35 protein-coding genes and 15 pseudogenes (2 of these 50 cut by a window edge) are annotated in these 57,671 nt (G+C 48.3%); 27 read left to right on the top strand and 23 right to left on the bottom strand.

What is annotated here, in order from left to right; genetic code table 11:
- Positions 1–452, top strand: partial view of an Rpn family recombination-promoting nuclease/putative transposase gene (locus tag O3W44_RS24510; RefSeq protein ID WP_269295225.1) — the 3' portion only. It extends 451 nt beyond the left edge of the window; 452 of the gene's 903 nt are visible here — the last part of the coding sequence; its start codon lies off the left edge, out of view; the stop codon is at positions 450–452.
- Between the two features lie 392 nt (positions 453–844).
- Here the strand turns inward: O3W44_RS24510 and O3W44_RS24505 are convergent, their stop codons facing one another.
- Complete coding sequence (locus O3W44_RS24505) at positions 845–1,834, bottom strand: tyrosine-type recombinase/integrase (RefSeq protein ID WP_269295224.1); 990 nt, start codon at positions 1,832–1,834, stop codon at positions 845–847.
- A gap of 890 nt (positions 1,835–2,724) precedes the next feature.
- Here O3W44_RS24505 and licT point away from each other — a divergent pair.
- Positions 2,725–3,587: pseudogene (licT, locus tag O3W44_RS24500) on the top strand (BglG family transcription antiterminator LicT).
- A 57-nt stretch (positions 3,588–3,644) separates the two neighbouring features.
- Here the strand turns inward: licT and O3W44_RS24495 are convergent.
- The 4 genes and pseudogenes from O3W44_RS24495 to O3W44_RS24480 all read right to left on the bottom strand — a co-directional run bounded on the left by O3W44_RS24495 (position 3,645) and on the right by O3W44_RS24480 (position 9,762).
- Positions 3,645–4,954, bottom strand: a pseudogene (locus O3W44_RS24495) (carbohydrate porin).
- Positions 4,955–5,106: 152 nt separating this feature from the next.
- Positions 5,107–6,501 carry a glycoside hydrolase family 1 protein gene (locus O3W44_RS24490; RefSeq protein ID WP_269295223.1) on the bottom strand — a complete coding sequence of 465 codons (1,395 nt, stop codon included), beginning with the start codon at positions 6,499–6,501 and terminating at the stop codon, positions 5,107–5,109.
- A gap of 22 nt (positions 6,502–6,523) precedes the next feature.
- Positions 6,524–8,415: pseudogene (bglF, locus tag O3W44_RS24485) on the bottom strand (PTS beta-glucoside transporter subunit IIABC).
- Between the two features lie 639 nt (positions 8,416–9,054).
- Positions 9,055–9,762: an IclR family transcriptional regulator gene (locus O3W44_RS24480; protein ID WP_269295222.1), complete on the bottom strand. Its 708-nt coding sequence runs from the start codon at positions 9,760–9,762 to the stop codon at positions 9,055–9,057.
- Positions 9,763–10,013: 251 nt separating this feature from the next.
- Here O3W44_RS24480 and O3W44_RS24810 point away from each other — a divergent pair, with 251 nt between their 5' ends.
- Positions 10,014–10,445 (top strand): MFS transporter, encoded by a 432-nt coding sequence (locus O3W44_RS24810; protein WP_269295116.1) that lies wholly within the window; start codon positions 10,014–10,016, stop codon positions 10,443–10,445.
- 5 nt (positions 10,446–10,450) lie between these two features.
- Positions 10,451–10,813, top strand: a complete 363-nt coding sequence (locus O3W44_RS24805; protein ID WP_331283479.1) for a hypothetical protein — start codon at positions 10,451–10,453, stop codon at positions 10,811–10,813.
- A gap of 747 nt (positions 10,814–11,560) precedes the next feature.
- On the opposite strand, the gene O3W44_RS24470 is transcribed toward O3W44_RS24805, so the two are convergent.
- Positions 11,561–12,259 carry a DAPG hydrolase family protein gene (locus O3W44_RS24470; RefSeq protein ID WP_269295221.1) on the bottom strand — a complete coding sequence of 233 codons (699 nt, stop codon included), beginning with the start codon at positions 12,257–12,259 and terminating at the stop codon, positions 11,561–11,563.
- Positions 12,260–12,301: 42 nt separating this feature from the next.
- Positions 12,302–12,910, bottom strand: a complete 609-nt coding sequence (locus O3W44_RS24465) for a TetR/AcrR family transcriptional regulator (protein WP_269295220.1) — start codon at positions 12,908–12,910, stop codon at positions 12,302–12,304.
- A gap of 262 nt (positions 12,911–13,172) precedes the next feature.
- On the opposite strand from O3W44_RS24465, the gene O3W44_RS24460 reads away from it, so the two are divergent.
- The 4 genes from O3W44_RS24460 (at position 13,173) to O3W44_RS24445 (ending at position 16,690) form a co-directional block, all read left to right on the top strand.
- Positions 13,173–13,694: a hypothetical protein gene (locus O3W44_RS24460; protein WP_269295219.1), complete on the top strand. Its 522-nt coding sequence runs from the start codon at positions 13,173–13,175 to the stop codon at positions 13,692–13,694.
- 50 nt (positions 13,695–13,744) lie between these two features.
- On the top strand, positions 13,745–14,110 hold the full coding sequence (locus O3W44_RS24455) for a 3-oxoacyl-[acyl-carrier-protein] synthase III C-terminal domain-containing protein (RefSeq protein WP_269295218.1): 366 nt from the start codon (positions 13,745–13,747) through the stop codon (positions 14,108–14,110).
- Between the two features lie 1,232 nt (positions 14,111–15,342).
- A complete protein-coding gene (locus O3W44_RS24450; protein WP_269295217.1) occupies positions 15,343–16,092 on the top strand; it encodes a TraX family protein in 750 nt (249 codons plus the stop codon).
- 196 nt (positions 16,093–16,288) lie between these two features.
- Entirely contained in the window at positions 16,289–16,690 is a 402-nt protein-coding gene (locus tag O3W44_RS24445) for an H-NS family histone-like protein (protein WP_269295216.1), read from the top strand.
- A 544-nt stretch (positions 16,691–17,234) separates the two neighbouring features.
- Here the strand turns inward: O3W44_RS24445 and O3W44_RS24440 are convergent.
- The 3 genes from O3W44_RS24440 to dtnK are packed head-to-tail and all read right to left on the bottom strand — an operon-like array spanning position 17,235 to position 20,229.
- On the bottom strand, positions 17,235–17,996 hold the full coding sequence (locus tag O3W44_RS24440; RefSeq protein ID WP_269295215.1) for a DeoR/GlpR family DNA-binding transcription regulator: 762 nt from the start codon (positions 17,994–17,996) through the stop codon (positions 17,235–17,237).
- A gap of 6 nt (positions 17,997–18,002) precedes the next feature.
- Positions 18,003–18,983, bottom strand: coding sequence for a D-threonate 4-phosphate dehydrogenase (locus tag O3W44_RS24435; protein WP_269295214.1), 981 nt, complete (start codon positions 18,981–18,983; stop codon positions 18,003–18,005).
- Positions 18,976–20,229, bottom strand: coding sequence for a D-threonate kinase (gene dtnK, locus O3W44_RS24430; protein WP_269295213.1), 1,254 nt, complete (start codon positions 20,227–20,229; stop codon positions 18,976–18,978). The genes O3W44_RS24435 and dtnK overlap by 8 nt, the downstream gene beginning before the upstream one ends.
- Positions 20,230–20,418: 189 nt before the next feature.
- Here dtnK and O3W44_RS24425 point away from each other — a divergent pair.
- The 4 genes and pseudogenes from O3W44_RS24425 (at position 20,419) to O3W44_RS24410 (ending at position 24,954) form a co-directional block, all read left to right on the top strand.
- Positions 20,419–21,566 (top strand): annotated as a pseudogene (locus tag O3W44_RS24425) (iron-containing alcohol dehydrogenase).
- An 11-nt stretch (positions 21,567–21,577) separates the two neighbouring features.
- Positions 21,578–22,462, top strand: coding sequence for a dihydrodipicolinate synthase family protein (locus O3W44_RS24420; protein WP_269295212.1), 885 nt, complete (start codon positions 21,578–21,580; stop codon positions 22,460–22,462).
- Positions 22,463–22,519: 57 nt separating this feature from the next.
- Complete coding sequence (locus tag O3W44_RS24415) at positions 22,520–23,473, top strand: phosphoglycerate dehydrogenase (RefSeq protein WP_269295211.1); 954 nt, start codon at positions 22,520–22,522, stop codon at positions 23,471–23,473.
- A gap of 162 nt (positions 23,474–23,635) precedes the next feature.
- Positions 23,636–24,954, top strand: a pseudogene (locus O3W44_RS24410) (MFS transporter).
- A gap of 399 nt (positions 24,955–25,353) precedes the next feature.
- On the opposite strand, the gene uxuA reads toward O3W44_RS24410, so the two are convergent.
- Positions 25,354–26,418 carry a mannonate dehydratase gene (gene uxuA, locus O3W44_RS24405; RefSeq protein ID WP_269295210.1) on the bottom strand — a complete coding sequence of 355 codons (1,065 nt, stop codon included), beginning with the start codon at positions 26,416–26,418 and terminating at the stop codon, positions 25,354–25,356.
- Between the two features lie 557 nt (positions 26,419–26,975).
- On the opposite strand from uxuA, the gene O3W44_RS24400 reads away from it, so the two are divergent.
- Positions 26,976–27,518, top strand: coding sequence for a hypothetical protein (locus O3W44_RS24400; RefSeq protein WP_269295209.1), 543 nt, complete (start codon positions 26,976–26,978; stop codon positions 27,516–27,518).
- Between the two features lie 199 nt (positions 27,519–27,717).
- Here O3W44_RS24400 and O3W44_RS24395 read toward each other — a convergent pair whose 3' ends face one another.
- From O3W44_RS24395 to O3W44_RS24375, 5 genes and pseudogenes are all read right to left on the bottom strand, one after another.
- Positions 27,718–29,793 (bottom strand): pyrroloquinoline quinone-dependent dehydrogenase, encoded by a 2,076-nt coding sequence (locus O3W44_RS24395; RefSeq protein ID WP_442954703.1) that lies wholly within the window; start codon positions 29,791–29,793, stop codon positions 27,718–27,720.
- Positions 29,794–29,829: 36 nt separating this feature from the next.
- Positions 29,830–30,195, bottom strand: a complete 366-nt coding sequence (locus O3W44_RS24390; RefSeq protein ID WP_269295207.1) for a hypothetical protein — start codon at positions 30,193–30,195, stop codon at positions 29,830–29,832.
- Between the two features lie 448 nt (positions 30,196–30,643).
- Entirely contained in the window at positions 30,644–31,126 is a 483-nt protein-coding gene (locus O3W44_RS24385; protein WP_269295206.1) for a cold-shock protein, read from the bottom strand.
- A 187-nt stretch (positions 31,127–31,313) separates the two neighbouring features.
- Positions 31,314–31,558: pseudogene (locus tag O3W44_RS24380) on the bottom strand (YmjA family protein).
- A gap of 294 nt (positions 31,559–31,852) precedes the next feature.
- Positions 31,853–32,368, bottom strand: coding sequence for a hypothetical protein (locus tag O3W44_RS24375; RefSeq protein WP_269295205.1), 516 nt, complete (start codon positions 32,366–32,368; stop codon positions 31,853–31,855).
- A gap of 449 nt (positions 32,369–32,817) precedes the next feature.
- On the opposite strand from O3W44_RS24375, the pseudogene O3W44_RS24370 reads away from it, so the two are divergent.
- A pseudogene (locus O3W44_RS24370) lies at positions 32,818–33,041 on the top strand (IS110 family transposase); the annotation flags it as partial.
- A gap of 522 nt (positions 33,042–33,563) precedes the next feature.
- On the opposite strand, the gene O3W44_RS24365 reads toward O3W44_RS24370, so the two are convergent.
- Positions 33,564–33,941 (bottom strand): hypothetical protein, encoded by a 378-nt coding sequence (locus O3W44_RS24365; RefSeq protein WP_269295204.1) that lies wholly within the window; start codon positions 33,939–33,941, stop codon positions 33,564–33,566.
- Between the two features lie 1,058 nt (positions 33,942–34,999).
- Between O3W44_RS24365 and O3W44_RS24360 the strand changes: the two are divergent.
- From O3W44_RS24360 to O3W44_RS24320, 8 genes and pseudogenes are all read left to right on the top strand, one after another.
- Positions 35,000–36,161: pseudogene (locus O3W44_RS24360) on the top strand (alkyl/aryl-sulfatase); the annotation flags it as partial.
- 102 nt (positions 36,162–36,263) lie between these two features.
- Positions 36,264–36,668 (top strand): hypothetical protein, encoded by a 405-nt coding sequence (locus O3W44_RS24355; protein ID WP_269295203.1) that lies wholly within the window; start codon positions 36,264–36,266, stop codon positions 36,666–36,668.
- A 1,900-nt stretch (positions 36,669–38,568) separates the two neighbouring features.
- A pseudogene (locus O3W44_RS24350) lies at positions 38,569–39,281 on the top strand (glycogen/starch/alpha-glucan phosphorylase).
- Positions 39,282–39,545: 264 nt separating this feature from the next.
- The gene (locus O3W44_RS24345; protein ID WP_269295202.1) at positions 39,546–39,866 is read left to right on the top strand and encodes a DUF3313 family protein; all 321 of its coding nucleotides are present in this window, start codon (positions 39,546–39,548) and stop codon (positions 39,864–39,866) included.
- Positions 39,851–40,228, top strand: a pseudogene (locus O3W44_RS24340) (MarC family protein); the annotation flags it as partial. The gene O3W44_RS24345 and the pseudogene O3W44_RS24340, both read left to right, overlap by 16 nt.
- A gap of 823 nt (positions 40,229–41,051) precedes the next feature.
- Positions 41,052–42,692, top strand: a pseudogene (pqiB, locus tag O3W44_RS24335) (intermembrane transport protein PqiB).
- A 1,123-nt stretch (positions 42,693–43,815) separates the two neighbouring features.
- Positions 43,816–44,598, top strand: a complete 783-nt coding sequence (locus tag O3W44_RS24330; protein ID WP_269295201.1) for a hypothetical protein — start codon at positions 43,816–43,818, stop codon at positions 44,596–44,598.
- A gap of 435 nt (positions 44,599–45,033) precedes the next feature.
- Positions 45,034–45,903: an ATP-grasp fold amidoligase family protein gene (locus O3W44_RS24320; RefSeq protein ID WP_269295200.1), complete on the top strand. Its 870-nt coding sequence runs from the start codon at positions 45,034–45,036 to the stop codon at positions 45,901–45,903.
- 708 nt (positions 45,904–46,611) lie between these two features.
- Here O3W44_RS24320 and O3W44_RS24315 read toward each other — a convergent pair.
- The 3 genes and pseudogenes from O3W44_RS24315 to O3W44_RS24305 form a co-directional block, all read right to left on the bottom strand.
- Positions 46,612–47,642 (bottom strand): annotated as a pseudogene (locus O3W44_RS24315) (methionine synthase).
- 26 nt (positions 47,643–47,668) lie between these two features.
- Positions 47,669–48,652 carry a DUF1852 domain-containing protein gene (locus tag O3W44_RS24310; protein WP_269295199.1) on the bottom strand — a complete coding sequence of 328 codons (984 nt, stop codon included), beginning with the start codon at positions 48,650–48,652 and terminating at the stop codon, positions 47,669–47,671.
- Between the two features lie 650 nt (positions 48,653–49,302).
- Positions 49,303–51,280 (bottom strand): annotated as a pseudogene (locus O3W44_RS24305) (alkyl/aryl-sulfatase).
- 427 nt (positions 51,281–51,707) lie between these two features.
- Between O3W44_RS24305 and O3W44_RS24300 the strand changes: the two are divergent.
- From O3W44_RS24300 to O3W44_RS24290, 3 genes and pseudogenes are all read left to right on the top strand, one after another.
- The gene (locus O3W44_RS24300; protein ID WP_331283478.1) at positions 51,708–52,571 is read left to right on the top strand and encodes a LysR family transcriptional regulator; all 864 of its coding nucleotides are present in this window, start codon (positions 51,708–51,710) and stop codon (positions 52,569–52,571) included.
- Between the two features lie 124 nt (positions 52,572–52,695).
- On the top strand, positions 52,696–53,463 hold the full coding sequence (locus tag O3W44_RS24295) for an enoyl-CoA hydratase/isomerase family protein (protein ID WP_269295197.1): 768 nt from the start codon (positions 52,696–52,698) through the stop codon (positions 53,461–53,463).
- A gap of 84 nt (positions 53,464–53,547) precedes the next feature.
- Positions 53,548–53,694 (top strand): annotated as a pseudogene (locus O3W44_RS24290) (IS30 family transposase); the annotation flags it as partial.
- Positions 53,695–53,788: 94 nt separating this feature from the next.
- Here the strand turns inward: O3W44_RS24290 and O3W44_RS24285 are convergent.
- Together O3W44_RS24285 and O3W44_RS24280 are read right to left on the bottom strand one after the other, a co-directional pair.
- Positions 53,789–54,586 (bottom strand): hypothetical protein, encoded by a 798-nt coding sequence (locus O3W44_RS24285; RefSeq protein ID WP_269295196.1) that lies wholly within the window; start codon positions 54,584–54,586, stop codon positions 53,789–53,791.
- 478 nt (positions 54,587–55,064) lie between these two features.
- On the bottom strand, positions 55,065–55,646 hold the full coding sequence (locus O3W44_RS24280) for a DUF4142 domain-containing protein (protein WP_269295195.1): 582 nt from the start codon (positions 55,644–55,646) through the stop codon (positions 55,065–55,067).
- A 170-nt stretch (positions 55,647–55,816) separates the two neighbouring features.
- On the opposite strand from O3W44_RS24280, the pseudogene O3W44_RS25265 reads away from it, so the two are divergent.
- Positions 55,817–56,259: pseudogene (locus O3W44_RS25265) on the top strand (LysR family transcriptional regulator); the annotation flags it as partial.
- A gap of 70 nt (positions 56,260–56,329) precedes the next feature.
- Here O3W44_RS25265 and O3W44_RS24270 read toward each other — a convergent pair.
- Positions 56,330–57,193, bottom strand: a complete 864-nt coding sequence (locus tag O3W44_RS24270) for an alpha/beta fold hydrolase (protein ID WP_269295194.1) — start codon at positions 57,191–57,193, stop codon at positions 56,330–56,332.
- Between the two features lie 454 nt (positions 57,194–57,647).
- Between O3W44_RS24270 and O3W44_RS24265 the strand changes: the two genes are divergently transcribed.
- Positions 57,648–57,671: the 5' portion of a mechanosensitive ion channel family protein gene (locus O3W44_RS24265; RefSeq protein WP_269295193.1), read on the top strand. The gene runs 1,044 nt beyond the window's last position; the window shows 24 of its 1,068 coding nt (coding positions 1–24); it begins with the start codon at positions 57,648–57,650; its stop codon lies beyond the right edge, outside the window.

Raw genomic sequence — 57,671 nt, 5'->3', positions numbered from 1 at the left:
CGGATGAAGAGATCATGAATCACCGCAGCATGGCAGCCCTGACGCTGCTGCAAAAACATATCCGCCAGCGCGACCTGAACGAATTTCTCGACCAGCTGGTCACGCTGATGCTGACCGAATTTATGACCGGACAGCAGGTGCTGGCGCTGGTAAACTACATGATTCAGGCGGGTGAAACGCCGGATGCGGAAGCCATTATTCGTGAACTGGCACAGCGTGTGCCGCAGCATGAGGACAAACTGATGACTATTGCACAACAGCTTGAGCAGAAAGGTCTGGAAAAAGGTCTCGAAAAAGGCCGGCAGGAAGGCCGACAGGAAGGCATGCTGCTGGGCGTTCGTGAAGCCAGTCTGCAAATAGCCCGCAATTTGCTGGATAACGGTATGGACAGAATGTCAGTCATGCAGATGACCGGTCTGTCTGAAGACGATTTAAAGCAAATACACCACTGAGATCCGACAACATATCTGCTCAGTTCGGCGCAGGTAATACATACCGGCCGAGTGACCAGACTTATCCACAGAAAAAGTGGAAAGCCTGTGTGCAAACAGGTACAGATGCCTGTAAATAATGACTGATTATTCCTGCTTCCCGAATACGGCTTTATCTCTGGCTGGCAAGCGGCCACAGCTTTGATACCGTTTCCGGCAACAGCTGAGGTAACAGACAATTCAGTTATGTATCGGCGGCAACGAGTTCTGTCTCTGATTCGTAGCGGTTTTTTTAATAAAGATATTTATTCGAAACTGCCGCAAAGGGGTGTGTTTTGTGCAAACCCTGTCTGGCATCGCAAAGATTTACTTTCTCCGGGTACCGGCGGGCTGAGCCAGGCGCAAGCGAAGCATCAAAAATTCAACTTGTCAGCTGCCCTGCGCAAACGCTCATCACCCCGGCGGTCGTACTTCTGCGTGGTGGTAACGCTTGCGTGGCCCATCGCATCGCGGACGGTTATCAGGTCTTCCCCGTTATCCAGCATCATGGAAGCGAACGTGCGGCGTAAATCGTGCGGGGCGCATTCATCGATCCCACTTTGCGTACGCCGCTCACTGAGAATGTGATAAACCGCCTGCGGCGTCATGCGTTCGTAAGTGACACTGTCACCTGCGCGTATACGGGTAAACAGCGGCCCGTCCTGCTCGCCGCGAATCGTCGCCGTCCAGATATGGATGCGCCGCCAGACCGACTCCGGCATAAAGGCCAGTCGTTCTTTGTTCCCTTTTCCGCGTACCAGCAGCGCCTGCTCCTGAAGCAGAATGCTGGCGTAGTCGAGGTCAGTCACTTCTGAACGGCGCAGGCCGCAGCCGAGCATGACCGCCAGCATGGCCGCATCACGCGGGCCTCTGCAGGCGGAGTCTTCTTCACAGCAGCGGAACAGCGCATGAATTTCGCCGACGGCCAGCGCACGGCCGCGGGCCAGCCGGCTTCCCCTTACTGCGCGTACCGCCTGAATTCGCTGATAACTTTCCGTATCCATCAGCTTCATCATCCATGCCTCGCGGGCGGTGCCTTTCAGCGCAGAGAGATAGGTATTGATGGTCGCAGGCGCCCGGCCGCTGGCCGAGAGCATTTCCAGCAGCCCGCGGATGTGGTGGCGACGCAGGCTGCCCCAGGCGCAACTCTGCAGGGCGCTGAAGCCGAGCATTTTTGCCACGATATTGAGAAAAGAGCTCATCGTCTTTCTGCTGGCGGCGGATGACAGTCCGATAAGGTAAGACTGCGCCGGGTTCAGCGGCTGGCTGTTATTAATCGCGGCCAGCGCCGACGTATCCTGCCCTTCAAAAGAAGAAAGCTGTAGCCTGTGCGGCAAAAAATGGTCATCAGCCGGGTCAGTCATGTGGTTCCTTGTCGCCGTAAGTGAAGCCGCCGTGCCGGCGCGCTGTGCTGAAATCTGGCGGGATTATCCCCTGACGATGCACTTTGCGTAAAGCTACTTTTTCAAATAGATATTTTAATAAGTAAAAAGCAACGTAGAGTGTTTAACTATCTTGTGCTTTATAAGCCAGACTGCAATCTCTATGAAGGCGTTACTACATGAAGTCCGCATGATTTCACTGGGATAAGGCGTTAAGGTTTACTTATGGTTGTCTGTTCTTCGTTTAAATTACATCTAACACATGTAAAAACAAGTTAGTCAGACTTTCATCGTCAACTATTCTTCAGTATATAATGAGCAACCATAAGAAATATGGAATGAAAGGAAGCGATTAACGTAAATTGAAATTTTTAATATAAATAACGGTTGTTTGCAGGAATATTTTATAAAATGGTTTGTCGTAGTAGGCTATTAAGCAGTTTATAATATTCTCTTGATGAAAATATAACCTTCTAAGAAGGCTTGGGCATTTTTTCGTTGTGTAAAGATCGATATAAAAGGGAGTTAACCTGACTAGAAATATGTTCATTAAACTAACTGGGTAATTTCAAAGACATGTAAAGATGGCTCGTCATCCAGTCTTCAGTCACTATACGCAATGTTAAACGCTGCTGCCTCAAATTTCTGATTGTTGCAGAGCGACTAGTTATGAGATAACGGTTGTTACGAATGGTTTAGAAATGACTGAGACTTAATTTCCTCGCTAAACCCGTCACAGTTCAGTTGTATAAAGCTTGTAATCTACAGAAGATGTTATAAGGTTTCATGTTAGGATTGTTACTGCTTCTTGGCAGGCAAAACCTGGCTTCCGCCTCGCGGAGGGCCGGGTTTTTTTCATTTCAGGGGCTTCTATGAAAATCATCAAAATCTTAAACAATAACGTTGCCGTTGTACTGAATGATTCAGGCAAAGAAGAAGTCATCATGGGCAAGGGATTTGCTTTCAGAAACGTACAGGTGATGAGATTGATCCTTCCTGCACTGAAAAATCATACTCTATACGCACTCAAGGGATTGTAGCGCAACTAAGCGATATGGTTTCCATTATCCCTGAAGAAGTTGTGACCACTTGCGTACTGATTATAGAACGAGCACGTAAAACGCTGGGCTGTAGCCTCCAGGATACTTTAATAATAGCTCTTAGCGATCATTGTCACTTTGCGATTGAACGCAGCCGGCAGGGCATCCCGCTGAAAAACAATCTTAAGTGGGAAATCAAAATGCTTTATCCAAGAGAATACGCCCCGGGATTAGTGGCATTGGATCTTATTAACAGCCGATTAGGGGTCAAACTTACTGACGATGAGGCTGGCTTTATAGCTTTTCATTTTGTAAATGCTCAATTAAACAGTGGTATGCCTGAAGTCGGGCACGTTTCACAGTTTATGCAAGAAGTACTAAACATCGTAAAATATACCCTCCGCATAGATTACGACACCGAGTCATTAAGCTATAACCGGTTTGTAAGTCACCTTAAATTTTTTGCACAGCGTATGCTAGGTAAAAAAGGGATACAGAATGATGATAACTCCTTGCATGATGCAGTTATGCAAAAGTATCCTAATGCCTACCAGTGTGCACAAAAAATTAGTTTACATGTTCAGAGCCGTTACGGCTATGATTTGGCTAATGAAGAGAGAATGTTTCTCACTATCCATATAGAACGAGTAAGGCGCGATTTTGCTGGAACTCCTGTTCATGTCGACGATGTATGAAATCAATCGGCGTTAGGGTGACAAAGACGCGGACCTGAAAAGATCCGCGCGTATATATCAGAATCTGACTACGGTTTTGAGCCCAATAACCCATGCATCCTGTGTTTCACTTAATCCGCCCGGACGATGCCAGTATTGCAGACCAGGCTGCAAATCAAGCCATTCAATGGGCTTGAAACGATAATATAATTCTGCGTTCACCGAATGACCCGGTACTGGGCTATAAAGAGCATTACCATAATCGCTGACTCCTGCAATTTCGTTACGCATCTCTTGATTACGGGCATAGTGATTACTCATGTCAATGTAAGAAACACCAAATCCAATCCAGTCTTCCGGACGCACATCGAACATGCCACGATATCTTGCTGAAGCCGTAGTTACAATGTTATAAGGATTAGTGCGTTGGTCTGAATAACTCATACTCCATGAAATACTTAATCCTCTGTTTGAATTATCCAGATGGCGCGTTATTTGCTGGTTCATCCCTGCCCATAAAAACCAGGTCCGATTGTAGCTTTTATATCCTTGAGGATCATTTAAGCCACTTTCTTGGGATTTGCCGCTGGAGAGATCAAACTGGTGAGCATTGGTGAACAAAACACCAACGTTATAAACCCCAGGAAGATTATTGACAAAGGTTTTGGCCTCTAATTCAACAGGAAGCAGGAAACCTTTACTGCCTTTTGTTGACCAGCTCCAGGCATGACTGCGTGAACTAGCATCAGGATTTTGTTCCATTATTCCTGTTTTCAGAGTAAGTTCATCCGTCAGTTTATAAGCAAAAGAAGTTCCCCAAGTATGAACGTTCCAGTTACTCCATAATAGTGAATTAGCCGACTGCCCACCACATTGAGAGAGCAGTTGGAAATCACAGGGAATTGACTGATCGAAAGTTTGTACTTTGTTCATTAGGCCGACCCGCCACAGTAGTCGCTGGTCATTGAAAGTCCGGCTAAACGTCAGCCATCCTAGGCGCGTTATCGACTGACCACCCCAACTTTCCTGAGAAAGATCATTAAACTGCACGCGCGGATCCTGAAGCCTTTTAGTTGTCAGCAAATCATTATGGTTGCGATTGACGATATTTCCTTCAATTGTGGCATCCGGAATGCCCGTAAATCGTTGCAAATCCTGAGTAAACGTTAGCGAGACTTGATCAATATATGCAGTATGTGAGTCGTGGTCATAACCGCCTCCAGCGTTGTTTGCCATTTGGCTTAAATAATTCAGATCGAAGTTAAATCCGTTACTATTTAATACAGGGCGAATACCCATCATATCGCCCAATAGTCCTTTTGAGGTGACTCAAAGCCCAGCACTGTACCATTCCACTGTAGCTCCTGAGCCTGAGTGTTACAGGACATTGTTAATATGCTAATACAAACTATTAGATATAAAAGAAACTTTTTATTCATTATTTCTTTCTCTTTATTTCAGGTAGGGTGTAACTCAGCCCGAATTAACGGGCTGTTTTATAGGGCAATAAAAGATTTGTATTTATGGATGTCTGAAAAAATTATTTCAAAGACTCTCCGTGACTACGAATAACATCCTGGTACCAGTAAAAGCTCTTTTTTCTGGTACGCGCGAGAGTGCCGTTACCATTGTTGTCTCGGTCGACGTAAATAAATCCATAGCGTTTGGAGATATCAGCCAGGGAGGCGCTGACCATATCTATAGGCCCCCAGCTGGTATAGCCCATTATTTCAACACCGTCTCTGATAGCTTCATATACCTGAATAAGATGGTCATTAAGATACTGAATACGGTAAACGTCATTGATATTGCCGCTCTCGTCGACAACATCTTTTGCCCCCAGTCCATTCTCTACGATGAATAAAGGTTTCTGATATCGGTCATAGAGCATATTGAGCAGGATTCGCATGCCCACTGGATCAATTTGCCAACCCCATTCTGACGCTGTTAAATGAGGGTTTTTAACCATTGAAAGAATGTTACCGCGTGCCTTTTCATTAAGTTCTTCATCAGAGGTCACACAGCCGGTCATATAATAGCTGAAGGAAATAAAATCTACGGTGTGTTTAAGGTCCTGTTTATCTTCTTCGGAAACATCAAGTACTACGTTACGCTCTTCAAAAAAACGTTCCATATATGATGGATAATAGCCACGAGACTGCACGTCACCAAAGAACAGCCATTCTTGTTTCTGGCGCTCGGTTTCCAGCACATCTTCTGGCCGGCAGGTCAAGGGATACATCAGCCCGCCGAGTAGCATATTCCCTATCTGCGCATCAGGAATAATTTCATGACATGCTTTAACCGCACGGGCGCTTGCAACCAGTTGGTGATGGATCGCCTGATAAATTGCCTGCTTACTGCTGTCCTCTGGGAGGCCAACCCCGGTGAAAGGAGCATGAAGTGACATATTAATTTCATTAAATGTCAGCCATAATTTCACTTTGTCTTTATAGCGGGTAAACACGGTTTTGGCATATCGTTCGAAAAATGCAATTAGTCGACGATCTGACCATCCATTATAATTCTCAACCAGTGAAAAGGGCATTTCATAGTGTGATAAAGTCACCATTGGCCGGATGTTATAGCGAGCCATTTCATCAAAAACGCGATCATAAAATGCCAGTCCTGCCTCGTTCGGTTCTTTGTCATCTCCGTTTGGGAAAATTCGCGTCCATGCAATCGAAATGCGCAGTACAGTGAATCCAAGTTCAGCAAAGAGTGCAATGTCTTCGGCATAGCGATGATAAAAATCAATCGCTATATCTTTAATGTTAAAATCTCCCACTGTACGCGGTGTCACTTCGCCGAAGATCCCTTTTGGCTGCATATCTGAAGTTGAAACACCTTTGCCATCTTCTAGCCATGCACCTTCAATTTGGTTAGCAGCGGTAGCACCGCCCCATAAAAAATTCTCTGGAAAACGAGTGTTCATTTTTTTCCTTTTACCTTGACATTTATTTGATAACGGTTAGTAACTTGCCACACTCAGAAACTGTTTGATTTGCCTGAACGATAACATCAGCCATTTCATCACTATTGGTTACGAGCACTGGGGTTGTAAGGTCGAATCCAGCAGCCTGAATAGCGGGAATATCGAATTCAAGCAGCAATTCACCCTCTTTAATTGGCTGGTCAGTTTTTACATGTGCAGTAAAATGAAGACCATCTAGTTTTACTGTGTCAATGCCTACATGGATTAGAATTTCAGTGCCGTTTTCAGCAGTTATCCCAATAGCGTGATTAGTTCGGAAAAGAGAGGAGACGACCCCTTTAACTGGCGACACGACCTGACCTCTTGTCGGCACTATGCCCACACCCTTGCCCAGGAGGCCACTTGCGAATGTCGGATCTTTGATATCCTCCAACCCGACTATAGTGCCTGTCATTGGACTCATAACCTGTAACTTTGAGAGACCCGAAAATGATTCAACCTCACTGGCTGTATCCGTTTTAGAGATGAGACTTTGGGCTGGTTCAGTAGTTGTCCGAGCTGGTAATCCAAACAGCCAGGTCACCAATGTTGAAAATACCAATGCAATTGCAGCCCCGCAAAAGCTGCGGTTACTGAAGTGTCAGGACCTGTTAGCGGAATAACCTGGAAGAACGTAAATACGCTGGCGAAACCGAAAGAATAGGCAGTGGTTTGCCAGAACCCAAGCACGGCCGCGCCAAGAGCACCGCCAATACAGCCGATGATAAAAGGTCGACGGTGAGGTAATGTTACGCCGTAAACCGCTGGTTCGGTTATACCAAAGAGACTGGCTGTGAAGGCCGAACCTGAAAGCGCCTTAAGCTTTGTATCTCTTGACTTAAGGAATACGCCAAGCGTAGCGCCTGCCTGCCCCATGACTGCCGGCACTAATAAAGGCATCAGTGTGTCATGACCAAAATTTGCGAAATTGTTGATCATGACGGGTACCAGTCCCCAGTGAAGACCAAATATTACGCATACCTGCCAAAATGCACCCACAATGGCTCCGGCAATCATTGGGCTCATACCATATAGGCTAAGATAGCCTTCTGCGATAATTTTACTCATCCAAATTGAAGCTGGTCCGATGGCGAGAAAGGTCAACGGCGCAGTAATGACCAGACTTACGAAGGCTACGGAAAATGACCGAATGGCCGCTGGTATGAGCGGTTGACTATAACGCTCAATCAGGCTTGCAACCCATGCGGCAAATACAATGGGAATTACCGATGAGCTGTAATTCATTAATTCTAACGGCAGCCCAAGAAAACTCATTGATGTAGCTTCATCGGGCACTTTCAAAGCATTAGTAATAATTGGATGTACCAGCGCTGCGGCAATCGCCATGCTGACGGCCGGGTTCCCACCGAACTTTTTGGCTGCACTGAAGCCAAGAATAATTGGGAGAAAATAAAACAGTCCATCACTGGTGGCGTAAAATATTTTGTACGTACCATGACTTTGGTCGAGAAGGCCACAAACTACCGCGAGCGCCAGTAATCCCTTTAGCAGCCCTGTTGCGATGAGCGCACTAATTACCGGTGTGAATATTGCCGAAATGAGGTCAATAAACTTTGCAAACAAATTTTCTTTTTTACCCGAGGCATTTGAATCGATGTGTGAAGAGTGCTCGCGATTGGGTACCGCAATCAGTTTGTAGATTTCAGCAACCTGTCCACCTACAACAACCTGATACTGGCCGCCACTTTCAACAACCATAATCACACCGGGATTAGATTTCAGCTCTTCTGTATGGGTTTTTGAACTATCTTTGAGCTTAAAGCGAAGGCGCGTGGCACAATGCATAACACTCAGAATATTTTTTTCCCCTCCGACACACCTGATAATATCGTCAGCAAGCGATTGATATTTCATTATAAAACTCCCATATGATGCATCTTTTAAGGTGAACGCTGAATTTAGGCCAAAAAAAACCTAAACCACACCCGTCGGCATTGAAAACGGGTGTGGTTTAGGTTTTGCCTGCACTGCAGTAACAATCCTGAACGGCGTTAACTATTCATACTCTGACTTCTGGTTACAAGTAGTTTCATAACTTAATTGCTTTTATGTGAACCTGATCATATCTGACACCAGCATACTGATAGTTAAAAGACATAGGCATCCGATCCTTTGTCTTTCTATTGACAATTTTACTGGCTACATATCATGGCGCTTTTATTCTAAAGACTCTTCGTTCAGTTGGTCCATGTCAGAAATCGGCTAACGCCGGAACGGCTTACGTGTTACCTGTTTTAATGGCTTTCCCGTCTGGGAGCCTTGAACACAGCTTTAAATGTATTGAAAATGCTTATCTTTAAAGGAATATTTATTTAATTTTCAATGTTAATGTTGAAACGATAAAGAAATAAAACATTATTCTCAATCCTGACAACATTATCATCCCTCAGACTTCATCTTCGAGACTTTAAGTAGAATATTATGCGTTTAAGTCACTAACTGATGACCAGCGTTTTTATGCCAGCATTGCTTCAATTTCTGCCTTGCATTGCATTAGCGAACCGAGCAAGTGATCAAATTTCTCATCAAACCGGAGTGCAGGTACCGCAATGGAAATGGCGTAATGCTCGCTAAGGCTGGCATCAATATAGACTCAACTCCACAAACGCCACGCGCATGTTCTTCTCTATCAATAGCATAGTGCCGGGTACGAATTTCGCGAACGTCTTCGAGCACAGATGAAAGTGTTCGCAGAGTGTTATCAGTGCGGACATCAGGATGGTTGCCCAAGAGAGCTTTAATTTTTTCATCTGTCAGCATTGCCAGCATCGCCTTACCGTGAGCTGTGCAGTGACAGGGATAAGCAGTGCCGATTGGAGAGACGACGCGCAATTCTTGGTCAGACACAAACTGGTTGACTGATACCGCATAATTTCCTCGATATACACATAAATCAACGGTTTCTCGCGTGCGGCGACCGAGCGTTTCCATAGCGGGTCGGGAAAGTGTTATGACATCGGTATGTGCTGAAGCGGCAAGACGCGCAAGAGCGGGACCAAGCTGAACTCCTTCCAGACCAGAAATCAAAAGCTGCTGAGTTTCAAGCGAACTGACCAGACGATGCACTGTGGTTCGCGGTAAGCCTGTTTCTCGGGACAGTTGTGAGATTGTCATCCCTTTAGGCTGTGTTTCGAGGGCACGAAGAATAGTAGCCGCCCTGGCAATTACCTGAGATCCGTTATTATCTGCTTCGTTACTCATATCAAAATTCCAGGCTTACAAAGGAGTATCAGCATATCACTTTTATCCACATAGTGGATATGTTGAACAAGCATTCTAGTATGCTTTTTACCTATCTCCCGACTTTTATTTAACTACAAGTCGCTAAATACGGCGTTTCCCTGACAATAGGTTTACAGTCGAAAATTTGACATATACTCGGTAAGACTTGAGAATGTCATCCGTATATTGGTCATGTGTTCTAATTATTGGACGGTTGCTGGAGAGAAAATATGCAAGATTTAAAAAAGCCTGGGGCATTTACGCTTCTTGCTGTTGCCTGCCTCACTATTATGGTGGGATGCGTCATCGTTCCCGGATTGACTGAAGTCGCTGATAACCTGGGTACCCCATCGGCTGCAAGCTGGCTTGTAACCGTACCCTCCTTAGGAGTAGTCATTTTCGGGCCGCTAGCGGGACGCTTCATTGACAAGGCGGGCGCATACAGGGCTTTAAGCTGGGGGCTCTTCATGTATGGGCTGCTTGGAAGCGGAGGGGTATTTTTGAATGGACTGGTGCCCGTTATGCTTGACAGATTGCTGCTTGGCGGTGCCACGGCAGTCGTCATGTCAGCAGGCACAACCCTAATATCAACCTTTTACAGTGGTCATGCTCGTCTGAAAATGATTGCTTCGCAAGGAATGTCCATTGAACTGGGGGAGTGATTTTCTTGTTTATAGGTGGGCTGCTTGCAACACTTGGCTGGGGCTGGCCTTTTATACTTTATCTGGTAGCCTGGCTTCTTCTGGCAATGCAGATTTTATTTATACCTGAGCCTTCGGCAGAACATAGTAAACCAGCAAGCGTTCAAGGCGAAAATATAGCGATAGAAGGTGCTGGTAAGCTTAAAATTGTGTATTTTGCAGCTGCTTTTTCAATGATATGTTTTTTTACTGGCGTTATCATTATTCCGCAGCATTTTCATAAAATGAGTATTGGAGCAGCTGAAACCGGTTATTTTCTGTCTTTTATCTCATTAGTCGCAGTGTTCGCCGCAAGCGCTCATGCCTCGAATTGTTGCACGCATAGGTGAATACAGTACGCTTTATGCAGCTTTCATTTGCTACACCTGCGCCCACCTTCTCTTTTCTGCAGCCTCTGGCATCCCCTTTTGTTACAGGTGGGGTACTGATGGGATGCGGTTTCGGGCTCTCTGTTCCGCTGGTTAACCATATGACCGTGGAGCAAAGCCATGCTCAAGTACGAGGCCGAAACCTTGCTTACCTTTCAATGGCTATCTTTTCAGGCCAATTTATGTCTTCATTCATGGAATTTATTCCCGGGAGTTCCTCAGTAGTATTTATAGGCGCAGGCCTGATAGGGATTATTGTGATCATTGCACTAATGTTTTTTCGCCGTAAGCACCGCGGCGCAATAGTCTGAAAGAAATTTTAGTGCTAAAAACTGAAAGGAGAGGAGGATTTTATAGTACTTACTCTTCCTTCAGTAAAGTAAAGGTAAAATGGATACCACTTCCTTTGTTATGTATCGCACTCCCTGTTTAACAGGTCGCTAATTACTCCATATAGCTGCATGTAGTTGGATTTTTGGGGAGCCGGGATTGAACAAAAGGAAATAAATGAAATGCCCACGAGCCTTTTTAACGTATGTCATCAGTAACGACCAGGTCGCGTCGATGCCGCTCTAGCTATGGCTACTCGAGCAATTTGTAAAGTGGGTCATTTTGAACAATCGGAAAACTATGATGCGCTATATCCGGCATGTCGATGTACATGCCGGTGACGGATGACATTATATCGGGAAGCTATTCTCTGCGCCTTTACCAGTAATTGGGTGGCTCAACCGTTGCCGCATTTTCCCCGTAATATAGAGAAGGCAGTAAGCGGGACAGTGAAGTAAATTCACAATGTGCGTGCTGCATGAGACCTAGCCCAATTTCATCTGCAACTGGATTTGCGTCCGTGTTCGTTGTTTCTCCCAGAATAAAGCGTGACCGGAGTACACATCCCCAACCGGTATCACGTATTAGATGGATCATTCTTCCGTCTATCGGATCGCCTTTTCCGTCAAGAGTGATGCTTTGCCCAAAACCAATGCAGCCACATACGGCTGTAGATATCCATCGCTGCTCCCTGGCATACATCAGACGCTCAGTGCTGAAAAAATCTTCAGCGGCATGAAAGCGGATTTTTGCTGGTATCGGAGCTATTTTCGTTCCCAACCCTTCCTCAGCGTAAATCGTCGCGCCAATGTAATTCTGGCCTTTCTTCCAGTGGCTGTCCCAGCCGTAATGTGCTTTATGCTCACTCGGATGCCACCACTTCAAATGCTCGGTTGTGCTGAAAAATTTAAACCACCAGTCAAACATATCACCAGTGCATCCTGTCATGTCTGTTCTGGCTGCCACGACCAGACGACCATCTTTCAAACGTGAAATACCCATTTCAAGCGGTAAGGGGGCCGGATTGAGTAGATCATCTATGGAAGGCAGATCCCAGTTTTGGTGTGTATCTTTCATGACGAATAACTCCAGATAAGCCATTATTAATCAAATCGCCGTTCAAGCCTGATGCTTGCGGGGAATTGCAGTAAACAGGTGTTGAATAAAGGGTGCGATGGTTTCTGTCTGGTCGAGATTGTCGGTGAGCAGGTGGAACCAGCTGAAACCGAAGGTGATTACCAGCATCAGCTCAATATCGGTATCGGCTGGCAACTCCTGTCTCCTGACGGCGGTCGCCAGAATTTGTCTGGGTAGAGCAAATCGGCGTGCCATAAACTGATCACGCAACAGTTCCATGTTTTCTTTTACGTTCTGTGATTCAGCAATAAAACTCCGAAACGCGACCCCGCAGGAGGTGTTATGCCACAACTCCCAGAGCGTGCTGAGCATTAGAGAAAATCGCTGACTGACCTCCAAATCCTCTGGAATGTGAATCGCACATGCGCTCTCAACCTCATAGACCTCTGCAATAAGCTGTGCCTTATTGGCCCACCACCGGTAAATGGTTGGCTTACTTGCTCCAGCCAGTCTGGCCACACCATCGATTGAAAAGCCGACATAGCCTTTTTCCGAAAGTAATGTTTTTGCTGCATCGATAATTGCCTGATGCGATGCCTCACTACGTACTGCTCCCGCTGAACGGCGAGATTTCGGGTTTTCATCACTCATAAATAATTCACGCTACTGGTTTTACACAGAATCAGGTCTGGCTTATTAATAAATGAAACGATACGGTTAGTATTGTTTTACTATAAATCATAATCCACAGAGATACCAGCCTAAGGAACATAAGCTGGCTCGCCGAACGCATTACCTGCGTACGCTCATTTCATCTTTTTTAAATGAAATAACAGTATGCAATTTAAACCAGGCATTACAAGCTATGGCACCAGCATTCCTCTCTGCCGATTGAATGTAGAGGACGTGGTCAGTGTCTGGAAGAACACTGAACTTTCCATCATTGGGTGTAAAATCACGTACCGTTTTACAATCAGATGAAAATACAATCACTCTGAGCACAGACGCCAGTCGACATGCGATGCGTCGGGCTGGTACAGATAAACTGGATGCAATCTATCTCGGTACCTGGACGAATCCTTATGATTCCCGCAGTTCTGCAGCAATCGTTCTGGAAATTCCTGGCACTGGACAACAGGCTTATTGTGCGGACATCCAGTTTTCCGGCAAGTCAGGAACGTCAGCTATGCAGCTGAGTTTTGCCATGGTGAAAGCCGGTATGGCTCAGCACTCTTTGGCTATAGGCGCTGATACTATCAGCCGTCACACCGCGCCAGGTGACCTTACAGAGGCGTATACGGGTGCCGGCGCAGTAGTAGTGCTGTTTGACACAGACAAAGTGATAGCTGAAGTAGATGAAACGTTTTCTGCTGCGGAAGATCCGGCCGCAAGGAAACTGCTATATCCGCTCTGGCATGAGCCTCGGATCCGATAAAAACAATCCTGGCATCCATCGGCATCTAGAGCTGGCTTTTAAAGGCATGCTTGAAAAAAACAGGGCTAACAGCTGCTGACTTTCACCACGTCATTTTACAACAACCGACTATTGCCACACTACGTTCAACGTCTCACAGACTGGGCCTGAATAAGGCACAATTAGCTTATTCCCGTTACGCATCCACTACGGGTGACATCGGAGCTGCAAGCCCGTTGCTGGGGCTGGCCAGAGTGCTGAATAATGCAAAACCCGATGAGCGTATTTTAATCGTTTCATATGGCTTCGGAGCAGGTAGCGATGCTATCGCGTTAACAGTGACCGAAGAAATTCTGATCTACCCCGACATCAGCACAGCGATGAACAGCAGCTGTCTACTATCCAATTTGTGGATTACGGCACCGCTGCAAATATGAGTTCAAATTCCTGCGCCCTGATTACGCCCTTACCGCTTACCTGTAAAAAAGGTTTTGCCATGACAGCTTCACGCCGCGTTGCGATAGTTGCTGCTGATCACACCCCTGCCCGGGGACCCGTCACCTGACGAAAACATTTAAAGAACCGGTTGTTAAGTCCGCCTACCGCGCCATTGCCCAGATCGACATCGAGCCTCGTGAAATTCAGGAGATAGCATTTGGCTATCATGGAGAAGGTATTTCAGAATACGGCGGACTCAGCCCAACTCTTTCAGATACCCTGGGGCTGAGCCCGGTACCTTGCCTTATTACTGCGTCGAACTGTACCAGCAGTTCTGTTTCCTTCCAGACCGGCTGTCACATGATTGAATCAGGCCATTTTGACATCGTTCTGGTGGGGGATTTGAAAAAATGACCGACCACCTTAACTATGCGGAATATATTGGCTCCAGCACTGAGTGTGAATACGGCTATTTTTTGGTATTTCTCATACGGGTGCCTTTGAGCTCAGCACCAATGAGTATTTCCGACTAATTAATTTTTTTGATTTTAGAATGCTATCACCCTCATATTTTCTTAAATTGTGAATATGAGACTATTTTTATCCACTTTAGCATGGATCCTATAATAGCTAATCCCGTTAAAACATTGATCATGGTTGCTTGCCTAACCTCATATAATCAGCCTTGTATAAAGCCAAAAGGCATGCCTGTACCTTAATGTGAATCTTGTCAGACAAAACTCAGCCATAAAATGACAACGCTACGCAAATTATGCTGGGCTGGGATCCCTGCTGTCTCTTCAGAATTCACGTAGCGCGATCAGTTATGACAGAGTTCATTCATGAGCAGGGTGAGTGGACATGGCACGAATCTGTTCTTTCGCATGGTCTCTCTGAACTGACGTCTAAATCCCAGCTGGAACCGACCTTAACATTTCCTGAGCCTGTCGTACTTCAGTAGCCGGGTAGTCTGCTCTGTAGTGGCTTAAAAATTTGACAACGTAACAAATACTTCTGGGTAGGGAATGTTATGCAGAAGAAGGACTTTCGCGCCGAAAGTTATTCTGAAGAAAAGATTTTGAGCCAGTGCGGTCTACAATAATGACTTTTTGAAAGTGGCTGAATATCACATCATTTTATCAAGCCAGTTATCAAGCCAGCGCAAACGCTTTTCAGCGGCACGCCTTTTGTATATTGTCAGGGTTCGTCAATAATCCTGAAAAGCTACGCTATGTATTCTGCCCTGTCATCACTACGCACGTTGAGTGTATTCAATCTGCTGCGGGCGTTTACGCCGTTTCAGACTGACGTGCTGAAAACGCTGGCGCTGGCAGCTATGCTGGCCGATCACGTCAATACAGTACTTCTGCACGGCAGTCATTCATTGCTCTATGCTGCCGGGCGAATGGCTTTCCCGCTTTTCACTCTGGTCTGGGCCGCTAATCTTCCGGCAGCGGGCACTAAGCTGCAGCGGCAGGCGATGCGTTTATGGCTGTGGGCTTTTATCACCCAACCGGTGTTCTGGCTCGCATTTATGGGCAGCGGTCAGTCGTGGCTGGCGCTGAATATTCTGTTCCTGTTTGCTGGATGCACGCAGCTTTTATCCTGGCAAGCCCGTTATGGCACAAATGGCATTATGGCGGGTATTGCTCTGCTCCTTTTGCTTGCCTGGCCTCTGACGCCCTCGGGCTGTGGTCTCAACAGTATGCTTTTTGCTTTGATGTGTGTGGCTGGATTTCGCTTCGCACCGCTTTCTGACAGCCTGCTTTTCATGGCCGCTCTGCTGCTGGCGCTGGTGGCTCAGCAGATTTACAGCACACCTTCATCAATGACTGATATCAGTATCATCAATGTCGGTCTGGCGGCGCTGCTGTTTTTACCGGTTGCGATCGGTTTTGTCTCGGCAGTTCCGAGAGTGCTGTTCCGGCGCGTCTGGCCAAGTCGCTTTTTTATCATGCAGACGTCGGTCATTTATTGTTAATCGGCGTGCTGGCACTGCATCACTAACACTGCGTCAACCCTTTTATCCCTCCGCTAGATCCACGCCAGGCCAATACGCTCCTCAGATAGCATTGAAAAGGTTATAAAATTTTTAGAGCAGAGCTAAAAATGGTATATTTGCCGCTTACAGTGAATCTTTGCTGTATGTAGGTTCAGTATATTTGAGGAAGTTTTTAATGAGTAAAAACCTGAGCGAACTGAATAACGTTCGTACCTTACGTGCTCAGGCGCGCAATACGACACTAAGTATTTTGGAAGAGATGTTAGAAAAGCTGAGCATCGTGGTCAGTGAGCAGCGTGAAGCGTTACAGGCGACTGAAGCTGAAGCGCGAAAAAAAGCTGAAAAACTCGCCCTGTATCGTGAGCTACTCCTGGAAGATAACATCTCTCCGGAAGAGTTGGTCAACGGAACACAATCAGTCGGGCCCCGTAAAAATAAGCGTGCGCCCCGGCCTGCTAAATACAAATACAGTGATGAAAACGGCAATGCCAGACACTGGACCGGTCAGGGCCGAACCCCCTCACCGATCAAAGCAGCCCTGGAAAATGGCCAGTCACTGGATGATTTCCTGCTTTAAACTGAGCTGATATCAAGCCGGAAATCAGCTTAGCTCTCTGCATCTGGTTTTCCGGTTTTATCTGTTTTGCGCCCCGATCCTGCCTGCCAGTAGTCTGAAATGCCCTGTTCTAAAAAGCGGACAATAGGGCTTCAGGATGCCGCGCCTGCTGCCAGCAATTCACATATTTTTGCGCAACTTTTTCAGGTTATTACAGTTCGCCAGCAGTGTGCAGTCTGGAAACTTTTATCTGAGATGCTGAAATTCTCGCCTGTTGTGCTGGCAGAACTTATCCACAGAAAAAGTGGACAGCCTGTGTGCAAAAAGGTACAGATGCTCAGCAAAGGTAGCCAGACTTCACAAAAATCATTGCCTCTCCTGTAAGAGTTTTACAGGATCGGGTTGATTTTAAAAAGATACTGGCTGAGCAGTGCATGTTTTGATCCGTCAGTGTAAAAATGGGTTAAGCATGTGTCCTGCAATATGTCAGCGATCATATGTCTGCTGTCTGATTCCGCTAAATGACGCGAATAAAGCCTCGCGGTACAGCGCAATTTGCCGCTTTTTATGCTGTAAGCGTTAACATAATGCCGCGCTCATGCAACAGGTGGCAGATGTCACTGTCCAGGTTTTTATCCGTAATAATGTCGGTCAGGTTAGCCAGTGGTGAAGCGCAAAACAGCGACCATGAACCATATTTACTGCTGTCGGCCAGCAGCACCCGTCGTCCGGCATTTGCCAGCAGATCGTATTTCAGTCCCGCCTTTTCTTCTGTGGGGGTGGTAATACCGCGCTCCAGGCTCCACGAGTTACAGCTGACAAAAGCGATGTCAGGATTGATGCTGCGCAACAGGCGGCGGCCATGCTCGCCAATGCAGGACTGGCTGGAGTCATCAATGCGACCGCCGATAATGGTAACTTCAATCTGTTTGAATTCAGACAGAAACAGCGCGATATGTAAATCAGCCGTGATGACCCGCAGCGGCAGATGCGTCAGCTGTCGCGCCAGTTCAAGCATGGTGGTGCCCGCATCCAGCACTACCGCGTCGCCGGACTGCACAAAACGGGCGGCCAGCTCTGCAATCGCCTGCTTCTCAGCCAGGTTGCGCTGCATCTTCTCCAGCGTGGTGGGCTGGCTTGGAATAAAGCGGTTCAGGGTGACGCCGCCGTGGCTGCGGCTGATTACGCCCTCTTTATCCAGCTTAATCAAATCACGCCGGATGGTAGCCGGTGAGGCGCAAATGGCGCTCACCAGCTGCTCTACCGTCACCAGATTATGACTCTTCAGATAGTCCATAATCTGATCAAGACGACTTTGTCCCTTCATATTTCCCTATGCGAGCTGCATCGCGAGTTTGATGGAGATCGCCATGCTCTCAGACTTCGCTTTACCTGTCCACGCGATATCAAACGCGGTGCCGTGGTCGGCTGAAGTACGAATAAAGGGCAAGCCGGCGGTGATATTTACGCCATCATAAAAGCCTAAAAGCTTCAGCGGGATGTGTCCCTGATCGTGATACATCGCTACCACAATATCGTATTGTCCTTCCTGGCATTGCAGGAACACGGTATCCGGCGGACAAGGCCCGTAAACATCAACGCCCTGCTCTTTCATCGCTCTGATCGAGGGGGCGACAGTGGTAATCTCTTCATCGCCAAACAGCCCGTTTTCGCCAGCGTGTGGGTTAACGCCCGCCACGGCAATGCGCGGTTTCTCAAAACCAACGCGGCGCAGGAAAGTATCTGCCATACCAATCACCGTCTCGATGCGCTCGCGATTCAGGGTGTCGAGGAACTTACGCAGCGCGATATGCGTAGTGACATGAATCACTTTCAGCTTATCGGTATAGAGCACCATGGCATAATCTCTGGTGTTGGTGAGATGGGCCAGTAATTCCGTATGACCAGGATAAATATGCCCCGCCGAGTGCAGCGCCTCTTTATTCAGAGGTGCAGTAGCGATCGCCTGCACTTCACCAGCCAGCGCCAGTTCGGTTGCGCGTTTAATGCAGCGCCAGGCCAGATCGCCCGCTTCTTTCTGCACCACTCCGGGTCTTAAGGCGTCAGGATTAGCCAGGGGCTCGTCAATTACATTGATAATGCCCGGCGCGAAATGCGCATCTTTTACCCTTTCGAGCACTCGCAGTTCGGCTTGTGGAGTAATGTTCATGCCCATGATGCGACGCAGAGTACTGGCGCAACCGACCACGATTGCTGGCGCGCCGTTCAAATCCCCCTGAGACAGCGACTTGATGATAATTTCCGGACTGATGCCCGCCGGATCGCCCATAGTCACCGCAATGATTTTATTCACTCAACTTCTCCTCAATAAAACGAATGGCTGCTACCAGGGTGTTTTCGTCGCCAAAGCCACCCGCTTTGGTCATCACCGGCAAGTTAAATTCACTGTTAAGCAGAACCCCGTGCGGCACACAGCCCGCCACCAGACCCTGAATTTGAAAACCGCTGGCCCCCAGGGCCTGAGCCACCGCAATTGCCACATCGCCGCCGGACAAATAAAGCGCCTCGGGCTGCTGTTGCGTCAGTAAAGCGTGCGTTAGTTCGCCTAAAAACTGGCAGATCGCCTCACCCAACTGCTGCCGTGTCAGGTTGTGCTGCTGGCAAAGCCGATCAATTTCATACCGTTGGCTGGCATGCTGACAGGTACGGATCACCGTGTGCTGACCTGCCCGTAGCGATGCCGCGCTTTGTGCAAGCCACTCAGCCATTGACGGCCATGCTGGCTGCTTAAACAGTTGCGCAATCTCAACATCAATCAGGGTAATTTCGTGCTGCTGCGCCAGCTGAATGATTTGCTGCTGCGCGCTGCTGCTCATCGAGCCAATAACCGCTAAAACCGGTTTCGCTGCGCGGGTGGAAAGGTGCGCACCCAGCGCATCACTTAATCCTGCCGCGCCCACTAACAGTGGCGTTTCCTTTAAACGCGCCGCTGCCTGCATCAGACGGCGAATATCTGCGTCCTGCTCTGCATCTACCACCACCACGCCGTGCAGATCAGCTAATACCCTGTCCAGATGGTCGCTACGTAGCGTGGTGAGATCGATCTGGCTTCCCGCCAGTTGCAGTTGTTGCAACACGCTGGCGCTGAGAATGGGTGTTTTGGGATCGCTGGCAAACTCTGTTTCGGTTAACAGCACATCATTGAGATACACCGCGCCGTGTCGCGTGGTGCGCCCCAGCCGTGGCACGGCGGGCACAATTAATGCTAACTGTTTGCCGCTGGCCGCCAGTGCGGCGCTCACTTCTGCACCGACGTTGCCACGCAGCGTTGAATCAATTTTTTTAAATAACCAGCCCTGCTGTGGCTGATGTTGCTTTACTACCTGTGTGATGCGTTGTGCCGCCAGCCCGGCGCTGACGGCACGGCTGTCAGTGCTGATGACCCAGACGTCTGCGGCTTCGCGGTTAACGGGCGTATCGCTGTTGAACAGCACATGCACCCGGGCACCCGCCTGCGCTAATCCACTGCCCGCATCATTCGCACCGGTGAAGTCATCGGCAATAACCAGGACCGGGGTTTTCCATAACGGCTGCGTCATCGTCTCTCCTGTGTCGGCGGTTTGCCGCTAATAATGATTATATTCAATCACGATTGATTATATGTGAGCAAGATCAAATTAATCAAAATCGATATGCCCTATAAATTGACCCACAGTAAGTGACAGCACTCGCACTGATATGAGCAAATGCAATCATTCAGTTCAGATTCACGGCAATAAGGGCATGAAATGAATATCAACAGCACGGTTATCAGTGGTTACCAGTCGCTGAACGACATGAGCTATCTGCTTAACGGAAAAGAAAAAGCGTTACTGGTGACCGATAAGAATATCGAAGGCATTCCGGCAGTACAGGCTTTGATCGCGCAACTGAAACAGCAGATCGCGACGGTCAGTGTGGTCAATAGCGTGCCGCCAGAACCGAGCCAGCATGACGTCGCAGCTATTCTGAGCGCACTGCCCTCGCGTGATGTCGATCTGGTAATTGGCGTGGGCGGTGGCAGCGTACTGGATGTTGCTAAACTGCTGTCTGTGCTGTGCGTCAAAAATGCGCCGACGCTGGAATTACTGCTGGCGGGCGAAAAGCCACAGCAGCGTACGACTTCGCTGTTGATTCCAACGACTGCCGGAACCGGCTCGGAAGCCACGCCAAACGCGATTCTGGCGATCCCGGAGAAAGAGACCAAAGTCGGTATTATTTCGCCGGTGATGCTGCCCGATTTCGTCGCGCTGGTGCCGGAACTCACGACCAGTATGCCGGGGCACATCGCTTCTTCCACCGGCATTGATGCGCTTTGCCACCTGATTGAATGTTTCACTGCCACTGTCTCGAATCCGGTTGCTGACAACTATGCGCTAACAGGCATGAAGAAACTGTTTGCCAACCTTGAAACCACCATTAATGAGCCGGGCAATTTGCAGGCGCGCCTGGAAATGCTGTGGGCATCTTATTACGGCGGCGCATCGATCGCCCACGCCGGGACGCATCTGGTACACGCCATGTCTTATCCGTTAGGGGCAAATATCACCTGCCCCACGGCGTGGCTAATGCAATCTTACTGGCCCCCTGCATGCGTTTTATACGTCCTGCGGCGGTGAGCAAATTCGCTCAGGCTTACGACCTGCTGCCAGATGCCGACGCGACGCTGGATGACGAGGCCAAATCTTACGCGCTGGTGGAGTATTTCACCGCACTGGTGAAACGCCTGAATTTGCCCGCCAGCCTGGAAGAGCTGGGTATCAGCCCGGACCACCTGCCTTATTTAGTGGAAGCGGCCCTTGATGTGCAACGCCTGATGAAAAATGTGCCAACGGCGGTTACGGCAAATGATGTGCGCGACGTTTATCTGACGCTGTTTCCTTCACACCAGGAATAATGAGGACCCTCATGAGCAAAAAAATTAACGGCGTGCTGACCGCCATTGTCACCACCTTTGATAGCAATGGCGCGTTCAATCCTGTCACGCAACGTGAGCAGGTTAAACGCCAGTTGAATGCCGGTAACGGCATCTTTTGTGGCGGCACTAATGGCGAGTTCTTTGTGCTGAACGAACAGGAAAAAATCGCTGTCACCGCAACCTGCGTCGATGAAGTGAACGGCAGCGCGCCAGTGGTGGCACACATTGGTGAAATCTCCACTCGTGAAACCATCCGTCTCGGCAAGCAAATCGCCAGGCTGGGTGTGGATGCCGTATCGGTGATTACGCCCTATTTCGTGCCGCTGAAGCAGGACGAGCTGATTTACCACTATCAGACCGTGGCTGATGCACTCGAGGTGCCGCTGTTCCTCTACAACATTCCGGCGCGTACCGGTAATACCTTACAGCCGGAAACCGTGCGCAAGCTGGCGTCGCACCCCAACATTATCGGTATCAAAGATTCAGCGGGCAGCTATGAAAGCCTGAGCGGTTTCCTGAAAGCCGCTGAGGGCATTGATAATTTTGACGTGCTGAACGGGCCGGATTCACTGATCCATCAGGGGTTTGTTGAGGGCTGTTCAGCCTGTATTTCTGGCCTCGCGAACGTTGCGCCAAAAGAGATCAACGCCATCTGGGCTCGTTTTAACGCGGGCGATACCGAAGGTTCGCGCCTGGCACAGGAAAGCGTGACCGGCCTGCGTACCGATCTTTACAGCGTTGGTTTTTCACCCGCTGCTGTAAAAAAAGCCGTGACGCTGCTTGGTTACGATGTGGGTGAAAGCCGCTACGCGGTGCATTTCAGTGCGGAAGAAGAGCAAAAGATCCGCCAGATCGTTAATCAGTATTTGCAGTAACAGGCTGTCAGGGCAGTTCTTGCTGCCCTTGCCTGAAACCTGACACCGGGGAACCCTATGAAAGTAATTTGCACCTCGCCGTCGTTTGCAAAATATGACGCGACGCCGATTGAAACACTGAAACAACACGGCTTTGAGCTGATCGCTCTGCCTGCCGATGCACCGCTGTCGGCGCTGGAACCGCATCTGGCAGAAACCGTTGCCATGATCGTGGCCTTTACCAACGTTAACGAAGAAATGCTGGCGAAAGCGCCGCAGTTAAAAGTGATATGTAAGCACGGCGTGGGCGTTGACAACATCGATCTGGATGCGACACGCGAACGCCATATCTACGTGACCAACGTGCCGGACGCCAATAAACACGCGGTCGCAGATTTTGCTTTCGCCCTGATACTCAACAGCGCGCGTCAGGTGACGCAGGCGGCCACGGAAACCCGGGCAGGCAACTGGCCGCGCATTTTTGCCACAGATGTATACGGTAAAACCCTGGGCATTACTGGCTTAGGTAATATTGGTAAGCAGGTCGCGCTGCGTGCCAAAGGCTTCAACATGCGCGTCATCGCCTTTGATTTTTATCCTGATGAAAAATTTGCCGCTGAGCACGGTATTGAATTTGTCAGCATGGATCAGCTGACCGAACAGAGCGATTTCATCACACTGCACACGCCGCTGACGAATGAAACGCGCAACCTGTTCGATACTGCACGCATCAGACGCATGAAGAAATCCGCGTTTTTGATCAACGTGTCGCGCGGCGGCGTGGTGAATGAGCAGGATTTGTTCCAGGCGCTGCAGGACAATGTGATTGCCGGTGCCGCAGCGGACGTCTTCGATCACGAACCGCTCAGTGAGCATCCCCTTTTCACGCTGCCGAACTTTATTCCAACCTCACATATCGCTGGCTATACCGATGGCGCGATCAGCGCAATAGGTGAACGCTGCGTGCAGCAGATTATTCAGTGCATTAAACAGGGCGACCGCCCGGTTAACGTCATGAACGGACTGGCTTAACGCTGCCTTTTTTGCATAAACCACAACTATTCCCACTGTTTCGCATTGCAGAAAGGCAGAAAACACATTTATCACCCTGAGCGTTATGCCGTAGTCACGGTAATGATGAATGCAGCCAGTGCCTCTGCCCGGCGAAAATAAAGGGGATCAGGTGAACAGAATATGAACAATACCCTGCGCTCTACCCGTGTCCGCTGGTGGATTGCTGGCCTGATGTGGCTGGCGATTGCCATTAACTATATTGACAGAACGGTGCTCTCTGCGGCGGCGCCACATTTGATCACTGAGCTGGATATTAACCCGGAAATGATGGGTTTTATCATGGCTGCGTTTTTCTGGTCTTATGCCCTGCTGCAAATTCCGGCGGGCTGGTTTGCTGACCGGTTCGGTCAGAAAAAAGGTCTCGGCATTGCCGTCGCATGGTGGTCAATCGCGACCATGGCGATGGGTTTAGCGACTGGCTTTAAATCGCTGCTGGCACTGCGTCTGGCTCTCGGTGTCGGTGAAGCGGCGGCTTATCCCAGCAATGCCGGAATTACTGCGCGCTGGTTCCCGGATCGCGAACGCGCCACGGTTTCAGGCCTGTTTGACAGCGCCTCGAAGTTTGGCGGCGCGGTGGCGATGCCGTTAATCGTCTGGATGATCGCCATGGTGGACTGGCGCATCACCTTCCTGGTGATCGGCAGCGTGGGTGTGTTCTGGGTCATCGCCTGGTATGTTATCTACGCCGAAAACCCGGAAGACCATAAAAAGATCAGCCAACACGAGCTCAGCCTGATCCGTAACGGTCAGACGCAAAAACATGGCGATAAAAGCGTGCGCCCCATGAAGTGGTATAAATTACTGCGCTATCGCAACATCTGGGCAATGTGTATCGGCTTCTTCACCATCAATTACACCTCTTACTTTTTCATCACCTGGTTGCCCACTTATCTGGTGAAAGACAAAGGTATGGATTTCCTTAAGATGGGGATGGTGGCTGCGCTACCGCTGATTTGCGGCATGGTGATTGAGGTGATTGCTGGTTGGGCATCGGACCGCATTGTGCACAAAAAATTCTCTCTCTGACCGCTACACGCAAGCTGTTCCTCACTATCGGTCTGATGATGGCGCTGTGCATCGGGTTCGCCCCGTTCACTGATTCTGTCTTCATGACCGTGCTGCTGCTGTGTATCGCCAAATCGGGTACCACCGTTGCGGCATCGCAGGTCTGGGCTTTGCCAGGCGATGTGGCACCGCAGAACAGCGTATCGATTGTGGCAGGTTTGCAAAACACCGTCTCGAACATGGGCGGAGCGGTTGGCCCCATCATCACCGGCGCGATTGTTGGCGCTACCGGCCACTTTACCTGGGCGCTGGTGTTCTCAGCGGTGCTGGTGGTAATTGGTATTCTTAACTACCTGTTCCTGATGGGTAAAGTTGAGCCTATCGTTGATGAAGAACATGCTCATGGGCATCAGGCGGTGAGTCACAGCATCTAATCTTCTTCCGATCTCACGCCGCACGCGCCCTGCGTGCGGCATAGTTCCAGCGGCAAACACTGAAACGCAACATTAAGTCTGTTTTGTTTACCCGTCAGAAGTGGTCGCATTGCCCCTTCTGACTGAAAGATTTAAATAAAACAGCTGGCCCACATGGCCATGCTCAGGCCCGCCACTGAATTTATCAGTTGCGTTCAATCCCGGGTTTTATCTGTATCCTGCATCGGGATAGCAAAGGTCTCTTTAAATAACAGCAAGCCCGTCATACATCAGCGTACCCGGCTTACTGCCAGAGCCATTAATGTCGGGAGAAAGTTGACATGATGTTTCTTAACGCATTTACAGGTTTTATTATGATGAGGAAAAAAGAGAGGCGGGAGCAGGCCCCGCTGTAAGAGGTTATTTTTGACTGACAGCTTCCCATAAGCCGAGAATATAAGTTACACCCAGCGCGCGATCATAAAGTCCGTAACCGGGCCTGCCTGTTTCACCCCATATAAAACGACCGTGGTCAGGTCTGATATACCCGTCAAAGCCATTGTCATGCAGAGATTTGATGACGCGCAGCATATCTAACGAACCGTATTGCGTCGGATGTGCGGACTCGTAAAAGTCCTTATCTTTTATGAGTTTGATATTTCTGACGTGCGCAAAGTGGATACGCTTGCGACGCGAGAACTCCCCAAGAATGGCATAAACATCATTTTCCGGATCTTCTGCGATTGAGCCGGTGCACAACGTGAGGCCGTTGGCTTCAGAATCCACTGCATTGCAAATCCAGTCTAAATCATCCCGGTTTTTGACCACGCGTGGCAGGCCAAAAATGGAATAAGGCGGATCGTCTGGATGGATTGCCATTTTGATACCAACTTCTTCACAGACAGGAATGATTGCCCGCAGGAAGTAAGCCAGATTTTCCCGCAGTAGCGCATCGTCCACCGCTTTGTATTTTGCAAACAACTCCTGCACTTTTGCCAGACGTTCAGGTTCCCATCCTGGTAAGGCAAACCCGTTGGAATTTTCCAGAACCTCTTTAACAACCTCATCCAGACTTTTATCAATACCCGCTTTTTCAAATGCCATGGTCAGCGAACCATCAGGCAGAACATAGTTCATGTCTGTTTTCATCCAGTCAAAAACCGGCATAAAGTTATAGCAAATTACTTTTACACCATAACTGGCCAGATGACGGATAGTTTGTTTGTAGTTGGAAATGTACTGATCGCGGGAGGGTAACCCAATCTTGATGTCATCGTGAATGTTAACACTTTCGATAACCTCCATAGTCAGGCCTGCGGCATGGGCCTGCTCAACCAGGTTTTTAATTTTTTCCTTTGGCCAGACTTCACCAACCGGTACATCATAAAGCGCGCCCACCACGCCCGACACGCCTGGCACCTGCCGTATATGTTCCAGTGGGATTTTATCTTCTTCCGCTCCAAACCAACGCATCGTCATTTGCATATGAATCACTCACTGTGTCTGAAAAATGAATCTAACTACCATTCTAGTATGTGTTAAAAATCTGTTTTATAAGTTGACCGCAATCACATTATGAACACGCCGGGATGCGGTTTGATATGGCTTGAAAGGCAACTGGCAGTGATAACCACGCCGCAACTTCACGGTAGAGTACTGAAATAGGGCGGCTTATCCCGCTCTGTGCAGCAGCGGGCAATGCGTGGTTTGCTGCTGGGCTTTTTGCTGTCATAACCGGTGTGGAAAGGGGAAGTACGAAGGCGGGCGAACGGCGGGTTCTCATGGATACCCTCATAAGGTTTTCTAAAAAACCTCTGTTTCTGATGGTGGTTTCAAAACGGAAGCCATGCTTTTTGCCTGCCGTGTAGTTTCCTTTTTATGTGCCATGATTAATTAGCCAGTTAATTATGCTTAATATTTGGCTGAGCAACGCTGTTTATCTCATTTGTTTGTCAGGCGAACCGGCGAAAATTAACAATACCTGCGGAAGCCTCAGCGAAAAATGACGATGTCATACATCCAAAAACAGTAAGGAGTAATTCATGGCACATGAAAAAATCGTAACGATGTTCAGTAATATTGCTGATGCTGAAGGTGCAAAGCGAAGCCTGCTAAAAGCCGGCTTTGATGACAGCGATATTGACATAATTTCAGGTGACAGGCTCCAGAAAGAAGGTCACGAAGCCCACCATCCTGGCCTGTGGCAGCGTTTATTTGGTGATACCCTGGATGAAGCGCAGGCGAGTGTGTATGACGATGCGCTGAATTCCGGCGGTGTTGTGCTTACACTACGGGCTGAAGAAGAGCAACTTCCTCGGGCCTTAAGCATTATTGATATGCATGACACCGGCAAACTGTCGCAGAATGACGTTTCGGGCTTCAGAGAGAGCAACGAGGCGGTATCCTCTGCAGGACTCCCTGCCGACGAAATTTATACGGGAAAACCGCAGCTGACAAAAACCACGCCGGAGAAAACATCGCTCACGGGTGATGAAGCGAAAGATGTTGAACAGGACAAAACTCAGGCCGGTAAAGCCAGCGACGATTTAACTATTCAAAAAAATAAGTTCGATGAGAAATTTTAAAGCGGACGGGACCGGTAAAGCGGGGCTTGCCAACCGGACGATAATGCAGAGATGCTCTGCGACCTGGCAGTGTAGAGAAAGCGGTGCTTAACCTTGTTCAGTTCATGGTGCGAATAAAAAACCGTAATCCCTGGAGATTACGGTTTTTTGCACAACACCCGGGCAGTATAAAGGCCCGGTCTGTCCGGTTACAGGCTAATCAGTTGCTGCTCTCTGGCAGAGCGTAGACAACCACCTGATCACCCACCTGATCTTTCAGGATCGTGTTACCGCCTGCGACGAAGGCCACATATTCACGCCCCTTATACTCATAAACCGACGGGTTCGCCACGGCTGGCGCTTCAACCTGGTCAGACCACAGCTCTTCACCGTTTGCCAGCGAGTAAGCACGAACTTTGGCGTCCATAGAGGCACCGATAAAAATAACGCCTCCCGCAGTGACAGCCGGACCACCAATGGTTGGTGAACCCCAGCTTTCTGGCATAAAGAAACCGTACTGCTGAGAAGCGCCAACGGGTCGACGCCATTTCACGTCACCGGTATGCATATCAAGTGCCACCAGTTCACCAAACGGAGGTTGCCAGCACGGCATGCCAAGCCAGTTTTGCGCAACTTTCAGACGCATACCGTAAGGTGCGCCTTCCTGGGGTGCGAATCCGCTCTCGTTGCCGGAGCCGGTATCGGCTTTTTCATAATCTTCCCGATTATAAAGCTTCACGTACTGCACAATATGCGAGGTATTAACAATCGCGGTCTGACTTTGAGGATCGAATGCTACGCCACCCCACTGCACGCCACCGGAGCTGTCCGGGTAGGTCAGCGCACCCTCGCCTTTGGTTGTCGGTGGCGTATACATGCCGTCATAGCTCAGGTTATCCCACAGCCGTGAACACTCACCGGCACCGACAATATCAGCCAGTTTCCATATTTCCGGTTTTTTCGACTGATCGAGCAGCGGGGCCGGTTTAGTCGGGAATGGCTGGGTTGGCGAAAGTTTTTCGCCCTGCACAGAACCGTCACCCTGCGGCACCGGACGCTCTTCTATTGGCCAGACATCCTCACCTGTCAGGCGGTTAACCACAAACAGGAACCCTTGTTTTGTCGCCTGGATCAGTGCCGGAATTTGCTTGCCGTTGACGGTAATGTCCATTAGCGTCGGTGCAGAGTTAATGTCGTAATCCCACACGTCGTGGTGAACCCACTGGCGTGACCAGACGACTTTGCCTGTATTGACGTCCAGTGCCGTAGTCGAGGTGCCGAGCGGGATGGCATCAATACGATTGCCGCCCCAGTAGTTCGGCGAAGGTGAAGAAACCGGCAGATAGATCAAGCCATGCGCGGCATCAGCAGACATTTGTGTCCAGACGTTAGCCGTTCCGGTACGCTGACGAATATCAGCAGGGATGGCATCAAAGGTCCATTCGCGTTTTCCCGTCTCTGCATTAATTGAGAAAACGGTTCCCGGCGGCGCCTCTGCATAGGCCCAGTCTTTACCTGCCCAGCCAAAGATCAGATGATTGCCTACCACGGTTGGGGGTTGCAGCAGCGACAGCGGGAATTTGGCGTTTATGGTGTTCCACTGATCAACGTTGAGCATGCCGTGATCGGCGAAGTTCTCACATGGCTTGCCGGAATCAGCGTCGAGTGCGTAGAGTCTGGCATTAACTGTTCCCATATAAACAATTTTCTGGCACGCCTGTCCGGCGACGGGGTTTTTAGCCTGCCAGTAGGCAACACCACGATTTTTCAATACAGGTTGCGTCAGTGCCTCGCGCGGTGATTTGGTGTCATAACTCCACTTCTCTTTACCTGTGCCGGGATCAAGGGCAATCAGTCGGTCAAATGGCGTGCCGATGTAAATAGTATCGTTGGCAAAGACCGGCGTGGCTGACCAGACAGTCGCAGGAATTTCGCCTTTACCATCTGCAACGTCACCGGTATGGAACTCCCATACTTTCTTCAGTTGCCCCACATTATCGGCGGTTATCTGCTTGAGTGGGCTGTACTTTTGCGCATTCAGCTGACCATGAAAACTGTCCCAGGTTGCTGTTGCGGGCACCAGGGGAGTCGTTGCGTTTGTGGCGGTATCAACCTGCTGGTCAGGTTGCTCGCCGGAAGAGGCTTCTTTGGTGGTGGTGGTGCCAGGGGCCTGCTGATCAGCGGCATCAATGTCGAGCTTCTCCTGCGTTCCCTGGGATGCTTCAGTCGCCTTATCCTGCGCCAGTAGCGTCATTGGGGCCATCAGCAAAGCCAGCGCAGTCAGGCTGCCTTTCATGAGTTCGATAGGTTTATTGTTATGCAAGGGGGCTCCTCAGGCTCTGGCGAATTTTTTATGACTGACCGGGCTGTTGATCATAATAATCAGACCAACAAGACCGACCACCATGGCAGCGGTAATCACCCACTGATGAAGCAGCAGTGCGGCGAAACCAATCCCGAACAGACCCAGCAGAATGATAATGCCCCAGGAAATGCGAGAGCCGCGACCTGAACAGGCGCGAAGAATAAAGGCAAGCACAGCCAAAATGATGTTAGCTAAAGCAACCCCCAACGCGCCGATTGTGCCAGTGACGCCCGTCAGCGGTGTTAACCAGGCATAAAGCGCCAGCGCGAAGCCAACTACCGCTGCCAGAAGCAGCAATATGATGCCCCAGCGTGACATTCGAGAATCTGACATAGAAACATATCCCCTGTTGAAATTGACTATTTTAAACCGGCAGAATTTGGCCGGTTTTAACTGTCGGTTGAAATCCGCGTCAAAAATGTGACCAGGCATGAGCACAGGGACAACACAAGCGGAAGCTGAAATTTTCAACCAGGCGCGAACAAGTATAGAAGAGACATTCTGCCAGCCCGGAAAAATTCATGATTTCTGTCGCTCCGTCATTAACAACAGAGATAGGTTGAAGGCTGGGCGTGTGGTTAACAGAACGATTTGAAATGCACAGAACGGGTGGCTATATGAAGGCTAAAACGTAAGCCATTCTGGACCTGCTGACGTGGAGAAAGATTGATTGCAGGCGCTATAAGGAAGTTTATATCGGGACGCAATGAGGGGATTAAGCGATGCCAAAATCCTGCTGAGAGAGAATCGAGGATTCTGGCACAGAATCAGTCCAAAAAACTCAGCCCTTGAGCATTTTCACCGTGGTATCCACGTCAATTTCATCTTCCGAGAAGATTAAAGTTGTTCCCTGGAAGGTGGTGATCGCCAGTTTTTTCAGCGAGCGCATTTCACCGGGTTTAGCCTCTGTTTTCGGCCTGATATTACTCATCAGTATCCCCACAGACAGCACCGCATTTTCTTTATCGATGCGGGTATCAGCAGGCACTTCTTCGCTGTAAACCAGGTAAGATTTGACAGATGTAAGCTTAAGACGCTCGCCAGCAATATAGATGTATTTACTATCCGGCACGACTTTCACAGCATAAGCTGATAACCCTTTATTATTCGTGGTCGGTTCGAAAGTCACCGACGCATTTTTCTTAATCAGCTCAGGGTTAGCGACCTTAATCACATGAAAATAACGGTTGTCACCGTTCTCATCCTTGATAAAGCCAAAACCTTTATCCTGAAACCAGGTTGTGATCGTTCCGTTCATCGCCATTACCGCCTACTTAATCGTTTATCTATTCAGTTTTTCAGCGCGCAGTGTAAAACACAATGCCGTCACAGACTATGTCTTCGGTTTAACTCTTAACGATAATCTTTCGCCAGGCGAGCGGACGCCAGTTGAAGGCGTAAACACTGCGCGTGCCCGTCGCGCTAACTGAGCAGCATGGTTTCAACCGATGTTATTCATTACCCCATTGATTCAGAAACGTCGCTATTTCATCAATACGCAGCTCACTGATACCCGCTTCGCTGGCCATCTCTTGTTGCGCAGTTTCACTGATTTCTTCGTTGTTCATTAAGCGGGTGATTAACAGCTGGAAATAGCGCGCCAGGGGTCACGTTCTGACGCCTTCACCGGCTCGGCGGTTTCTGTCGAGTACTCATCCACGATGTCATAATATTTAAGCGGTACGTCGTTATTCATAATTTGCCTCAAAGATTAATGTCGGTGTACGTTGTTTTTCATTGTCTGCTCTGGAAAGCGGAGAATGTCCTTTATTAAGCGCAGCTCAGGTAAAGAGCCGCCCTGCTCTCCGGGCGTGTACTATAAAGGGATGAAACACAGTACACCAGAGTATAAAAACAGGGGTCCACTACGACCAGTAACAAGGGCTAACGCAAGAGAGATAAGAAAGGGCCATAACGAAAAAGCGGTAACAGGAACTCCGTAACGCTTAACTCTTTCCTCTTGTCCCCTGAATGCAGACTGATGAAGTTTTTATCTGAAGCTCCACTGCACACTGATAACAAACACAGCGGGAAATATAATCCCGCTCTCAATGCCGAAGTAATCTGTCACGTTATACTGTGCCGCATGGTAGATGTAGGGAGCGAATCCTACACCGACCGCGTTTTTGAAGGAGCGATAAATGCCTTCATCACCGCAGTGGCTGAAGGCATCCACAAAGAACTCGCCTGTGTAACCGTACACACCTTTAAATGTCCATTCCGATCGGGTTATCCAGTCTCTGCGCAGGCCCAGGGCTATGCAGCGATCCCCGTAGCTGTTTTTCATCGTTCCGGCCAGGATGCTGTACGGCGAATCCGCGGAAAAGCGTCTTTCGGCGGAAAAATAATCATTCTCAAACTTTTCGGTATACAGTCCGTGATTGCCGATGAGGTGATAAACGAAGGAGCCAGTATTGACGGAGTACAGGTTGATCTCGCTGGCTCTCAGCGGAGCCACCGTGGCTGCAATAAGACACCATAACAAAAAAACAAACCGGACAGGCATACCCGTTCACCTCGCAGACAGTGAAAAAAAGCATGTAAAAAAACGGTAGCACAGAATACTTGCAGCGTGTCCGGATAATGCCGCGAAGCGTCACAAGCGTCACAAGCGTCACAAGCGTCACAAGCGTCACAAGCGTCACAAGCGTGCATATTGCACAGATGACCCGGGACGCGGCAGCCTGGTAAACCCCCGTTATTTTCTTGTAACTAACATTACGTGGTGCTTAGCTACCACCACATGAAGCAGGGTGAACAAGTCCATTACCTGAGCCAGTCTGGCAGCTTATGGCCCTCCGCTTCACCTTTCACGTCATCACATTTTGTTGAACGGTTACCGGGAGCACGACTCCATATGTACAAGGCGAACAGGCGTGACGGTTAATGTGAGAGGAGATATTGATGTTTCCTGCAGCACGCTGGTTCTCTGTATGCTTTACGACGGCATGAGGCGGCGCATACGTTTCGCTGACCAATCCGCATCGTAGCCGCGACTTTACCGTGGCATGGGCATTCTGACCAAAACGGATAAGGTGGATGCTTATATGCTGGTCTGTTATGCCTTGCTGAAATAGCCGTACCGTTGGGTCCCGCCTTCTGCTGAAGTCAGGCATCTCAGCGCGCTTCTTCGCCGTCGCGACGCATTGCTGGGTGACGCTGCCCGCGCGGTAAACCAAAAATGGTGGCAATCGGGGCAGTTATGCAACAGCTGATTTACTGCTGCTACGGCGTTCTGCGTACCGGAACAGCTTTCGAAAACTCACCGGAACCGTAAGAGGTGAAGCTGAAGATGGAATACCGCCAGGCAAGCAGACCCATCTTTTTCCGGCTGACGTCATTGTCGCCACTGCTCGTATAGTGGCGAACAGTGATATCTGAGCCGCGGCAGTTATAAGCCATGGTGCTTACCTCTTTCCTGAGACACAGGACAAGGGAGGTGACAAGTAATATGCAGGTCCGCTTTGAGGAAAAACGAGACGGGATAAGGTTGCTCAACAACACACAACAAATTACACGGCAAAGAAGATTTGTGCCCAGTGAAACACCGAACCAGCCCACGCTCCGAACATACAGGATCCGAAACGCCAGAAACGGATAACGGGCTGGGAAAGGACCTCATAAAATCTGAGTCATCAGTTAAAGCTTAACGTTGACAAAAAATTTCAGAAACTGCTTTATCGCAGCGTCAGCGTCTGGCTTCAATGTAACCCTGAAGTTTTGACTTTACGCGGAATAACCTCCTTTTGATGAAATTGCCTGGGGCAGGACTTAATGGCACAGCACTGAATATAGGTACAGCGATCTTCTTCCAGATATTTCTCGCAGCCTGTATAGGCTTTCAAGGCGCCCCATGTGCTCTGAGTGTAAAAAATCATTTTTAATGCTCTGATTAAATTGACCGTTTCTTTGCCTTTAAACATGAACTTACCTTTACTCAGAAGGATATGTTTTCCGGGTACCAGGTCAACATAATACTCATGCCAGACAATACGGTGAACATTATGAGTGTTCACGATCAAAGAAAAAGATGTATTAGATTCGGGACTGATAAGCGTCTCCAGTATATACCACTCCATATTATCTCCTCAGTTTGGCTGAGCGAGGAATTTATATCGAAATAACCCGCATTTGAATTTTCAAAAGTAAAAAAATGCGAAAGGAAAAAAATCGTTGTTTTTAACAAAAATTTAAATGTCACGACACACCTTGTCTTTTATTTTAAACAAAAAGCAGGGTCCCGCTTAATCAAAATGTGTGTATAAATAAACAGTAATTCATGAAGTTAAAATAAATTCTAATATATGAATATTGTTTAACTAAGATTAATGCTGCAAATAAAAATTATTATTAATTTTGATCTAAATCAAAAGAAACCAGCACGCCTTCCTGCGTTAACTTGATATATGACAAGTTTAATATTTATTTATTTTCCTGCTGCAAAATAAAATGTGCCTGTTTTTCATTTTGAAACAGAAGAAACAATATTCGTTGCAAACAGTAAATTTATATTTACTGCCATAATTAACAGGCGGTTAAGACGGAAATAACAAAGATTACAACCTGGCTGCTGAGTGTCTGATCGCTACCAGTGATGCAGGAGAATGCATGTGTCGTTAAAGGATGCTGCCTTACATGCTGGGCTAAGAACGCTGTTTTGCTTCATAAAAAGCGTTTACATCGGTAGGTCAAATGCCGGAGCCCGCCTGCACATCCATTGTCTTAGTTGTACAGGCATGAGATTTACGTTTCCTCTACAGTCTTTCAGTTGACGTTATCCTTTATCACATCGCATCTGGCATAATTCTTGATTTATATTTTTTCATCTATGTTTTACTCTTATTATTGCTGGCCTTAAATTCTGGATTTCGTTGTTTAATTCATTATTAATAAAGGTTTTTATTGTTGCACTTACTTTTTGCTTATACGTTTAGCTTAAATTTTTTATTTTCCTGTTTTTCAAATATGCCGATTGCTTCGCAAATGACTTAAGCCAAAATGGTGAGTTAAATTTTTTATCTACAGCTATATCTAAATGTAACCGAGCTCACCCATTTCGCCATAAAATCTTGTCAGACATTAGGGAAGGCGCTGACAGGCCTCTTTGCTTTTATGGCAACCTGCTTCAACCCGATGCGAAAAGCGCACCATCGACGGGCTGACCTACGATTTTATGATGGCACCCGGCTCGGAAGCGTCGGCGGAAATGCTCTGGTACATCGAAGAGAAGAAAACCATCCAGACCGCTGAAGACGTCACGCTTACGCTGCACAACACCTGCTCCCTCCGCGGCGCCAAAATCCGTGAGCCGCTGCCCTGGTCCAAATACATCAACGATGCCATCAACCGCTGGGGCGGCAAGGCCGAAGTGCTGATGGCGCAGCACCACTGGCCCACCTGGGGCAACGATAACGTTAACAAGCTAATGAAGAGTCAGCGCGACCTGTATCGCTACATCAACGACCAGACCCTGCGCCTGGCGAACCAGGGCTACACGCGCGATGAAATCGCGGCCATGTTCAAGCTACCGCCGTCACTGGCAAACACCTGGGCGAACCGCGGCTACTACGGCTCGATCAGCCACGACGTCAAGGCGACCTACGTGCTCAATCTGGGCTGGTTTGACGGCAACCCGGCCACCCTTGACGAGCTGCCGCCGGAAGAGGGAGCGAAAAAGTTCGTCGAGTATATGGGCGGGGTGGAAGCCATCCTGCAGAAGGCAAAAGCGGACTATGACAAAGGCAACTTCCGCTGGGTGGCGCAGATCGTCAGCAAGGTGGTTTTCGCCGATCCCAATAACCGGGCGGCGCGCGAGCTGGAAGCCGACGCGCTGGAGCAGCTGGGCTATCAGGCGGAGTCCGGCCCGTGGCGCAACTTCTATCTGACCGGCGCGCAGGAACTCAGAGGCGGCGTGAAGCAGCTGCCGACGCCGAACACCGCCAGCCCGGACACGGTCCGCTCCATGACGCCAGAAATGTTCTTCGACTATCTGGCACTGCACGTCAACGGTGAAAAGGCGGCCAGCCTGAAGTCCGTGCTGAACGTGGATTTTGGCGGCGAGGATAGGGTATCTGGAAAACGGCGTGCTGAACCATACCGCGGGGGTCAGAGATGACAATGCGGACGCCGGCATCAGCATGTCCCGCGAAACCATGAACAAAATCCTGCTCCGGGAAGAGACGCTGAAGCAGGCGCAGGATAAGGGCGAAGTGCAGATTACCGGCAATGCGCAGAAGGTAGACGAGCTGCTGGGCTGTCTCGACAAGTTCGACTTCTGGTTCAATATCGTCACACCCTGATCGTCTGTTCCCCCCTGCGTCTGTATAAGCAGGGGAGTTCAGCCGGCTTGTTTCATCGGAATAGCGGAAGCGGATATACGCCTGATTTCATTCACCCTGTTTATGGCGGTTCTTTCCACTGGTGCGGCCGATGCCGGAGACCCATCCGGGGGTGCCGCGCAGGCCAATAGCCTGCTGGCCAGTATGACCGCTTTCAACATGCAAAATTATTATATTGATGACGTCAGCGAATCAGATAAAGAGGCAAATCAGTTCTGGCTGCGCTACGCCCAGCCTTTTTCGATCGGCGAGAGCAACTGGCTGCTGCACCCTCACAGCGATACCCAACCCATTAGTTACAGCACCCATTTACCCGCCACAAAGACACCGGCCCTGCGGGCCGGGCGGCGGCGGCTGGTCAGGGGGCAACCGGGCTTCAGGTCCGGGCTTCAGGTCCGGGCTTCAGGTCCGGGCTTCAGGTCCGGGCTTCAGGTCCGGGCTTCAGGTCCGGCGCGGATATGCGGTTAAAGGGAGGTGTTAATGGATGATGTAACTATAAAGGCGGCCTGCTCTGCTGCGCGCCCGGCTCTCCCGCCTTTCCCGCTGCCCGGTGCGCCTCCCGGCCTGTGCCGGAATGGCCCGCTCCGGCGGGCAGACCGCTCCCCTGCCCCGCCATCCCAGGAATTTTCTCAATTGCTTTCCGGCTAATCCGCAGGCGCGGCTGTTATTGATTTTGATCAACTCTCCGTGCCCGGTTCAGGCACACCATCTGCTTACTTTCTGACCTGTGGAGATGTCTGCTTTGTTTACTTCAGCTTCTGTTGTCTGCCGTATGACCGATGTCTTACCTGCCACGCTCAGCTCCTGGCAGTCCGCATCCCTGATTACCCCCTTCCGGTGAAGGCTACAGCGAATCCCAGATAACCCAGATCCGGGTCGTCCGCGCCCTGACCTCATCGGGTGACACCCTCAGCGAGCTCCGCACCCTGCTCAGCGACTCATGGCACTACCGGCCCAGCGGCTGGGCATTTCGCAGGCAGGAGCTGGTCTTTCAGCTGGTCTCCGGAACCGATGAAACGCGCGCCTGCTACCTGTGGGAGCTTTATACCAGCTACAGTCCGGAAGATGTCATCACTTATTTACTCAGGCCGCTGGCCGGCTGGCTGTGCCGGGAGGACAAACACATTTTACGGGCGCGCGGTATAAAATGTCTGCTCAGCCATACGCAACGGCTGCTGAAAACCGGCCAGGGTACAGAACACATCAGGCCACTGCTGAAGATAATGACACAGCTGAAGCATTATCCTTCAGCTACCGCCTGTCGACGATCATCCGTCCGCCACGGCGTTGTTAGTCGCCCGGTTGCTCATCAGAGCTTACCGGTGATGCACTCGTGAAATCAGCGGGCGGGCCATCTCGTGCTGGCTATGGATGGCCAATAACCGACACCGCTTCTTTACTGCTGCGTTCACCCGGCGCGCAAAATAGATCGACAACCTCACAGCCGGGGCAGCCTTTTAACCTCAAACGGGGTTTCAAAGGATGTGCGGTAACAGAATTGACGCATCCCCTGGAACGGCAGTTTAGTAAACGTTAGGCGTGACGTAGCCCTTTCAGGCCGGTGCAGCGCAGGCAACAACTGTCACAAATAAAGTCTTCCTTTTTATTCATCCCGGAAAGTTAACCGGAACCCCTGTTTTTTGTTTTTTCTTACTGGCAGAATTCAGGTCGGTTTTGTCGGTAGCGCAGTATCAGGCAGGTATAAATCCTTAAAGAGCAGAATTTGTGCTCATCAGATGTACTGGCTATCCTGTAAATGAAATGTTCATTATCTCTATATGAACCACTAATACCCTGTGTAATAACGGCAGCTGAGGTTTTGGGCCTTATGAGTCCTGCTATTTGATCTGCATGAGGTGCTTCGACGAGAGGATACCTGTCGGGCAACGTAAATAACATTGCATGCGCTCCCTGTAAGGCCTGTTCCGGGCTCACACAGACTGTGCTCATCTCTCTTCCGGCACGCCACTTTCGCATCTGGCAATATCAATGACTTGTAAACATGGGACTCTCATACGTGGCTCTGTCGTCAGCGCCAATGTGAGGCAAATATGAATAATGAACCCCCCTGTACCGGCCGTGGCAGGCCCGAAAACCTTGGATCAGATACAGCAAGTGCCGCTGCGTTCCAGCATGATGTTGTCAGAAATCTTATCTGCCGGCAGGCCCGTTATCCCAATATCGCAACAACCGGCACTTGCCTTGACGGTCCGGGACCGCATGCTGGTGCGCTGAACGGCATCCATTCAAAACTATGCACTTCCCCATGTGAAGGTGGCCTGTTTTCTCAGCGAAGTTTCTGATTGGCACACAGCTGGGCTGTAATTTACTGAGCCTGGGGTCTCTCGAAAGCGAGGCGCGGGAAGCCATGTGCGCGCTCGGGCAGGATCTTGATGTGTTACTTGAAGTTGAGGAAGAGCCAGGCCTCGGTAATGGTGGCCAGGGAAGGTTAGCAGCCTGCTATCTTGACTCATTAGCAACAGTAGAAATACCCGCGATTGGCTATGGCATTCGTTACGAGTTCGGCATTTTCGATCAAGAGATTGTTGACGGCTGACAGGTGGAGCGCACCGATAACTGGCTGAAAATGGGTACTTCCTGGGAAATCTGCCGACCTGATATCAGCTTTTATCTCTGCTTCGGCGGCTTTACGCAGATGCTGCACGATGAGCAGGGTAAGCTGCGCGTGCGCTGGACACCGGCCAGGGCATGGCCTGTGATGTGCCTGTACAGGGTTATCGCGTGAATACCTGCAACGTGTTGCGGCCCTGGAAGAGTGAAGCGGTGCAATCATTCGATTTTGAGGACTTCAAAGCGGGTGACTACTACCAGGCGGTGGAGGAAAAAGTGGTTTCTGAGACGCTTTTAAAGGTGCTCTAACCGAATGGCGAACCTGACAGTGGCAAGCGCCTGCGCCTTGCTCAGCAATATTTCTACGTCTCGTGCTCTTTGCAGGACATGCTACGCCTGATGGACGACAGCCATTCACCCGTTGAGCATTTTGCAGAACGTGTGCGATTTTATCTGAGCAGCAGAAGTACCTGCATGGTAAGCACGAGCGTTATAAATGATATCCGCTGAAAAATTATTTACAGGCGATCTCAGATAATCCACAGCGAAGCCATATAATTTGCAGCATTAAGAAGTTAAATGCTTTATAACTTTTAGAGGGAAATAAACAGACTCTTTACTGTTACGTAAAATATTTCCGCCATATAAAAATAATTTTCATATCTTGCCCTTCTGGTACGTGAAGAGAATAATTATTAAGCATGCTGCCTGATAAATATCTTATAATTCATATTGAACTTAACTGGCTTTGCATTATCAACCCTCTCACGAGGGGTGAAAAATGATTCTTTCACAAAGGCTTTGCTTAGCTATGCTTTTTTAACGCTCTCCGGTTGTTCTTCAAAAGTCGCAGAAAAAAATCAGTATTCAGGTTTTATAAGTGATTACTCTGACTTACGAACTGTTGAGATCACATCAGGTCATCAGGTACTACGCTGGGTCTCTCCCGACTATCGCCTGAGCAATTATAAAGATATCTACATATCACCCGTCATCTATTTCCCTTCTCCTGTGCCGGACAGCCGGGTTAGCGCAGCTACGCTTGCACAAATTCGGTTATATACAGAGCAGCGCCTTAAAAGGGCGGTCAGTTGACTGATGGGCTTATCAAAGCTGATAAACAGAAGTCCGGGCCCGGAACCAGCATTGCTTTTGTTCCCCTGGCCATGCCTGCCAGCGTCGGCCCCGGAACGATTGCCATGTTAGTCAGCTCTGCGTCTACGCTGCGGCATGGAGATGAATTTCCTGCGTGGGTAATCATAGCGGCACCACCGCTTATCTTTCTGGTATTGGCTGTGATTGCCTGGGGCGCGCTTCGTAGCACAGACAGCATCATGCGGCTGACAGGGAAAGCCGGTATTAACGCTATATCCCGTCTGATGGGGTTTTTGCTGGTCTGCATGGGCGTGCAGTTTGTGATTAATGGTGTACTTGAAATTGTTTTTCCCTATCAGTAAAAGCCCTGTTTTCCTGCACTTATATCCATGGCGTTAGCAAAAAGCTTTTGCAGATCTGTTTGCAGTCAATATCTTCTATTGTTGTTTTCCGTCGACAGTTCCGGAACGGATTTTGCACACTTCGTTGATGCCAGCACACTGAGGGGCGGGAGATAATTTACGAAGGTGCCAGGGTTGTTTATGCTAAAGCAACCCTTCAGGTCACGCTTTTGGGCGCTTATTATACTTTGCTGTGCCATGCCCCCTGAGATATCCCTGTCCAGCTGCCCTTGCGGGGCCTGAACATTATCTACGGCCACAGTTGAATCAGCCTGAGTTTTTTTCGCTCCGGGCCAGGTAACGATCTTTTTCTAACCGGGAAGTGAATGAGGAAAAAGACAGTCTTTAATTCATTGCCTGTTTTTACATAACGCTAATTTATCTTTACCTGCCGTATAACAGAGATGGAAACAGTAAAGTATATGCCTGATCAAACCCGTTACTGTTTTCGGCGAGGCCTTGCTGTTTTTAAATTGTTCTTCAGTGTCTGGCCTGATTCCTGAAAGATTCACTATACTGCCTGAATCAGAGAGTAACTCTTCCTTTGCTTACAGAAAAACAGGTTCGGGCTTGTTTAATAATTTTCCTGAAATGGCATCACGCCATAACTGTTAATGTTTTCAAATTTTTTAACAGAGTTCTAAAAAAGCTGTCAGTTTTAGCTAAAAATTTTCAGGGCTACACTGGCGAGTTGAAATAATGATTCAGACAATGGCTGCAAAACAGAACCTCATCACGCCTGTAATTAACGTCAATTAAAACAGTTATTTTAAGGAGCTGCGCCTTGTCAGAAAAGAATAATGGCATCGCCAGAGTAGAAAAGATTAAACGCTGGTCCCCGGTGTGGATTATTCCGCTCGTAACCCTGCTGATTGGCGGGTGGATTTTATTTTACCATTTCAGCCATCAGGGACCATTAGTCATATTGATTACTGAAAATGCAGAAGGCATTGAAGCAGGAAAAACAGCGATCAAGAATCGCAGTATTGACGTGGGCCTGGTCGAAAGCGCAGTTCTGACTGACAATCTCCGTTACGTTGAGATCAGAGCGCGTCTGCATACTGGTATGGAAAAAATGCTTCATGGCAACAGCGTTTTTTGGGTAGTGAAACCACAAATCGGTCGTGAAGGGGTTACCGGCCTCGGGACGTTGCTGTCGGGAGCCTATATTGAACTGCAGCCCGGCACAGAGGGTAAACAGCCGGAGCAGTATACGCTTTTAGATTCACCACCGCTGGCACCGGCCAATGCAAAAGGTATACATATTACCCTTAACAGCGAAAAAGCTGGCCAGCTCACCGCCGGTGATCCGGTGCTGTTCCGGGGATACCGCGTGGGCACGGTAGAAACCAGCCAGTTTGATACAGATAAACGCAAGATGACTTATCAGCTTTTTATCACTTCACCTTATGATCGTCTCGTGACCACTAATGTGCGCTTCTGGAAAGACAGTGGTATCGCTGTCGAAATGTCTGCCTCTGGTATGCGGGTTGAAATGGGATCACTTACCACGCTGTTCAGCGGGGGTCAGCTTTGACTTACCCAACGGCTGGGATCTGGGCCAGATTGCCGGGAACAAAGCGGAATATCATCTTTTCGACGATCCGGCTGCCATCCAGAACTCCCGCTATACACAGCATCTTGATTTCCTGATGTTTTTTACCGACTCTGTGCGAGGCCTGCAGGCGGGCGCGCCCGTGGAATTTAGGGGAATACGCCTGGGTACCGTTGCGCAGGTGCCCTTCTTTTGCCGGGTGTTACTCAGGATCTTCAGACTAACTACCGCGTGCCCGTGTTAATCCGTATCGAACCCGAACGCTTTATCAAAGGGATGGGCAAGAATTTTGATCTTGAACAACGGCTCCAGCTGGGTAAAAAGCGCGGGCTGAGGGCCACGCTGAAAACCGGTAATCTGATCTCAGGCTCGCTTTATATTGATGTGGACTTTTATGACAACCTGGGCGCTTATGACGGGCCGGAAGAAATCGCCGGGTACAAGATTATCCCCACGACGAGCAGCGGGCTGAACCAGATTCAGCAGAAGCTGGTTGCTACCCTTGATAAAATCAATAGCCTGCCGCTGGATCCCGTGTTTGCTGAAGCGACCGGCACGTTGAAAGAAAGCCGATTCACGCTGATTGAACTGCAAAAAACGCTGAAGCATGTTAATCAGTTTACTGCCAGTCCTGCGATGAAAACACTGCCGGAAGATATGCAGCAAACCTTACGTGAACTGAACCGCAGCATGAAAGGCCTGCAACCGGGTTCGCCTGCCTACATCAAACTGGTTGGTGATATGCAACGCCTTGATCAGGTTTTGCGGGAATTGCAGCCTGTGCTGAAGACGCTGAACCAAAAAAGCAATGCGCTTATTTTGGAAGCTGAGCCAGGCCAGGATCCGCAGCCAGTGAGGGCGAAACGGTGAAATCATTAAAAGTGTTAAGGGGTCTGAAGCAAATGCGGGGGTCAGACTGAACCTGTCACGGTTTGCATCAGGCTGATTTATGCCATGCCATTAAGTAAACAGCATGACACGCAGAGCATAGCCTTTATGATGGCACGCCATGCTGAGTGGGGAGCGAATTTTACCGCACCTCAATCGTCTGAACAGACAAGCGTTCAATCTTCGCGTGCCACAGCATAAAAAGGCTTGTGACTGCACAGGGAATGGCTGACAGCAGATGACGCCCAGGCTGGCTGCTGTAAATTAAAACCGGACAACAATTGATTAGTTTATTCTGACAGGTGCAGTTCTCTTAATGCGTTAATATTTTAATGTGGTTGAGGAAAACTGTTTGATTAACGTCTGGAACTGTTTTCTTATCAGAATAGTGTTCTTATTCAGACTTTGAACGCAATTCTGTTACTGACCAGCCTCTACACGACTATATTGGCCTGCCTCAGTACCCTTTTCTTTGATCTGCCTGAACATTCTGAATTACCCATTCCCGTCTGGCGGGCAGCTTAGCATCGGTATAAGTAACTGAAATTTTATTTATATCTTCAAAAAATGAAGATAACGCTACCACGCGCAAATTCAGCCTTATTACAATAGCGATTTGAAAAAATAAAAATTTTTATAGCAGTTTAGAATGCACGATGCTTTTTAGTAATGTTATTACAGGGCCACCACTTTCTGTCATCGCGTAACCGGCCCCCTCTGCATCCTGGCCTTATTTCTAATGAATACTCCCGGCAAAACTGATATAAAAGCGAATGACAAGCCGCCCCGTGCCTATAACTGGCAGGATGGTGATAGTACATAATCACATTCCCTTTTTAAATTGAATATATATAAGCCATGCTGTCTGTTTATCGCATTACCTCATCATAAGACACCACCAATAAATGGAATTATTTTCAGGAAAAACTTGTCAATAATCTGATTCGGTAGATAAGCCTTCACTATTTTTATATAAGCAGTCAAACTATCAACTAAAGGAAATGACTACAGAGAAAAGTAAACGAAGGCGGATGGTTATTTAGAGGAATAATCATCTCAACTATGCAATGTGAGACTTAAAATGTATTCTAATGCAATTTGGATCATGCTTGAGAAGTCAATTAATATTATTGGGCTGATCTATATTAATTCGCTTATGGCAAAGTACATTGGCCCTGATAACTTTGGTAAGATCAATATTTCAACTTCGCTTTTTATATTTGTACAAACATTATCATGGTTTGGCGGTCAGAATATCATATTTAAACGCATGAGCGAAAATACCAGATCCGGGATTGCAATGGCGATGCACACCCAAAATCAACGGCGTATTTTCTTCCTCATATCATCAAGCTCAGTTTTAACTTATCTGTACTTCTATACTGACTTAATTGTGTTTTTATTTGGCGTAGCCAACTGCATTGCCACATACTACATTGTGATGGACTTCTTTTCCATCTACAACAACACGCAATTAAAATCAAAAATAAACACGATAACAAATGTCATCGGGCTGTCCTTTGCCCCGGTAATTAGATTCTATATTTCACATTTTAAATTGCCAGTTTACTACTTCACAATACCCATTGTTATAATCCCGCTCGTACCTTACGTCATGCGCCTCATTTATTTTAAATACACAACTGAAATTAAAGAAAACAGTAAAGGAGCCGGGTTATATAACCGACACATGCTTTACACCGGCGGGGCTTTAATTTTATCAAGTCTGTCAGCAGACATATACACTCAGATATCCAGCATTTTTTTGGCTAAAATGTCATCCTACTCAAAACTGGGAGTTTATAGCGTAGCGTTAACAATAGGAGGTGCCTGGTCATTTATTGTATTAGCATTAATAACGAGTTTTTCTCTCAAAAATATACAGTGAAAACAATCAAGTAACTATCGAAAAATTGCTAATTAAGATCAACCGACTTGTGATTATTCTGTCCCTTGTTGCTTTAAGTGGATTTTATATTTTTGGTGATTTTTTTATACGCTTACTTTATGGCGATAATTATATGGATTCAGTCAATATTATTCCCATAATAATTATTGGCACAATGTTCTCATCGTTAGGAACGATTTGTTATAGATATATAATAAAAGAATCCGGGTACAGCTACCTGGCTAAAAAAATGTTTTTATGCTGTATATTAACAATACCATTATCCTGGATAATGATTCGCGAATTCGGAATTAATGGCGCTGCATATTGTTTTTTGATTGTTGAGATTTTATCTTGCACTTTACTCAATTATTTCTTTAGAAATAAAACAATCATTAAAATGCACCTTAGCATTTTCAAACCGAGATAATTTAAATGAATATGATAAAACACACAGTTAAATCAGCCCTAAAATTCAGTGCTAACATTTCTCCTAAGTTTTGTGCTCAGGCGCATTACTTTATTAAGTTCAAGAAAAAGCTAAACTTAAGTAACCCCACCAATTTCAATGAAAAAATTCAGTGGCTTAAGTTCAATGAATTAAATAATGACATTTACACGTTATGTGCTGATAAATATAAGGTGAGAGAATATGTTTCATCTAAAGGGTGTGGTGAAATCCTTAATGACCTGTATGGCGTGTACGATAGTCCACAAAGCATTGACTATAGGGTGCTTCCAGAAAAGTTTGCACTTAAATGCAACCATGGTGCAGGTTATAACATAATTTGTGATAATAAATCATCAATAGACATTGAAAAAACAAACAAACAATTAGATAAGTGGCTAAAGCAGGATTTCTCCACCCTTTTCATTGAACCGCAGTATAAAAAAATAGAAAGAAAAATTTTATGTGAAAAATACATTGAAAATGAACGTGGTGGTTTTCCTGACGACTATAAGTTTTACTGTTTCAATGGAAAGCCTTACGCAGTAATGGTTTGCATTGGGCGAGAAAAAGGAACACCTAAATTCTATTATTTTGATATGAACTGGAACCCTCTTCCTTTCGAGGACACCATTGAATTAATAAATAAAAAGAATTACCCAAAAATGCCTGATGGCTTTAATAAAATGAAAGATTACGCGATGAAATTAGCTTCTGATTTTAAATTTGTCCGGGCTGATTTCTACCTCCTGAATAAGAAAGTTATTTTCGGCGAGCTGACCTTTACTCCTTCAGCGGGACTGGATGTAACGTTACAGGATGCAGATTTCATTTTAGGAAGCCAGCTAAAACTCTAGTTCTAAACCTGATAGCCAGCCTTACTCCTGGGCCAGAAAGCACTCCTACGGGTTATTGCGCCAGAACACAAGGAATGCAGGTAAAAAGAAGCGATGGGTGATATGACTAACCTGTCGACATATCCATCATTGCTGATGGATATGTGACGATGGCGGTCAGGTTGATAGCCGCAAGTTGACAATGCATCCACATGCCGCCTAAGTTGTGTAAATCAAAAGGCTGGGCCAGCTCAAAAATGGTGTGGTAGCGGGATTCTCATCCCCCTGCCACGCCATTTTTTAAACGTCTTTGGTAAATGATGTTCAGGAAAATTTACGCAGAAAACACCACACAGAACAGATCAAGAGTGGCTACGGGTAATGACAAAATTAATAAACTGAATGATGGTCAGGTATTCTTGCTTAGCTGTGTTTCTGTTTTTACAGTTTGTCAAACGCCTTCCAATACACGAGCAAAACGCACGAGCCGCATGCTTTGAATCAGATTAACGACCAACAGGCATGATGAAAATATATTGCAGCGCAAAGCTATTCAATCTTATGTATTCACCCGGCGACGGCATTTTCCAGGGTTTTTTATAACGCTTACTCAATGATTACTATTCTGAGCGACATCACTCAGTCCGGTGGGGGGTTAAGCGAGCGGGTAATTAATCAGATCGCTTAATCCGGACTGAGTTTCCTTTAATGATCGAATTTTTGGCGACGTTATTTCGCCAGGAGTTCTCTTCGGACGATCTCTGCGCCAGCACTCAGAGCATTCAGTTTGCCCCTGGCTACCCGACGAGACAGCGGTGTCATGCCACAGTTGGTGCAAGGATAGAGTTTGTCGGCGTCTACAAACTGAAGTGCTTTTCGAAGAGTATCGGCGACTTCTTCTGGTGTCTCGATGGTATTGGTTGCTACGTCGATAGCCCCAACCATTACCTTTTTACCTCGAATAAGTTCAATGAGATCCATTGGAACACGCGAGTTTTGACATTCCAGCGAAATTATATCGATATTAGATTTCTGCAGCTTAGGAAAAATCTCTTCATATTGTCTCCACTCTGAACCCAGCGTCTTTTTCCAGTCTGTGTTGGCTTTGATGCCATAACCGTAGCAAATATGCACAGCCGTTTCACATTTAAGCCCTTCAATGGCTCTTTCTAAAGCGGCAATCCCCCAGTCGTTCACCTCATCAAAAAAACATTAAATGCGGGTTCATCAAACTGGATAATATCGACACCAGCAGCCTCTAATTCTTTGGCTTCCTGATTGAGAATTTTAGCAAACTCCCAGGCGAGTTTTTCACGACTTTTATAATGGCTGTCATAAAGCGTATCGATCATCGTCATGGGTCCTGGTAATGCCCACTTAATCGGTTGCTTAGTTTGCTGACGTAAAAACGTTGCATCTGCAACAAAAACGGGTTTTTGCCGGGTCACTTCACCCACGACTGTCGGTACACTTGCATCATAGCGATTACGAATCCTGACGATTTCACGTTTCTCAAAATCAACGCCGCTGAGGTGCTCAATAAACGTTGTGACAAAATGCTGACGCGTTTGCTCGCCATCACTGACAATATCAATACCTGCCTGCTGTTGAGCTTCCAGACACAAACGCAGAGCATCTTGTTTGCCCTCGACTAATTCCTCACCTTGCAATTTCCAGGGTGACCAAAGTGTTTCAGGTTGTGCAAGCCAGGCGGGTTTGGGTAAGCTGCCCGCAGTCGAAGTAGGTAATAACTTTTTCATAACAGATGACCTTGTGTTTCGGTTAATCAAAGAACGGAATTAGCAGACCATTGCTCGAGAGCTGTTTGATAGGGCTTAATAAAGTGCTCTTCGGTAAACTTTCCCTGCTCAATAGCCAGCTGGCTACGTTCTTCCCGATCATAAATAATTTGAGTTAAAGAATAATCCCGATGTTTCAGGTTTGGCTGATAATATTTCCCCGCTGAAGAATTAGCATTGTAAATCTCTGGCCGGTAAATTTTTTGAAAAGTCTCCATCGTGCTGATGGTACTGATAAGCTCAAGATGAGTGTAATCACTGAGTAAATCACCCTGAAAATAAAAAGCCAAAGGAGCCACACTGCCTGTCGGCATAAAGTAGCGAGCCTGCAACCCCATTTTTGCGAAATAGTGATCGGTCAGAGAAGATTCATCCTGCTGATATTCGATACCTAATACAGGATGCTCATTACCGGTACGATAGTAGGTGTTTTTACTTGAAACACTCAGGCATATAACAGGGGGCTTACCGAAATTAGCATTGTAAACATCAGAGTTGATGAAGATCTTAAATATATTTCCATGCAGATCACCAAAATTATCTGGCAGGGTAAAATTGGTTTGATTCTTATTATGCTCTGGCAGCAGGACGCTGAAATCATAATCTCGCACGTAAGAGGAAAAGTTATTTCCTGCAATACCTTCTGTGCGCTGATTATTTTTTATATCGAGGATATTCGTCTTCAGTATTTCAATCACGGGAAAAGTGCCGCCCTTGCCTGCAATATCAATATTCAGTTCAGCGGAGATAATCTCAAGTTCAACAGAATAGCGATCGCCTTTGGGGTTATCCCAGTGCGCAAGAGAATTAAAACGATTGTCAATCATCACTAAGGCATTGCGCAGGTTCTCCTGACGTTTCTCACCTCGGGCCAGATTAGCGAAGTTAGTTGTAATGCGCGTATTTCCTGAGGGATTATAATTTTCGTCGAAACGAATGCTCTTAATGGTAAATGTGAAATTTTTATTCATTTTAATCTGGTACCCTAATTTCTGATACGAACCTGAATTTATTGCTTGTTTTCATGCTTTCTCATTCAGTCGTCTGTATGTTAAATAATTAATAACAGTGCATATTTTATGCCTGAGTCGCTGGTTGAGGAAAAGTGATTTAATTTCATTCAACATGAGTCATATTCATGATTACAAGTGTGCACAGGCGCACCCTTGTTGCAAAAGCCCCTTTGCCGCAGGTTTCGCAGCGTCAATTCCTCAGGGATTGCAGGGCGGTAAGCGTCTTCAGCAGGCGCCTGAATACGCCACTCAGATCGATGTTGTGCAGATCAAATGACGCACCACAGGGATCATAGCTGCTGACCCACTGGTCTTGATGATCAAAGGAAAGCAGCAGCACTCCCAGCGGCGGGATCAGGCCCCCTCTCCCCCTTTTTTTGTGGCCAGGATTTTTATCTCTTTTAAATCAGATACATAGGTCATCTTTTCGCTGTTATCATTTTTTTGCGGGGACTGAGCAACTCACTGGCGAGCATTAACCGACCCGAATGTGAACGGATAATTATCTGGATGCGAATACGTTGACAGAGACAGAGAGAAGGTTGTCAGAGGCGAGCCACTTCCGGCGGTATAAAGCCCTGCAGCGCAACAACTGCAGGGCAAAGGGATTAAGGCGTGACGATGTTGAACCAGAACTCAAACTTGTCCATGTAACTGAGCAGCTCATTCAGCTTTTCACCGTTACCGGTTATCTTCACATCGCCCCGCTCCTGCGCCTGTTTAAGCGTCTCTTCCTTCAGCATGATTTTATTGAGCGCCTCACGCGACAGCGTGATGGTGGCATCCGCATTCTCTGCTTCAGCACTGGCCGTATGATTGAGCACACCGTTCTCCAGCTCAAGTTTGTACTTGCCGCCATCTTCGCCAAAATCGACGTTCAGCACCGCTTTAGCACTGGCGGCTTTTTCCCCGTTGATATGCACCGCCAGATAGTCGAAGAACATCTCCGGCGTCATGGCCCGAACAGTATCCGGGCTGGCGGTGTTCGGCGTTGGCAGTTGCTTCACGCCACTTCTCAGCTCCTGCGCGCCGGTGAGATAGAAGTTGCGCCAGGGGCCTGACTCAGCCTGATAGCCCAGTTGTTCCAGCGCGTCGGCTTCCAGTTCACGCGCAGCCTTGTTATCCGGCTCGGCGAAGACCACCTTGCTGACAACCTGAGCCACCCAGCGGAAGTTGCCTTTGTCATAATCCACTTTTGCCTTTTGCAGAATGCTGTCAGCACCGCCCATGTACTCGACAAACTTTTTCGCCCCTTCTTCCGGCGGCAATTCATCGAGCGTCGCCGGATTGCCGTCAAACCAGCCCAGATAGAGTACATAGGTGGCCTTCACGTCATGACTGACCGAACCGTAATAGCCCCGGTTCGCCCAGGTGTTAGCCAGCGAGGGCGGTAGCTTAAACTGCGCGGCAATTTCATCGCGGGTATAACCTTCGTTAGCCAGCCGCAGCGTCTGGTCATTGATATAACGATAAAGATCGCGCTGGCTTTTCATCAGCGTGTTTACGTTGTCGTTGCCCCAGGTAGGCCAGTGATGCTGCGCCATCAGGACCTCCGCTTTATCGCCCCAGAGGGTAATGGCATCGTTAATGTATTTCGACCATGGCAGCGGCTCGCGGATCTTGGCACCGCGCAGGGAATAGGTGTTGTGCAGCGTATGGGTCACATCCTCGGCGGTCTGGATGGTTTTCTTCTCTTCGATATACCACAGCATTTCTGCTGGTGCTTCTGAGCCGGGTGCCATCATGAAATCGTAGGTGAGACCATCAATGGTTCGCTTTTCCCCGGTTTTGGTAATGTAATCCGTCGGCGCAATCAGCGTCACCGTACCGGCAGACGTGGTGGTTCCGAGACCGGCACCAACCTGACCTTTAGCATCGGCTTCCAGCAGGTTGCCGTACATATAACTGGCGCGGCGGCTCATGGACATTACCTGCCATGATATTTTCAGCTACCGCCGACTCCATAAACCCGGCTGGCGCATAAACTTTTGTTTTACCTGCTTTCACGTCGGCCTCGCTCACCACGCCGCGCACACCACCGTAATGGTCAACGTGACTGTGCGTGTAAATCACGGCGATAACCGGTTTCTGTCCCCGGTTCTTGTAATAGAGTTCCATGCCTACTTTCGCCGTTTCTGCTGAAACCAGGGGATCAACCACGGTAACGCCCTTTTCTCCTTCAATGATGGTCATATTGGAAAGGTCAAGATTGCGTATCTGATAGATGCCATCAGTCACCTGAAACAGGCCGCTGATATTAATCAGCTGAGACTGCCGCCAGAGGCTTGGGTTGACGGTATCAGGCGCTTTTTCGCCCTCTTTAATAAACGCATATTTTTTCGGGTCCCAGACTACGTTTCCGCCTTCACCTTTGATCACCGCATCAGGCAGTGCGGCGATAAAGCCTTTGTGCGCGTCAGTGAAATCCGTTTTGTTGTCAAAGGGCAGTTGCTGATACAGCGCGTCGTTGGCCTGTTTTGTCGCCGGGGCTGCATCCTTCTGGCTAACATCTGCATAAACGTGAACGGGGAGCGTGGTGAGAAGCCCGCACAGAGCGAAGCCATAGACAAGTGGTTTGAGTTTCATTGTTTCCACTTGGGCATTCTGTGGATGAATTATCGGATGAAGCTAAGAGGCCTGGCAGTTCTTTCCCGGATAGCTGACAGGTTTATGGTGAAATGGATAATTTCATTTACATTTCGATATAACTTTAGAGGAAAAACTTACTCTTGCCAGTTTGGCTTAAGTCACTTGCGAAACAGTCAGCATATTTTTTTAATAAGGTCGGATTTAAAAAATTAAGTCATTGACTGAACAGAAAAAAATGCTTCTTTAAAAATCAATATTAACTTCAGACATTATTGTTTATAGACACATCTTTGCCTGTTAAGAGGGTTATCAGGCACGCCTGACTTGCTGAACACAATATGGGCTGACATGCATCAGGAATGGCAGATATGCTGTGGAGATAACTTCAGTTCCTGAGAGGAATAATATGGATCGCTTTCACTCAATGGCAACATTTATACGCGTTGTGGAGACGGGATCTTTTTCTGCTGCTGCAAGGCAGCTTAATGTTGGTCAACCGGCGGTATCTAAAATCGTTGCTCAGCTGGAATCCCGGTTACAAACCCGTTTACTGACCCGTTCGACCCACGGATTAATGCCAACCGAGGCAGGACAACGATTTTATGAACGGGCGCGAGTCGCATTGCAGGAAGCCGACGAGGCGGAACTGGCTGCCAGAGGTGCAGGCAAAGGGCTGTCTGGAAAATTACGCATTTCAGCCGCAACAACCTTCGCCAGGTTGCATATTATTCCCCAACTCCCTCGGTTTCTTGAGGAGCACCCGGAACTGAATGTCGATGTCATTCTGGATGATCGTGTGATCGACCTGATTGCGGAAGGCATAGATATATCGTTACGCATGGGAAATTTACCCGACTCTTCTGCCGTGGCGCGCAAGCTGGCGACGAGTCCTCGCTCGGTGATCGCCACACCGGGTTATCTCACCCAAAAAGGGGAGCCGCAAACCCCGGCCGAGCTGGCAGAGCATGAGGCGATCCTTTATAACCCGCAGCCCAGTCTCTGGTCGTTCACCCGCCATGGTACGGTTATTTCCATCTCAGTCAGCGGACGCCTTCGTGTCAGCGCCGCCGAAGGACAACGCGCTGCGGTCCTCAGCCATATGGGCTTGTGTATTGCTTCCGACTGGATGTTTGCAGATGAACTTGAAAAAGGCGCAGTCAGAAAGGTGCTGACTGCATGGGAATTGCCTTCTGTTGATCTCTGGGCCGTTTTCCCTAATGGCAGACTGGCGAGCGCCAAGGCGCGACAATTCGCCGGATTTGTTGAGGCCATCATGGCTGGAAAGTAACATCGCTCTATTCCTCCCTGGAATAACTGTTATCTGATTTAGAAGCGATCCCATTTCATTTGGAATGAAATAAGGTTGTTTCACGCCCAGCTACTCCGGACGGGAAACAACAAGGACCGCCATCATGTCAATGTTTGAAACCTATCGTAATGCCTTTTTCAACGCTCGCCTGACCCGCAAACCGAATGGTGTGCTGGAAGTTAAATTCCATACCGCCGGTGAAAAACTGATCTTTGATGGACACACGCATGAACAGTTTGTTGCCTTGTTTCATGCCATTGGTGAAGACCGTGAAAACCGCGCAGTGATCCTGACCGGATCGGGCGATGCCTTTATGGACGCCATCAGCCCGGAAGGATTTGATTTCTTCAGCCCGTTAGGTTTCGACAAAATCCTGCGCGAAGGCAGAAAGGTACTCAGCAACATTCTGGACATCGAAGTTCCGATGATTACCGCCCTGAACGGCCCGGTATTGCTTCACAGCGAATATGCCTTGCTGACCGATATTATACTGGCCACGCCAGAAACGGTTTTCCAGGACAAACCGCATTTCGAATTCGGTATTGTGCCCGGCGATGGCGTACACATTTTGTGGCCAGAGGTTATCGGCTCGATCCGTGGCCGCTACTTCCTGCTTACCCGCCAGGTGCTTGATGCAGAAACGGCAAAAGACTGGGGCGTGGTTAACGAAATTGTTCCCGCCGGTAAGCTGCTTGCCCGCGCTCATGAACTTGCCGACGGTATTGCTGCACTTCCGCCACTGACCTCGCGCTATTCTCGTATTGCGCTGACTCAGCGCCTGAAACGCCTGATTGAAGAAGGGACGGGTTTCGGCCTTGCGCTGGAAGGGATAAGCGCCGCTCAGGTTGCCCATAGCATGAACCAGCCGTGAGCCATCCGGCCTCTGTTTCAGATTTCTGAATCACTGAATTTATTATTGCGGTGAGAAGGCGTTCCCGTAGGGAGCTCCGGACCATATTTTCCTAAAGGAACTGACTTATCGGTTCACAGCCAGCAACGACTAAACAGTGTTGCCAGACAGCTCAACGAGAGGCCAGAAAAAATGCTGGATTATGAATCATCCGCGGAGCGGTTTAATCAGTGTGTTGCATCCATCGGTTGAAATCACAGCCAAAAGCGGGCGTTGACGGCATCTGAGTTGGTCATATACAGAAAGCAGGTCACTTCAGGTAAGATGAACAGATGGGACTTAAACGCTAGTTTTCAGATCTGACAATCTTTTTTGTTATTTTACCACTCAATACTAAATCATCTTGCGTTGAAATGAGCCACAACTCCCTGATGTCATCTTCCCAAAGCGTTTCATTACGAAAGCGGTCTAGGATAGTAGAAAGTTCCTGCGTTTCATGCCGGTCAAGATGGTCTGTCAGATTAAAATATCCAACAAGAAAGAACTTCGTTTGCTTAAGCCCAAGCAGTGACTGTATCTCCCCGAAGATGTGCCCCGCACCGTTCGCTTCGGGATATACTTTTAAATACAGTCTTCCCGTGTTAACCGGCCCAATGAAAATTCCGCCAAGCCTGTATTTCTTACAGGGAGGAGTATTTAAAAATGACTGAAGGGCTTTCGTGACATGCTCCGTGCAATCATGACGCAACCCGCTACTTATAGTTGCATGTAGCAGATTTTTCCGCTTATCCAGTAGATCCCAGGCTATCTTCCCGGAAAAAGATGCGTTGCGCAGTGCCTTTTCAAGCCCGATAAAAATAGCCGTCTCGCGCAAACGCTCATCGCTGACAGGCAACACAAGAGAATTGCGTTTAGTGGTATAAGTACCCAAAAAGTAGTCTTCATCAATGGCTATAACGTCAGGGTGTGACGGATTAACCAAAGGAAGGTGAGCGCGCCGGTAACTGGCATCCAGACAAATTTCGTCTCCGTCTGAGAAAGCCCGTTGAGCACTACCGTACCCCAGCATCTTATCGTCAGTAAAAATCATCACAATAATCTTTTTCTGCGGACTAAAAGCTAAAAACTGCGATGGCTTGCCCATTAACTGTTAAATGTAACAGTCAGTCAATCGAGCTTAAGCATCCCCGGAGATCCACGCTAGCAGGCATTTGTTACAGTCAAATTAGGGAATTATCTGTTGGTGTGATGACCTGTTCCCCGTTCATCAACACAAGTCGATGTTAATAATTACTTCATTTGTTGTGGGAACGATTGCGAACTTCCGCTCTTGGCACAGAGCAGACTTTACTCCAGTGTCGGTCCGCTCTGTGCCAAGAGCGGACCTTCGCAATATTTCGCCGTGCATCCTGTTGAACGAATGCTTCAGGTCAATTCTGACCGTCAACACGTAGAGTGAGTGTCAGCTTGTGACTGCACCTGGGCGAGCATCGATCGGCACATTTACAGTAAAGGTCGTCCCCCTTTCTTCAACGCTGCTAACAGGGACACTTCCGCCGTGACCTTCTGCTACACGTTGATCAGTCCAGGTTGCAGGACCAGATGCCCACCGAACAACCGGGTTACTGACCTGCTGGCATCGACATCTGCTGGGCGGATTTCAGGTGTTGCTCAACAACTGGCGTGTGCGCGTCGGCCAGAGCCTTCACATCCGGATCCTTGATATTCCTGGCGTCACTCTGCAGCTTCGATAGCACCATCTGGTGGTCCTTGGTGCCGGCGTTTTCCATATACATCTTGTCAAACGCGCCGCCGCTCTGCTTTTCCATATTGGCGGCCATAGCCTTGTGCTTAGCGTCCGGCTCGGTCGGCAGTGCCACGCCCTTTTGCTGGGCGACCGCTTGTACTTTGGTCAAAGCGGCGCCATGGTCTTCGACCATTCGCTGAGCGAATGCTTTGACTTCACTGCTTTGTGCCTTGCTCAGCGCGATCTTGGCGGCGGCGATTTCATTGATATTGGCCTGCGCCATGTCCTTCACCGCCTTTTCGTCGCCGGCGCTGAGCCTGGCGCTCGATCCGGTCTGGCCTGCGGCGCTATTCTGCGCGGCGCTTGTCGGCGTCTGGGCTTGCACGCCGAAGGTGCTGAACATAGCTGCTACTGCCGATACGGCTAGCAGCCTTTTCAATGTTTTACTCTTTTGCATTTTCTTCTCCTGATGGTCAGGCATAAGGCTGGTGTCAGGTAATTAACCGTGCACCGCCTCGTATGTAAATGACAACTGCAATGGTCAGTATAGTGGATCAACGATTAGCGACAGCCGGTTAAGTTAGGATCCTCAACGGAGGCGGCAGGAAATGACGGAAGCAAAAAGCGGATATTGTCCATCGCCGCCTGAGGCGAGTTTCATATGCTCTTTATGGAGTGCCGGAAACCGTACATGCCATGCAAAACGATCCGTCTTCAGTGGAGCTTATTCTCATGAATACAGCACAATCTCACTTTCCTGACGTAGCATGGCTGCTCGATCGATTTCCTCTGTCACGGCGAGTCTTCACAAGTCTTAGCCGGGCAGTTCAGGCGCAGCTGTGCCTGCGAGGTATGGGGGTTGCAGTGCTGCCGTGGCCACTTGCCGATGCCATATCTGGATTGCAGCGCATCCTGACGCCGCATCAACCGCCCTCCAGAGATACAGGGGCAGGCTACCATCATGATCTCCGGTACAGGGACACTTACAGGCAATGCTGGATATCACCGATACGCTGCTTTCGGCTTCCGTGCCGGCAACGCCTGGGAGCCAGAGGGGACCGTCAGGGTGATGCTGCTGATGTCAGCTCTGTGCCAGAAGCGGACATTATCGTTTCACTATAAGTATATATCTGTGCGATGCTAGCAGCGTTGCAACAGAAAACGCTGTAATTCAGCCGTGACTTCTTTTGGATTTTCCTCGGCCATATGGTGACCGCTGGCTATCGCCTTGCCCCGAACATCACGTGCCCAGATTTTCCAGATACCTAATACATCACCATATATATCTTCTAGATCATCATATTTTGACCATAAACAAAGCGTTGGGCACATAATCAGATTTCCTTTCTGGCGATCTTGTAGCTCATGTTCTTTATCAATGCTGAGACCGGCACGATAGTCTTCGAGCATCCCATGTACAATTTCCGGATCATGAATAGCTTTTCTGAACTCAAGGTACTCTTCATTTCCCATTGTTTCAGGCTGGCCTCCATACCACTTGTCAGGATCAGCGAGTATTGCCCGTTCCGGTTTTTCTGGCTGAGCAAAGAAGAACCAGTGATACCACTGCCGGGCAAACTTCTCATTACACCGGTTGAGGGCTTCAAGTATTGGAATGCAATCAAGCACGGCAAGCCGTGTGATTCGCTCTGGATAGTCAAGAGCGGCTCTGTAAGCTGTGTAACTCCCTCTGTCATGCCCAACAAGCGCAAATTGCTCAAAACCAAGCTGACTCATCAACTCAATACAATCTTTTGCTTTAGCTCTTTTAGAAGAACCAGCATGATCGCGCTGATCAGCCGGCTTTGACGATTGGCCAAACCCCCGTAAATCAGGGCATACAACGGTAAATGATTTGGCTAGCTCGGGAGCCACTTTTGACCAGGTTACATGAGTACGAGGGTGTCCATGCAATAACAGAACAGGTGGTCCATTACCCCCATAGCGCACATTGAGATCTGCTTCTGAAAGGATGACTCGTGTATGTGTAAATCCTTCAAACATATGCTGCCTCCCACGCCAGTAGTGTGGGGATAATTATAGGCTGCTGTTTAATCGGACACTTTGCTACATAAGGGGCCGAGCAGAATTGACCTCTCATAACAAGACTGGTAATGCAATGCAAGATGACATTGTGGACAAAATTTTAAAATGAATGTCCGCTTTTTGCTCATAGCGGACATTGGCTCGCATGTCAGTCCGCTTTGTGCCAGAAGCGAACTCTGACACCTTGAAACAGCAAACGCGGTGAACAGAAGAGAGCCTGCGCTTATCGTCCGCAGGAGGCGTTTACTCAACATTGCCAGAGATTTTTACCCCTGAGGACGCCTGTTTATTAGATTTTTCATATACTCATGCATGTGATTCAGCTAATCCGCAGATAACCTGAAAGAGAAGGGTTACTGATTTTTGACTTGTCTGACAACGAAAGATTGTTGGCTTAACATAAGGGAAAGTAATGCCATTGCTATTTGGTGAATTA

It is taken from the genome of Pantoea sp. LMR881 (assembly GCF_027157825.1).
GTDB classification, from domain to species: Bacteria; Pseudomonadota; Gammaproteobacteria; order Enterobacterales; family Enterobacteriaceae; genus Pantoea; species Pantoea haifensis.
Note: the sequence above shows the minus strand (reverse complement) of the source record. Positions and strands in the feature narration are given on the sequence as shown.

What these genes read in the sequence shown, in the direction of transcription:
- O3W44_RS24445 (WP_269295216.1), top strand. Translation starts at nt 16,289, where the DNA reads ATGAGTAAAAACCTGAGCGAACTGAATAACGTTCGTACCTTACGTGCT.
- O3W44_RS24415 (WP_269295211.1), top strand. Translation starts at nt 22,520, where the DNA reads ATGAAAGTAATTTGCACCTCGCCGTCGTTTGCAAAATATGACGCGACG.
- O3W44_RS24295 (WP_269295197.1), top strand. Translation starts at nt 52,696, where the DNA reads ATGTCAATGTTTGAAACCTATCGTAATGCCTTTTTCAACGCTCGCCTG.
- O3W44_RS24810 (WP_269295116.1), top strand. Translation starts at nt 10,014, where the DNA reads ATGCAAGATTTAAAAAAGCCTGGGGCATTTACGCTTCTTGCTGTTGCC.
- O3W44_RS24400 (WP_269295209.1), top strand. Translation starts at nt 26,976, where the DNA reads ATGGCACATGAAAAAATCGTAACGATGTTCAGTAATATTGCTGATGCT.
- O3W44_RS24365 (WP_269295204.1), bottom strand. Translation starts at nt 33,941, where the DNA reads ATGGAGTGGTATATACTGGAGACGCTTATCAGTCCCGAATCTAATACA.
- O3W44_RS24450 (WP_269295217.1), top strand. Translation starts at nt 15,343, where the DNA reads ATGTATTCTGCCCTGTCATCACTACGCACGTTGAGTGTATTCAATCTG.
- O3W44_RS24285 (WP_269295196.1), bottom strand. Translation starts at nt 54,586, where the DNA reads ATGGGCAAGCCATCGCAGTTTTTAGCTTTTAGTCCGCAGAAAAAGATT.
- O3W44_RS24280 (WP_269295195.1), bottom strand. Translation starts at nt 55,646, where the DNA reads ATGCAAAAGAGTAAAACATTGAAAAGGCTGCTAGCCGTATCGGCAGTA.
- O3W44_RS24470 (WP_269295221.1), bottom strand. Translation starts at nt 12,259, where the DNA reads ATGAAAGATACACACCAAAACTGGGATCTGCCTTCCATAGATGATCTA.
- O3W44_RS24490 (WP_269295223.1), bottom strand. Translation starts at nt 6,501, where the DNA reads ATGAACACTCGTTTTCCAGAGAATTTTTTATGGGGCGGTGCTACCGCT.
- O3W44_RS24440 (WP_269295215.1), bottom strand. Translation starts at nt 17,996, where the DNA reads ATGAAGGGACAAAGTCGTCTTGATCAGATTATGGACTATCTGAAGAGT.
- O3W44_RS24395 (WP_442954703.1), bottom strand. Translation starts at nt 29,793, where the DNA reads ATGAAAGGCAGCCTGACTGCGCTGGCTTTGCTGATGGCCCCAATGACG.
- O3W44_RS24375 (WP_269295205.1), bottom strand. Translation starts at nt 32,368, where the DNA reads ATGCCTGTCCGGTTTGTTTTTTTGTTATGGTGTCTTATTGCAGCCACG.
- O3W44_RS24300 (WP_331283478.1), top strand. Translation starts at nt 51,708, where the DNA reads ATGGCAACATTTATACGCGTTGTGGAGACGGGATCTTTTTCTGCTGCT.
- O3W44_RS24480 (WP_269295222.1), bottom strand. Translation starts at nt 9,762, where the DNA reads ATGAGTAACGAAGCAGATAATAACGGATCTCAGGTAATTGCCAGGGCG.
- O3W44_RS24505 (WP_269295224.1), bottom strand. Translation starts at nt 1,834, where the DNA reads ATGACTGACCCGGCTGATGACCATTTTTTGCCGCACAGGCTACAGCTT.
- uxuA (WP_269295210.1), bottom strand. Translation starts at nt 26,418, where the DNA reads ATGCAAATGACGATGCGTTGGTTTGGAGCGGAAGAAGATAAAATCCCA.
- O3W44_RS24310 (WP_269295199.1), bottom strand. Translation starts at nt 48,652, where the DNA reads ATGAATAAAAATTTCACATTTACCATTAAGAGCATTCGTTTCGACGAA.
- O3W44_RS24355 (WP_269295203.1), top strand. Translation starts at nt 36,264, where the DNA reads ATGGCGGTTCTTTCCACTGGTGCGGCCGATGCCGGAGACCCATCCGGG.
- O3W44_RS24390 (WP_269295207.1), bottom strand. Translation starts at nt 30,195, where the DNA reads ATGTCAGATTCTCGAATGTCACGCTGGGGCATCATATTGCTGCTTCTG.
- O3W44_RS24420 (WP_269295212.1), top strand. Translation starts at nt 21,578, where the DNA reads ATGAGCAAAAAAATTAACGGCGTGCTGACCGCCATTGTCACCACCTTT.
- O3W44_RS24385 (WP_269295206.1), bottom strand. Translation starts at nt 31,126, where the DNA reads ATGGCGATGAACGGAACGATCACAACCTGGTTTCAGGATAAAGGTTTT.
- dtnK (WP_269295213.1), bottom strand. Translation starts at nt 20,229, where the DNA reads ATGACGCAGCCGTTATGGAAAACCCCGGTCCTGGTTATTGCCGATGAC.
- O3W44_RS24330 (WP_269295201.1), top strand. Translation starts at nt 43,816, where the DNA reads ATGCTTGAGAAGTCAATTAATATTATTGGGCTGATCTATATTAATTCG.
- O3W44_RS24320 (WP_269295200.1), top strand. Translation starts at nt 45,034, where the DNA reads ATGAATATGATAAAACACACAGTTAAATCAGCCCTAAAATTCAGTGCT.
- O3W44_RS24270 (WP_269295194.1), bottom strand. Translation starts at nt 57,193, where the DNA reads ATGTTTGAAGGATTTACACATACACGAGTCATCCTTTCAGAAGCAGAT.
- O3W44_RS24465 (WP_269295220.1), bottom strand. Translation starts at nt 12,910, where the DNA reads ATGAGTGATGAAAACCCGAAATCTCGCCGTTCAGCGGGAGCAGTACGT.